At 45.9% G+C, this 46473-nt stretch carries 37 protein-coding genes; 18 read left to right on the top strand and 19 right to left on the bottom strand.

The window, feature by feature from the left end:
- Both QUB12_RS14350 and QUB12_RS14345 read right to left on the bottom strand, forming a co-directional pair.
- The coding region (locus QUB12_RS14350) for a tellurite resistance TerB family protein (RefSeq protein ID WP_333307229.1) at window positions 1-363 on the bottom strand (363 nt) is incomplete at its 3' end.
- A 218-nt stretch (window positions 364-581) separates the two neighbouring features.
- Window positions 582-1751 (bottom strand): DUF58 domain-containing protein, encoded by a 1170-nt coding sequence (locus tag QUB12_RS14345; protein WP_333142915.1) that lies wholly within the window; start codon window positions 1749-1751, stop codon window positions 582-584.
- A gap of 650 nt (window positions 1752-2401) precedes the next feature.
- On the opposite strand from QUB12_RS14345, the gene QUB12_RS14340 reads away from it, so the two are divergent.
- The 3 genes from QUB12_RS14340 (at window position 2402) to QUB12_RS14330 (ending at window position 7760) form a co-directional block, all read left to right on the top strand.
- A complete protein-coding gene (locus tag QUB12_RS14340) occupies window positions 2402-3685 on the top strand; it encodes a PilT/PilU family type 4a pilus ATPase (protein ID WP_333142919.1) in 1284 nt (427 codons plus the stop codon).
- Between the two features lie 567 nt (window positions 3686-4252).
- A complete protein-coding gene (locus QUB12_RS14335; protein WP_333142914.1) occupies window positions 4253-5884 on the top strand; it encodes a polysaccharide biosynthesis protein in 1632 nt (543 codons plus the stop codon).
- Window positions 5885-6572: 688 nt separating this feature from the next.
- Window positions 6573-7760 (top strand): glycosyltransferase family 2 protein, encoded by a 1188-nt coding sequence (locus QUB12_RS14330; RefSeq protein ID WP_333142913.1) that lies wholly within the window; start codon window positions 6573-6575, stop codon window positions 7758-7760.
- A gap of 248 nt (window positions 7761-8008) precedes the next feature.
- On the opposite strand, the gene QUB12_RS14325 is transcribed toward QUB12_RS14330, so the two are convergent.
- Window positions 8009-13939 (bottom strand): AAA family ATPase, encoded by a 5931-nt coding sequence (locus tag QUB12_RS14325; protein ID WP_333307227.1) that lies wholly within the window; start codon window positions 13937-13939, stop codon window positions 8009-8011.
- Window positions 13940-14432: 493 nt separating this feature from the next.
- On the opposite strand from QUB12_RS14325, the gene QUB12_RS14320 reads away from it, so the two are divergent.
- From QUB12_RS14320 to QUB12_RS14310, 3 genes are all read left to right on the top strand, one after another.
- On the top strand, window positions 14433-15176 hold the full coding sequence (locus tag QUB12_RS14320; RefSeq protein ID WP_333103436.1) for a hypothetical protein: 744 nt from the start codon (window positions 14433-14435) through the stop codon (window positions 15174-15176).
- A gap of 67 nt (window positions 15177-15243) precedes the next feature.
- Window positions 15244-15468 carry a hypothetical protein gene (locus QUB12_RS14315; RefSeq protein ID WP_333307225.1) on the top strand — a complete coding sequence of 75 codons (225 nt, stop codon included), beginning with the start codon at window positions 15244-15246 and terminating at the stop codon, window positions 15466-15468.
- Window positions 15469-15573: 105 nt separating this feature from the next.
- Complete coding sequence (locus tag QUB12_RS14310) at window positions 15574-17277, top strand: NAD(P)/FAD-dependent oxidoreductase (RefSeq protein ID WP_333307223.1); 1704 nt, start codon at window positions 15574-15576, stop codon at window positions 17275-17277.
- Between the two features lie 573 nt (window positions 17278-17850).
- On the opposite strand, the gene QUB12_RS14305 is transcribed toward QUB12_RS14310, so the two are convergent.
- The 4 genes from QUB12_RS14305 to QUB12_RS14290 all read right to left on the bottom strand — a co-directional run bounded on the left by QUB12_RS14305 (window position 17851) and on the right by QUB12_RS14290 (window position 22359).
- Window positions 17851-18405: an NYN domain-containing protein gene (locus QUB12_RS14305; protein WP_333142910.1), complete on the bottom strand. Its 555-nt coding sequence runs from the start codon at window positions 18403-18405 to the stop codon at window positions 17851-17853.
- A gap of 180 nt (window positions 18406-18585) precedes the next feature.
- Window positions 18586-19446 (bottom strand): glutamate racemase, encoded by an 861-nt coding sequence (gene murI, locus QUB12_RS14300; RefSeq protein ID WP_333142909.1) that lies wholly within the window; start codon window positions 19444-19446, stop codon window positions 18586-18588.
- A gap of 177 nt (window positions 19447-19623) precedes the next feature.
- Entirely contained in the window at window positions 19624-21411 is a 1788-nt protein-coding gene (locus QUB12_RS14295) for an N-acetylmuramoyl-L-alanine amidase (RefSeq protein WP_333307222.1), read from the bottom strand.
- Window positions 21412-21993: 582 nt separating this feature from the next.
- Window positions 21994-22359 (bottom strand): hypothetical protein, encoded by a 366-nt coding sequence (locus QUB12_RS14290; protein WP_333307220.1) that lies wholly within the window; start codon window positions 22357-22359, stop codon window positions 21994-21996.
- 100 nt (window positions 22360-22459) lie between these two features.
- On the opposite strand from QUB12_RS14290, the gene QUB12_RS14285 reads away from it, so the two are divergent.
- A complete protein-coding gene (locus QUB12_RS14285) occupies window positions 22460-22612 on the top strand; it encodes a hypothetical protein (RefSeq protein WP_333300717.1) in 153 nt (50 codons plus the stop codon).
- A 31-nt stretch (window positions 22613-22643) separates the two neighbouring features.
- Here QUB12_RS14285 and iscB read toward each other — a convergent pair whose 3' ends face one another.
- Window positions 22644-23921 carry an RNA-guided endonuclease IscB gene (iscB, locus tag QUB12_RS14280; protein WP_333142905.1) on the bottom strand — a complete coding sequence of 426 codons (1278 nt, stop codon included), beginning with the start codon at window positions 23919-23921 and terminating at the stop codon, window positions 22644-22646.
- A gap of 255 nt (window positions 23922-24176) precedes the next feature.
- Window positions 24177-25199 carry an alpha/beta fold hydrolase gene (locus QUB12_RS14275; RefSeq protein WP_333307218.1) on the bottom strand — a complete coding sequence of 341 codons (1023 nt, stop codon included), beginning with the start codon at window positions 25197-25199 and terminating at the stop codon, window positions 24177-24179.
- Between the two features lie 417 nt (window positions 25200-25616).
- Between QUB12_RS14275 and infC the strand changes: the two genes are divergently transcribed.
- From infC to QUB12_RS14260, 3 genes are all read left to right on the top strand, one after another.
- Window positions 25617-26153: a translation initiation factor IF-3 gene (gene infC, locus QUB12_RS14270; RefSeq protein WP_006635262.1), complete on the top strand. Its 537-nt coding sequence runs from the start codon at window positions 25617-25619 to the stop codon at window positions 26151-26153.
- A 106-nt stretch (window positions 26154-26259) separates the two neighbouring features.
- Complete coding sequence (locus QUB12_RS14265; protein WP_333307216.1) at window positions 26260-29301, top strand: HEAT repeat domain-containing protein; 3042 nt, start codon at window positions 26260-26262, stop codon at window positions 29299-29301.
- A 202-nt stretch (window positions 29302-29503) separates the two neighbouring features.
- Entirely contained in the window at window positions 29504-29980 is a 477-nt protein-coding gene (locus QUB12_RS14260; RefSeq protein WP_015176146.1) for a Crp/Fnr family transcriptional regulator, read from the top strand.
- Window positions 29981-30224: 244 nt separating this feature from the next.
- On the opposite strand, the gene QUB12_RS14255 is transcribed toward QUB12_RS14260, so the two are convergent.
- On the bottom strand, window positions 30225-30638 hold the full coding sequence (locus QUB12_RS14255; protein ID WP_333103423.1) for a peptide chain release factor 1: 414 nt from the start codon (window positions 30636-30638) through the stop codon (window positions 30225-30227).
- Between the two features lie 165 nt (window positions 30639-30803).
- Here QUB12_RS14255 and QUB12_RS14250 point away from each other — a divergent pair, with 165 nt between their 5' ends.
- Window positions 30804-31010, top strand: a complete 207-nt coding sequence (locus QUB12_RS14250) for a hypothetical protein (protein WP_333142901.1) — start codon at window positions 30804-30806, stop codon at window positions 31008-31010.
- A gap of 238 nt (window positions 31011-31248) precedes the next feature.
- Window positions 31249-31671 (top strand): DUF6335 family protein, encoded by a 423-nt coding sequence (locus tag QUB12_RS14245; RefSeq protein WP_333142900.1) that lies wholly within the window; start codon window positions 31249-31251, stop codon window positions 31669-31671.
- 239 nt (window positions 31672-31910) lie between these two features.
- Here QUB12_RS14245 and QUB12_RS14240 read toward each other — a convergent pair whose 3' ends face one another.
- Window positions 31911-31991, bottom strand: coding sequence for a hypothetical protein (locus QUB12_RS14240; protein ID WP_333142918.1), 81 nt, complete (start codon window positions 31989-31991; stop codon window positions 31911-31913).
- Between the two features lie 602 nt (window positions 31992-32593).
- Between QUB12_RS14240 and QUB12_RS14235 the strand changes: the two genes are divergently transcribed.
- The gene (locus QUB12_RS14235) at window positions 32594-33295 is read left to right on the top strand and encodes a DUF4079 domain-containing protein (RefSeq protein ID WP_333307214.1); all 702 of its coding nucleotides are present in this window, start codon (window positions 32594-32596) and stop codon (window positions 33293-33295) included.
- A 33-nt stretch (window positions 33296-33328) separates the two neighbouring features.
- On the opposite strand, the gene QUB12_RS14230 is transcribed toward QUB12_RS14235, so the two are convergent.
- The 4 genes from QUB12_RS14230 to QUB12_RS14215 form a co-directional block, all read right to left on the bottom strand.
- A complete protein-coding gene (locus QUB12_RS14230; protein WP_333142898.1) occupies window positions 33329-33472 on the bottom strand; it encodes a hypothetical protein in 144 nt (47 codons plus the stop codon).
- Between the two features lie 103 nt (window positions 33473-33575).
- The gene (locus QUB12_RS14225; protein WP_333307213.1) at window positions 33576-34454 is read right to left on the bottom strand and encodes a sugar ABC transporter permease; all 879 of its coding nucleotides are present in this window, start codon (window positions 34452-34454) and stop codon (window positions 33576-33578) included.
- Window positions 34455-34593: 139 nt separating this feature from the next.
- Window positions 34594-36057, bottom strand: a complete 1464-nt coding sequence (locus QUB12_RS14220; protein WP_333307210.1) for a CIA30 family protein — start codon at window positions 36055-36057, stop codon at window positions 34594-34596.
- Between the two features lie 123 nt (window positions 36058-36180).
- Window positions 36181-38703, bottom strand: coding sequence for an ATP-binding protein (locus tag QUB12_RS14215; protein WP_333307208.1), 2523 nt, complete (start codon window positions 38701-38703; stop codon window positions 36181-36183).
- Window positions 38704-39334: 631 nt separating this feature from the next.
- Here QUB12_RS14215 and QUB12_RS14210 point away from each other — a divergent pair.
- Entirely contained in the window at window positions 39335-39709 is a 375-nt protein-coding gene (locus QUB12_RS14210) for a hypothetical protein (RefSeq protein WP_333142894.1), read from the top strand.
- A gap of 135 nt (window positions 39710-39844) precedes the next feature.
- On the opposite strand, the gene QUB12_RS14205 is transcribed toward QUB12_RS14210, so the two are convergent.
- Complete coding sequence (locus QUB12_RS14205; protein ID WP_333142893.1) at window positions 39845-40702, bottom strand: Hpt domain-containing protein; 858 nt, start codon at window positions 40700-40702, stop codon at window positions 39845-39847.
- Window positions 40703-40900: 198 nt separating this feature from the next.
- A complete protein-coding gene (locus QUB12_RS14200; protein ID WP_333142892.1) occupies window positions 40901-41827 on the bottom strand; it encodes a DMT family transporter in 927 nt (308 codons plus the stop codon).
- Window positions 41828-42088: 261 nt separating this feature from the next.
- Between QUB12_RS14200 and QUB12_RS14195 the strand changes: the two genes are divergently transcribed.
- The 3 genes from QUB12_RS14195 to QUB12_RS14185 all read left to right on the top strand — a co-directional run bounded on the left by QUB12_RS14195 (window position 42089) and on the right by QUB12_RS14185 (window position 44275).
- Window positions 42089-42298 (top strand): hypothetical protein, encoded by a 210-nt coding sequence (locus QUB12_RS14195; RefSeq protein WP_333142891.1) that lies wholly within the window; start codon window positions 42089-42091, stop codon window positions 42296-42298.
- Window positions 42280-43083: an SDR family oxidoreductase gene (locus QUB12_RS14190; RefSeq protein ID WP_333142890.1), complete on the top strand. Its 804-nt coding sequence runs from the start codon at window positions 42280-42282 to the stop codon at window positions 43081-43083. The genes QUB12_RS14195 and QUB12_RS14190 overlap by 19 nt, the downstream gene beginning before the upstream one ends.
- 184 nt (window positions 43084-43267) lie before the next feature.
- Window positions 43268-44275 carry an NAD(P)-dependent alcohol dehydrogenase gene (locus QUB12_RS14185; RefSeq protein WP_333142889.1) on the top strand — a complete coding sequence of 336 codons (1008 nt, stop codon included), beginning with the start codon at window positions 43268-43270 and terminating at the stop codon, window positions 44273-44275.
- A 60-nt stretch (window positions 44276-44335) separates the two neighbouring features.
- Here the strand turns inward: QUB12_RS14185 and QUB12_RS14180 are convergent, their stop codons facing one another.
- On the bottom strand, window positions 44336-45145 hold the full coding sequence (locus QUB12_RS14180) for a calcium-binding protein (RefSeq protein ID WP_333142888.1): 810 nt from the start codon (window positions 45143-45145) through the stop codon (window positions 44336-44338).
- Window positions 45146-45343: 198 nt separating this feature from the next.
- On the opposite strand from QUB12_RS14180, the gene QUB12_RS14175 reads away from it, so the two are divergent.
- Window positions 45344-46324 (top strand): ATP-binding cassette domain-containing protein, encoded by a 981-nt coding sequence (locus QUB12_RS14175; RefSeq protein WP_333142887.1) that lies wholly within the window; start codon window positions 45344-45346, stop codon window positions 46322-46324.
- Here QUB12_RS14175 and QUB12_RS14170 read toward each other — a convergent pair.
- On the bottom strand, window positions 46290-46473 hold a 184-nt coding region (locus QUB12_RS14170), incomplete at its 5' end, for a hypothetical protein (RefSeq protein WP_333307206.1). The two genes, QUB12_RS14175 and QUB12_RS14170, sit on opposite strands and share 35 nt — an antisense overlap.

The following is a 46473-nucleotide window of genomic DNA, read 5'->3' as shown; positions in this document are numbered from 1 at the left end:
GAGGCTCTTTCTGCCCATTCTTGTGACTACTTTCCTATGCCTGACCTCATTCCCGAATTTCAGACCTGAATCCTTACCCTCAATTTTACCAAAATCGAAGTCTTGTGATAGCTTCTCACAATAAAAATCAAATTTTTGCTTCAACTCCGACGCCGGAAAAATTTGGAGTGTTTGATTGGAAATTATTAGAGCAGCCGTTTTTTGTCTTTCCTCGGTATTGATAGTGCCATCAGCAGCAGCAATCAATGCACATATTGCCATTGAGGCATCAGCAAAATCATTGTTTTTAAACTTGGAAATATTGGTTTGCAGAGAATCATTGATTTGTGATACGTTCTGCTTTAATTTCTCCCAGAAAGTCATTTTTTCTCCTGTTTGGTGAATGAGATATGAGGTTTATGACCGGAGTCACAGTAATCTAAGCTGCTCTTAACTTGCCCAGCAATTGCCAGGCCCTGTAAGACCCTTAAGTTGATGAATTACACTCCTGTAGTGTATCATGGTTCTTTAGTTTTTAGATTAATCAAGTCTATCTTCATAACTAATCGCTCTTTCACAGGTTTTTTCGTGGTCTATCTTACTTAATAATTAATCGCTCTTTCCAGAGTATCTTGTAACTGAAGTTCTAACGGTCGGTCAGAGCGAATTTTCAAACCCGGTAAATCGTGTTTGACTAACGTTTTGTCGCCGGTTTCAGCAGTTGCCAACGGCCAGAGCACCCAGCGGCTGCCAGGGGAAAGAGTGCTTAAACTTGCAGAGTTTTGAGTCAACCAAATTATCGGCAGTTTCGACCGATTATCGATCGCATCTTCCCCAGCATTAACCGCCGCTAAAGTTTCCAAAACTACCCGGTTCCCCGATACGAGTCCAGTTCCGGCAGTCCAAAGTTTGACGTTTAACAGGCGCTTGCTAGCATAGAAGTAAAGAGACGCAGCTACTGTCACGGCTCGTTCAAATTCTTCTGGCTGCCACGCCGCAGCGCTGTCGAGAGCAATAATAATTTCTTGACCCCCGGCTGCAACTTCTAACTCTCTCACCCGCAGTTCTCCGTAGCGGGCACTGGTGCGCCAGTGAATCAGGCGGGTGGGGTCTCCGTGGCGGTAAGGTCTCAGGTTGCGGGTGAGGCCTTCGGTAGCAGTTTGCGATCGACTACGATTGTAAAATTGCGGGCTGTCTTCTTGACCGATGCGATCGATCAAAGGACAAGTGCTCAACGGCAAAACTTGTGGATACACAACCGCCACCGCTTTGACTGGGCGGCTGCGTCGGCACCAAAACAACCCTAAAGGCGCCGCCGTCCTCAAGTTTACCTCTTGCCACCGATAGACGCCGCGCTGCCGGACTTCCAGATAGTATGTATGCCTGTATATACTGTTAGGCTCTATGACTTCGATCGGGCGGACAACCGGTTCTCCCAATACAAACGGCAAGATGTCTATCACTTGCAACAAAGTCTTAGGTTGGCGGGCGCGATTTTCGATTTCTAGTTCGACGGTGATTTGATCGCCCGCACTCACCGGTTCGATCGGGCGGCGACGGACTTCCAGCGAACGGAGCGATTTTCCCGGCAAAACCGCCGCTACTCCCAACAGCGCCAAACCCCCACCGCTGAGCACGTACAGCCACCCAGACATTGTATTAGTCGCTGACCCAAAAAAGAAAACCGTCATCCCCGACAGTAGCCAACCCGCGTAGGCAGGGGTAACAGCACGATTTTCGAGCCAGTCGGCGATTTTGTGACCGATGTTCATAAAAAAAGTTCGGTAAGTGGGAAACGAGCGAGACTTTAGTCCTGAGAGGAAAACGACCCGGCGATTTCAATCGCCTTGAATCCCCTTTCGGGGTTGGAGAGGTATGGTTGCCTCCCCGGTGAGGTATGGCTGCCTCAATCTCCCTTTCGGGGTAATGTTCGCTTTGCCACTGTTATAAAGGCTTGTTCGGCTTACAGCACTGTTTCAGGGACTTTAAAACTGTTTAACTGTAAACAACAGAGCGGAAAACTAGCGTCGCATTCACCGGTGTTATGACCTAAATAACGTAGTCAGCTAAGACTTAGGCGGGTCAGTACAGCTTGCTTGATCTCTCTTACAAGCTCAGTGGCTTTAGCCCGCTCGTTACTGACAGGAGTTGAAATTGTTAATTACTCGATCGCCCCATCAAGCCTAATTGTAAAATATTCTCAGCATTTAACACCGAATTAGCTGCGAGCGATAAAATTAGAAATCGGGCCTTTTTTCGCAATTAATACATTGACCGCGCCCAACAACGGATACAAGCCCCAACACTCGCTTTGTGGAGATACCCCAATTTTAGAGCTTAGTTCAAGCTCCCAGATTAATCTGTCGAGTAAATCTAAAATCTAAAATCTAAAATCTAAAATCGATTGACTGGAGACCAAAAAATGAACCCATTAAACAATCCTACACCCCTTCAACCAGAGGCTCAAGGCCGCCGACGAACACCGCCCCCGCCCCCGCCCTTGGCTGCAACTCCCGCGCCGCCTCCACCTGCGCCGAGTGCGCCCCCCGCAGCCCAGCAGCAGCGGCCTGTCGAGACACCCGTCAGTACGATCGAACAAATGGTCAGAGATGCCCATGCAGCGAGCGCTTCCGACATTCACATCCGAGTCGGCCAAGTACCTCGATTTCGGATTCGGGGCGTGATGCAAGTAGCAACTAACCACCCCAAAGTAACCCCAGAAATTTTTGAACATTACCTAGCCGAAATTCTCACCCCCGAACAGCGAAAACAGTTTGCAACTACCAAGGAATTAGACTCAGCAATTTTTTACCCTGGCTTCGTGCGGTGTCGGCTAAACTGTTTTGATTCTCTCAGCGGCGGTGCCCTAGTATTGCGGTTGATTAGTTTGGAAATACCTACTATCGATTCCTTGAGGTTGCCAGAAGTTCTCAAAAATATCATTTTGCGATCGCAGGGATTAATATTGGTTACGGGGCCTACCGGTTCGGGGAAATCGACAACCGTAGCTGCGATGATCGACCACCTCAACCAGATGGAGCAAAAGCACGTAGTTACAATTGAAGACCCGATCGAATTCATTCACCCTTCAAAAAAATGCTTGGTCAGCCAGCGGGAAGTCGGCTTGCATACCCACGAGTTTCAGCAGGCTTTGCGGGCTGTTTTGCGGGAAGATCCAGATGTAATTCTGATCGGGGAAATGCGCGATCGCGTTACCATCAATACAGCGTTGCAAGCCGCTCAAACTGGTCACTTAGTATTGGGAACTCTCCACACTCGCAGCGCCATTAACGCTATTAACCGGTTGTTGAACCTCTACCCGCCCGAGGAACAACAGGCGATGCGGATTCAAATTTGCGATTCTTTAGTGGCGGTAATTGCCCAACTTTTGCTGCCAACAGTTGACAACCGTCGAGTAGCAGTTCACGATATTTTGGTGAATACACCTGCCATGCACGATTACTTGATGAAAGGTGCTGATGATGAAGCTTTCCGATTAATGGAGCATGATACTTACGAAGGAATGCAGATTATCAACCAGGGTCTTTACAAACTCGTGCTTGAAGGCAGAGTGACGATCGAAGAAGCAGCCAAAACTTCTCCCGAAGCCAGCGATTTAGACCGTCGCTTGCGAACAGGAGGCTACGATGTTGGGGACGCTCGTGGCTTTGAAGGCAGCAAAAAAGAACGCATTGTTCGCGCCTAGTAGCAGCACCCATACAGGGGTAGGCACAGCAGGACTACCCCACCCATCAAGTAACAAGATTTTCAGCAGACGAAAATATTTGATGAGGGCTTTCATGCGTATTTTTACTTAAAATCTCCCTTTATTTAGTAACAAAAAATACATTTTCATTAAATAGTAAAATGCTATAATCAATGCCGAGTGTATTGTTAAGTTTTTTAAACCTAGACCCTACTTTACATAAACTTTAAAATTGCGTGAAAACTCGCAGGTTATTGCAAAGAAATAGTAAAGATATGTTCCGAGTATTGCCAACACTCAACCATTTAAGTATATAGTTGTAGTGACCAATTTTGGACAGAGAACATTCCGACTTTGCCGATATTTGCCGATCGCAAAAGTAAGCAGGTTAAAAAAGCGCTTAATAAAACTACAAGCAGAGCCGAGGGCGTGTCTTTCCGATCAAGTAGCTTTCCGTCGAAAAAATCCTAAAACTAAGCAGACTTTTAAAGATTCTGTCCCTCTAAAATTTGTTTAACAACGCGCTTATCAGCAACCGTATTTCTAGAATTTAAAGGAGCAAAAAAAGTGAAGAGTGCATTTAACCAAAGAGAATTGTTTGAAGGTGCCAGCAAAGCGGAAATAATTGAGCGCATCCAGCAGCTAGTTCCCCCCGGTTCCCCGGAACCCCAAGATCCAGAAATCCTCGCAGCCTTACAAACTCTCACCGCACAGCTAATCGCAGCCTATCAAGCCGACGGACAATTAGAAAGCGAACCTTTTAGCGACGTGCGCGGTCGCACTATTCACCTATACGCATCCGCAGTCAGCAGCCAAATCAACGGAAAAACCATCCTCATCACCGGTGGAGAAGGATGTGTCGGTCGTTTCTTAATCGAAAAACTCCTCGAATTAGGCGCAACTAAAATCATTTCCGCTGACAACGCCCGATGTCACAACCCCGAAGAAAATCTCCCGCTTTTTACCAGAGAAGGTGCTGTAACTTTCTATGCCGCCGACATTCGCAACTTGGAGGCGCTCAAACACATATTTGAGGTAGAAAAACCAGAAATTGTTTTTCACCTAGCAGCCCAACGCCAACCCGGACTAGCTGAAATCAAAATCCGAGAAACAGTTACAACCTGCCTGTTAGGATGTAAACACATCATCCAACTCTGCGAAGAATACGGCGTAGAACACTGCATCTTCTCTTCCACAGGCAAAACATCTCGATATTTTACAACCGAAGTTTACGCCGCCTCCAAGAAGTTTGCCGAATGGCAATTTGCCAAAGCAGCTCAAGAAGGAGATGTGACTTACGGGATGGTTCGCTTTACTCATATGTTGGAAAATAGCTTGTTCTGCGAGCAAATGTCCAAAAAAGTAGAGCAAGGTAAAACTGTGAACGTTCACGCTCCCCACCGCTACGTAACTGCTCAAAATCTTATCGAAGCCGTACATTTATTGCTGAATTCTCTGGTTGTGTCCGTTCCCGGAAAACTCAAATTTGTTGCCGTAAGTAATCTCGGTTGGCCGACAGAAACTTTGGAAGTAGCTCTTTATAAAATTCTTGAATCAGGCAAAAATCTGCCGATTTATTTTCAAGGACTTTTGCCGGGATACGAAGAACCGTTTTTCCTTGGACAGTTTGACTGGAAAAAGCCTACCGACATTCACCTCCTAATTAATGTGTTGGAAGATCCTTTTAGAAGTGTGAACGATACTGGCGACATGGTGACTGTAGAATTAGCTCCTTTTTCTTTGGGCGTGTTAGATAAACAAGTGTCGAAGCTGGAGAGCTTAATCATCGATCCAGATTTCCCCGAAGTGCAAATCAAGCACGCTCTTGTCGCAGCGGAAAAAGAAGTGATTGCTTCCTCTTTTGCGTGGAGTGCCCCTGAAGACTTGTTGAAGATTTTGCAGTGGGGAATCAATCCGAAGAAATTGCAAGGTTACGGAACGGAAATCGCTGACTATAGCGAGATTATCGAACTCCTCCTGCAAGGAATCTGCGGGCGACTTAACCAAGAAGTCTTGCACAGTGCTGGAGTTACTGCAGATGAGTTTGATGACTTAGTTGAGAGTCTTTCTACGCTGGATTTGATTCAAGCAGAAGTGGGATATTTGCGATCCGTGTCGAGATATCTCAGAGAATTTGCGGCCCCCGCACAGTTCACCACCAAAAAATCTGAACCTGTTGCTATCCCCGATGCAGCGTAGCTTGAACATAGTTTTGAGTTGGGAGATTGCTTCCTGAGTGCCCACCCACAGGGGATGAGTTATATCAATTCCGGTTGCAGGAGGGAAATGATTGTTGACAGTTGACAGTTGATTGTTGACAGTTGACAGTTGACAGTTGACAGTTGACAGTTGACAGTTGACAGTTGACAGTTGACAGTTGATTGTTGACAGTTGACAGTTGACAGTTGACAGTTGACTCGATGTCGAAAAACTGAATGGTTGAGTGTTAACTTTTGACTCGATTTTATTATTCCGATGCAACCGGATTTGATGTTAAACATCGACTAAGTATTTAGTTGATTAAAAATAGAACACCCAGAAACCTGGTTTCTTTTAGAAACCGGGTTTCTCCAGTCTGGGCTTGTTTGATGTTTAATTAAATTGAGTGACTTAACCTTGTCAGAATCGACATGATATGATATTATTGGTGGCCACCCAACCGCAATCAAATTAATTTGTAGTGAGGATGCTAGTCCTAGTAGTTTTAGGAGGACTTAAGTTCTCACAACAAATGTGAGAAGGGTGATTTTTTGCGGGCATGATATGATGATACTTTAGATAGCGTGGCGCAGTGAGTTAACAAAGGTGCAATAAGATTCAATAAACTCAATGAACACAATAAATAAAATTAAATTAAGGTACGAGAATTGTGGAAATTAATCAGCTAATGTTCCTATTGATTGATGTTGTGCTATGGGCGATCGCCCTGATCCTTCTAATTCCCGTTGCAGTTCTATTTCTAGAATGCAGTGCAGCTTTTTTGTCCGGCCAGGGCGAGACAGCGGAAACTAAAGCGCCCCGCCCCAAAGTAGCAGTTTTAATTCCCGCTTATAACGAAGCTGCAGGAATTGCCGCCACCATCTCCACTATATTGCCACAGCTAACACCTCAAGACCGCCTGTTAGTGATTGCTGACAACTGCACGGATGCCACGGCAGAAATCGCCCGTAACTGCGGTGCAAGTGCGATCGAGCGCCAAGACACACAACGCAAGGGCAAAGGATACGCGCTGGATTTTGGCTTGCAGTCGATCGAATCAGACCCCCCAGAAGTAGTAATCATGGTTGACGCAGACTGCATCTGTCAGCCAGACTCTATAGAAAAATTAGCCCGGGTGGCAATGGCCGAACAAAGACCCGTACAAGCGACTTATTTAATGGAACAGCCACCCAATCCTACCCCCAAAGATTCCATTTCTGCTTTAGCCTTTCTCGTGAAAAACTTAGTCCGTCCCAGCGGATTAAAACAGTTAGGATTCCCATCCTTACTAACAGGAACAGGCATGGCTTTTCCCTGGTCGATAATTCGATCGGTTTCCCTAGCGAGCGGCAATATTGTTGAAGATATGCAGATGAGTTTGGATTTGGCGATCGCCGGACATCCAACAGTATTCTGCCCCGAAGCAAACGTCACCGGGTGTTTGCCACAGCAGCAGCAAGCAGCCACAAGTCAAAGAACCCGATGGGAACACGGTCACATACAAACATTGTTAACTCAAACTCCCCGCCTGACAGCAGCTTCAGTCGAGCAAAAACGTTTTGACTTATTGGCGATCGCCCTCGACTTATGCGTCCCTCCCCTATCGCTTTTAGTCGCTATCTGGCTAGCTGCTTTTGCCGCCTCTTTACTAGCAGTCATTTTGGGAACATCCCCAATTCCAGCCGTCTTGTTAGCAGTACAAGGATTGCTGATTTTAGTTTCCATTGTCGCCGCTTGGGCAAAATTTGGGCGTGCGAATATTTCTGGCTCAACTCTTTTATCTGTACCTTTTTACATCCTTTGGAAAATCCCTTTGTACCTGGGTTTTATCCTGAAGCGGCAAACTAAATGGGTGCGGACAGAACGCGATGTTTAATATTTAGATTGAGAATTTTTAACCGCAGATATCATATCATTTCCGGTTACACCGGAATGATGTTGACTGTTGACTGTTGACGGTTGACTGTTGACTGTTGAGAGTGAACAGTGAACTCGAATTTACTATTCCGATGCTAACGGATTTGATATCAGCCGATAAACACAGATGAACGCAGATACAATTCTATCTGCGTTCATCTGCGTTTATCGGCGGTTAAAAAACTTATATAAAAACTTAAAAAAAGTTCACTGCTTCACGGGAATTTCAATCACAAACTCAGCCCCTTCACCGGGCGCGGAAAAGCACATTAGCTTCCCGCCGTGTTTCTCTACTACAATCTGATAACTGATACTCAACCCTAAACCGGTACCTTGCCCCACAGGTTTTGTAGTAAAGAAAGGGTCAAATATTCGCGATCGTACTTCCTCCGTCATCCCCCGACCATTATCAGCAATATAAATTCTCACCTTGTTTTGGTCGCATACCTCAGTCCGAATCTCAATCTTTCGCTCAAAGATTGGAGACAAAGGATTTTCTAGTTTGGCAGTTGTCTCCGGTCGCCCAACTCCTAACTCCACTGCATCAATTGCATTGCTCAAAATATTCATAAACACCTGATTTAACCCCGAAGCATAACAATTTACCTTCGGCAGTTGACCGTACTCTTTAACTACCTCAATGCCATGTCCGACTGCATCCTTTTTCAACCTGTGCTGCAAAATTAGCAGAGTCGAATCAATCCCAGAGTGAATATCCACTGGTTTCATCTCGGCTTCATCCAGGCGTGAGAAATTCCGCAGCGACAGCACAATATTGCGAACGCGATCGACCCCAACCTGCATTGATTTTAGAATTTTGGGCAAATCTTCTTGAATAAAAGCGAGGTCAATATCTTCTGTTTTAGCAACAATCTCAGGATTAGCATTCGGATAAGACTCCTGGTAAAGCTCAATCAATCCCAGCAAATCCGAGCTATAATCGTTAGCATGGAGAACATTGCCATAAATGAAATTAATTGGATTATTGATTTCGTGAGCAACCCCCGCCACCAACTGCCCCAAAGAAGACATTTTTTCCGTTTGAATTAGTTGAGTCTGCGTCGATCGTAATTCGGACAAAGTAACTTCCAATTGTGTCGCTTTTTCTCTCAATTGCCCCTCCGACAGTCGCAAAGCATCCTCCGCTAACTTGCGATCCGTAATGTCCTGTATAGTCCCAAATAATTTAATCACCTTACTGCCATCAAAAATAGCTTGCGCCTTAACATAAATATATCTGACAGCTCCATCAGGGCGCAAAATTTTCATCTCATACTCGCAAGGATTTCCTAACCGACTAATCTGCTCTACTGCCTCTAACCACAACTGTAGGTCATCGGGATGAATTTGCTTCCTATGTTCTAAAATAGTGGGTTCTGGTAGTTTAGGGTCAAGACCAAAAATTCGGAATACTTCCTCAGACCAAGTTAATTTATCCCCTTCCAAATCAAATTCCCAGTTGCCGAGGTGCGCCAGTTTTTGAGCTTCTTGCAGCTTAGCTTCTTTAGTCTTTAATTCCTGCGTGCGCTCTTCTACTCTCACCTCCAGCGTCCGCGAATAATCCTCCAACTGTTCCTTAGCCTCCGACAAATTAGCAACAAGTACCGCATTTTCTATAGAGATAGCAGCTTGGGAAGAAAGAATTTTTAAAACCTCCAACCTAGTTGGAGAAAACGCTTCAGTAGCTAAATTATTTTCCAGATAAAGGAGGCCTACGAGTTTGCTTTGATTCAGAATAGGAGTACAAAGCGCAGATTTCACTTGCTGCCTTTTAATATAGGGGTCATCTGTAAATAGACCTTCCCTAGCAGCCTGACTTAAAACTACATCAGAGTGCGTTTTTTCAACATAATTAATCATCGTTATTGGCAAAACCTCTGCAGGAGATACTCTAGGGTCTTGTTCAACTGCAACATCCGAAGACTCCACCGATGCCGCTGCTTTAATCCGCAATTTTCCTTTCTTGGGCATCAGGAGAAAACCTTTTTGGGCCCCAGCATTCTCGATCGCCATTTTCATTAACTTTTCTAACAACTTGTCCAACACAATTTCACTAGCTAGTGCTTGAGATGCTTTAACAACAGTTGTCAAATCCAATAAACTGCTGTGACTGCTGCTAGTGCTATAATTAGTGCTAGTAATAGTTCGATCGCCGCTGGGTCTTGCCGCCGATGCAGGGGGTAAAGACATCGGATACTCAGACTCCAAATGTTTTACCTTGGCGGTTGCTCCCCAGTAAATATAGCCGTAGTAAGCATCTATCAGATAACTCTCAGCCACTTTTTTTCGACCGTTAGCTAGATAAAATTCTGCCGCCCGTTCATTTGCTAGCGCTGCTTCGTGGATGTATTCATTCTTCGAGGATCCTGTCACCGCTCGATCGTAATACAGAGCCGCTTTTTCATAGTGTCCCAATACTCGCGCTTTCTCGGCCTCTACTAAGTCATATTTGTGCTGATAATTTCCCGGAGAGTTCAAAGCCCAATGCTTCATTTTTTTCTGAAGCGAAGCAACTTTTTTCAAATGTTTTTTCTGTTCGCTTTTTGAAGCTGTGGGATACAAAGCTAAGAGCGCTAGGGAATAGTAAAAATTGTGGATGGGAACATACATCGTAGACATCGCCCCCTCAGAATAATTTGATGCTGTCACCGCATTTTCAGCAGATATAGCATAATCTTTAAATATATAATTTAGCCACGTTTTATACAAAAACACTACAAATAATACTAAATAATTTTGACCCTCCCTTAATGCTGGCAGCATAGTTTCTTCATTAAACTTTTCGCCCGTCAATAGGCAAGAATTTTTTGTTTTACCTTGCAAATTTAAGACAACTTGCGCCCCAACTTTTGCTTTATAAATCATAGATTCATTCTGATAATTAACCAACATTTGAATATATTGACTCTGCTTAGTCTCCACAGAATCCAGAGGTTCGCCACTCAAAAATATATAATTGCTGTAAAAACTCGCACAATAACAAGCATTACTGATATCTCCCGTTTCTAGTCCGCTCTGAATACCCTCAAGTAAACCGATAAGACTTTCCCTGACCTGCTCAGACCAGTGACGGATAAAACCATTAAAAGTTAGTGAAACTTGAGAGTTGTGCAAGTTGGTGTGGAATCGTTCTAAAAGTGCCAGGGCTAGTTGACCGTATCGGTATCCAGAATTCATATCACCTAATACTGCACAGTGAATCAGCCCGTAACTTCCATACCCGTGACTAGACAGCGGCGCATTCCCGTACTTAAGAGAAAGAATAACCATCTTAAAGGAGATCAGTGGGAACATATCGGGTGCTGTTACAGAAGCAGCCGGACACATATTCGTTAAAATCCGTATAGCCGCAATTTTATGAATGTCAGTCATTGGTGGCAACTCAGCTAAATCCTCAATCCGTTTGTTTCCCACAGCTAATTTTGTCCGTATTAGCCCCATAAAAATATTTAATTTAGTGGGTTTTTGAGGGAGATAGACTCCCAGCATTTTCAAAGCTTTTAGAGCTATATCTAGCGAAGCTTGGGATTGATTTTGATTAAAGTAGAAACTAACTTTTAGCTCATAAACCTTGACTTTTTCGAGCAAATTTGTTGCGCGTAATATAATAACTTCTGATAACTGGAACGCTAGCTCAAAATCGGTATTTATATAGGACGATTCCAGCGCTTCGGTATGGAGTTCCATTATTAAATCGTAGTGACTCTGCCAAGCTTGTTCTGGTAGAAGTTCTAGACCTACATTAAAATATTTGAGTGCTGCTTCATAGGCGGCAGAACTCTTAGCTTTTTTGCCTGCTATGAGATTAAAGTTAGCTAGTTCATATCGCTGTTCATCATTTGTGATAAATTCCACCCCGATATTGAGTTGGTTGACAATATCAAAGATATTTTCTGCTATTTCCGATGCCGTAGGGGCGGTGCCCCCGTGCCCGCCCTGCAATAGCAGGGAGCCGATTTTTAAGTGGGTTTGTTTTTTCTGGGAGTCAGGGATGAGAGAATAGGCGGCTTGCTGTACGCGATCGTGCAAAAACCTGTAATCAATTGAGCGTTGCATAATTGCGGGATGATTTTGATTGTTTTGTGGGATGGGCCTCCCACCCCTCCCGTGTGTTTTCACGATTTCCTCATCAAGCATCGGAATTTTGTAAGCATCGCTCATTGGCAAAATTAAACCAGCTTGAAGTGCATCCCATAAATCAGCCGCCGTTTCAGAACCGGATTTTTCTCTAACAATTGCCAAATTTTCTAAATTAAAACGGTTGCCCATACAAGCCGCTAATTTTAATACTTGCTGCGTCTCCTCCGGCAGTTGTTGAAGATTCCGAGCAACTAATTCAACGACACTGTAATCTGCAATGCCAGCGGCTTCAATTTCCGTGATGTCCCACTGCCATGCACCAACAGGGAAATCAAAAACTAACATTTGTTCTGAGTGAATAGTTGAAAGAAGTTGAGTTATAAAAAATGGATTTCCGCCAGTTTTATTAAAAATTAACTCGCTCAAAAACTTTAACTTTTCAGTTTGATTACCCAAAGTATCGCATACTAGCTCAGTGACGCTGCTCAAATCTAAACATGGGAGGATAATGTGATGCACATCAGCACCAGTCTGTTGAATTTTATCGACAGTTTGAACTAACGGATGAGTCGAATTTACTTCGTTATCTCGATAGGCCCCTATCACTAAAAAATATCGGCTATCCTGGTCAGTAACTAATTCCTGAATCAATTTTAAGGAAGCTAAATCTGCCCACTGCAAATCATCCAGAAATAGAACTAAGGGGTGTTCTGTTTGGGCAAACACCTTCAAGAATTCTTTGAACAATCGATTAAAGCGATTTTGAGATTCTGTCGGCCCCAATTGTGGAACACCAGGCTGCGAACCAATTATTAGTTCGACAGAAGGGACAACATCAATAATAATTTGACCGTTTTGACCTAGCCTCGACAAAAGCTTTTCTTTCCAAATTGCCAACTCGTCTGAGCTTTTTGTTAATAACTGCTGCATCAATGACTCAAAGGCTTGAGTCAGTGCAGCATAAGGAATATCTCGCTTAAATTGGTCAAACTTGCCAGCTATAAAATAACCCCGCTGCCTGACAATTGGTTTGTGAATTTCACTGACAACTGAGGTTTTGCCAATGCCTGAGTAACCGCTTACCAACACCATCTCTGTTTTACCAAAGCTGACTCGCTCGAATGATGCCATCAAATCAGCGACTTCTTGTGTGCGGCCGTAGAGTTTTTGGGGAATCAAAAATTGACCGCATTTGTCAAGTGTCCCTGGAATGAAATTTTCTATTTTGCCAGTAGTTTGTAGCTGAGTTAGACAATTTTCCAGGTCTGCTTTTACTCCAAAGGCACTTTGATATCGGTCTTCCGCATTTTTAGCTAATAGTTTCATGACAAGAGATGAAATTATCTGCGGGACTTCATTGTTTAGTTGATGGGGAGGAACTGGCGTCACCGCAATGTGGCTGTGAATTAATTCTAGCGGGTCGGTTGAATTAAAAGGCAACTCTCCGGTCAGCATTTCATAAAAGGTGATGCCTAGAGAGTACAAGTCAGTTCGGTAGTCGAGGTCTCGGTTCATCCGACCAGTTTGCTCTGGGGATATATAGGCTAGAGTGCCTTCTAGCACGCTGGTATTGCTATTTTGGTGGACTTCTCTAGATAGGCGCGTTGCCATGCTAAAGTCGGTGATTTTTACTTGTTGAAAATCTGGGGTAATGATAATATTTGATGGTTTTATATCTTTATGAATAATCTGGTTTTGATGCACTTCTCCGAGAGTTTGAGCCACTTGAATAGCCAGCGGCAAAAACTTCTGAATTTTAATATTTTTACCCGCGAGATGGTGTCGGAGAGATTGACCGCCGCAATCTTCTAAGATCAGGGCGAAACTGTTTTTATATTTTTCTAAGCTATGGGGTTTGACAATCCCTTCGAGTTGGAGATTCGAGCTAATTTTGTATTCATGTCTCAAACGGGTAATTTCTTCTATTGTGGGGTACTCAGTATTGAGTGTTTTAATAATAACTGACGCTCGATCAGATTCCCTGACTGCGCGATAAATGATGGACTTCACACCAAGTTGAACAACTTCTGTGATTTTGTAACCGGGAAGTGCATTCATGGTTTTTATTCTGTGACGAAGTTTTGGGTTAACATTGCGCTTGATATCGATCGGAGCGCGGGCGGATCGTACTTAAGTATTTTTTGTAAATGGGGTAATTGGGGATACTTTAAAATATCAGTAATTACTCAGGGATTTTTTAGATAGCGTGATGCCTAAACTTTGAAAGTGCCCGGACGGACAGCCGAACATCTGGTTTGAACTCCGACTTAATCATGTACGGTCTGACACCTCACCGAATTGATTGCAATATTGTAACAAATTCTGTGATGCCGATCGCACACATGACAGACTGATCCCTATAACTTCAAGGTTTAGCTCTAGCTTTGAGCCTTGTCACCAAGAAAAAATGGGACGCCCGGGGCTGGAAAACATTGGTTTAGGCGATCGACAATACAATCTAATATGACCTGCATCATAAACAAGCATGATTCAGATCATAGATTGAGAATGATCAACTTGCTACCATGTTGCCATCATCAGGTGCATCCCCATGGAAGAAGTCCTAGCATTGATTGAAAAGAAGAAGCACGAATTTGCTAAATCTGGGCTATTTGAGTTTATGCGAGACAAAAGTATAAACCCAAGACAACGCCTAGCTTTCGCTCCCTGCATTGCTCCTTTCGTGATGAGTTTTGGTGAATTTAACAAGTATGTGTTCCGAGAAGAACCAACCAACGATCCTCTTCAGGTAATAGTTAACAATCATACTTATGAAGACGATCATCACTGGTTGTGGTTTTTGGAAGATTTGGAAACACTGGGTATTAACAAAGCGGTTAAGTTCAGTGATGCTTTAAATTTTCTCTGGAATGAAGAAGCTAAAGCTTCGCGGTGGGTATCACATCAAATTTTTCGCTCCGCTTTTGGGGCCAGTCCGATCGCTAAGTTAGCAATCCTGGAAGTGATAGAAGCAACTGGTAATGTGTTCTTGTCAACGGCAGCACCAATTGCCGAAGAACTGCGAACAATTACTCAAAAGGAGCTTCTTTATTTTGGCTGCTTTCATTTGGAGGTGGAAAACAACCACAGTAAGGATTTACCTCAGCAGAGGCGATTCAGCGAAACAATACAACTGACTATTGAAAGCCGTCAAGAGGCTTTTGAGATAGTTGAGAACTTGTTTGAAGTTTTCACAGAACTGACGGCTGAGCTTCTGGTTTATGCAAAAACGCATAGCTTTGAGCAACCTTTTGCCAAACCTCGCGAGATTTTGCAACCTTTAAAAGCTGCATAGCTTACCCGATGTAAAATTTTCAACTCTTAGAACCAGACAAAATTTATTACTTACAAGGAGACTCATAATGTCAGAAGTTAACAGCAATTCTTCAACTGCGCTCGATGAACTCGCACCGACTCTTATCCATACTTGGACTGAGAAATTGGACATCGCTCATACTTGGACTGAGAATTTGGATATTGCTCATACTTGGACTGAGAATTTGGATATTGCTCATACTTGGACTGAGAATTTGGATATTTCCCACACTTCTCATATCCCGGAAGAGGAAAAACTAGCCGTCGGATAAAACCTGTTGCAAACAAATTTCAGCCTCGCTCATTCCGACGAGGCTGAACAGTCATACCTTTGTCTCGTCAATTCCCAAAATTAGCATCTACTATCTCTATTGGATATGAGCCATTACGACGTTGTAATTGTGGGCGGCGGTCCCGCTGGGAGCACTGCTGGCACTCTGATAAAGAAATATAATCCCAATCTGAGCGTGCTAATCGTAGAGAAAGAAAAATTCCCTCGCGATCACGTTGGGGAAAGTCAATTGCCTCAAATTAGTGATGTGCTTCAAGAAATGGGATGTTGGGACAAAGTAGAAGCAGCAGACTTCCCAATTAAAATCGGTGCTACCTATCGCTGGGGAACAGATCCGCATCCTTGGGATTTTAATTTTATCAAGCCTGAACAGTTTAAAGATGAGCAGCGTCCTGCTAAATTTGAGGGACAGAGACGGCAAACTGCTTTCCAAGTCGATCGAGCAAAATATGACGAAATTTTGCTGCGTCACGCGGAAGAAATGGGATGCTTAGTAAGAGAAGAAACACCCGTTGTTAAAGTAGATACAGAGGGCGAGCGCATTACCGCCCTGCAACTGCGGCAAGAACAAATAACAGCCCGCTACTACATCGATGCCTCCGGCCACATCGGCGTACTGCGGCGAGTGTTAGGCATTGAAACACACTGCCCGACGCGGTTGCAAAATATCGCTATCTGGGACTACTGGACAAACGCTGAATGGGCCGATGAAATTGGCGTTGGTGGCACCCGCGTACAGGTGATGAGTTTGAGTCACGGGTGGATTTGGTTTATTCCCTTGGGCGCAACTCGCACCAGTATCGGCTTTATTTGCCCTGCGGAACATTACAAGCAAATGAAACAGCGGCCAGAGGAGATATATTCCGAAGCCCTCAACAGCGAAGCCCGCATCAGCAAGTTAATCGCTAATGCTACCAGTACGGGAAAGATTGAAACTACAAAAGATTGGTCATTTTTGGCTGATAAAACAGTTGGAGAAAATTGGTTTTTGGTGGGTGAAGCTGCGGGTTTTGCTGACCCGATTTTAGCGGCGGGCATGACTTTAGCTCATACCGGCGCTCGTGAATTGGCTTACACGATTTTGGCATTAGAGCAGCAGAAACACGACAGCAACTGGCTTAAATCTCAATATGACCACAATCAGCGAAGCAGAGTTAAACAGCACATTCGGTTCGCCGATTACTGGTACGCTGCTAACGGTCAATTCACTGATTTACAAGAACATTCAAGGGAAATTGCGCGGGATTCGGGGTTGAATTTAAGCCCGGAAAAAGCTTTTCAGTGGTTGGCTCAAGGGGGATTTACTAATGATATTTTGGGTCAAGCTGTGATTGCTGGAGTTGAGTTGAGTTCAATTAAGCAGGTGATGCAGCGCTTCTCGCAGCAGGAGGCTCCTTGGCTACTTTCGGCGTACAATGTGTTTCAGTTAGACCTAGTGGAGGCTGATGTTGAGTTTGTAGCTGTTTATAATGCTGGTGAAATTAACCGGATCAAGTGTTATGTTAAGAACGGTCAGCGGTTGCCTGTTACAGGTTTCTATGGTTTGCTGATTGAAATTTTGAGCCGCACTCAGTACATTGAACAAATTTATCGGCAGTTGGTGCTGGTGTTTAGGGAGCGTTTTTCTGTGCAACACGCTCGACTAGCTCTTCATCAAGCCCTTGGTTGTTTGGAGGTGATGGTGAGTTCTGGTATTGTCAAGGCGATATTAAACCCGGAGTTGTCTAAGTTGAATATTTCCATACCTATGGAAGGTGAGTTAATTCACACTCACAGCGATGTGAATTAAGGCGCTACCAGAAAGCTTGACCCCAAACCATCTCAAATCTTAAAAAACAAAAAGTCTGAAGCGGGAAAATTCCAACTTCAGACTTTTACTAACTCCCCGGGTAGGATTTGAACCTACGACCAATCGGTTACACTTATCCCAACGTTTCCGAAGGGGGTGGACTATTTCATCATCCCTACAAATCATGTTTGTGATCTGTCGTCGGATGTCGGGCGCTATGAGATTTATTGGTTAGGCTCCTCATCTCTAGTCTCTGCACCTTTCCGGCTACTTGCGATCGCAACCGCTGCCTTTCGCCAGACTTGGCTCAAGATTGCCGCCACCCGAAGTGCTGCGGTTTCCTTGAATTCACCCGATTTTTCAGTATCCGTTACCGGATAGAGCTGCTATGTCACTAGGGCTTTTGGTTGATGCCAAAGGCTTGCATTCATTACAGCCGACCGCTCTGCCACTGAGCTACCGAGGATTGGGGGTTTTTGTTACCCACATTTACTAACAATAGCTGAACTTACTCGATTTGGCAAGGCCTTTGAGAAACTTTTTTTTTATCAGACAGCGAGCGGGTTTCAGCAGCTAATGCAGCCCCATTCTCAACTTGGCGAGGCGCTGCTGGGATTCTGGATCGAGGGAACTGGCGAGAAAGCGACTGGAATTTTGTTTGCGGGATTTGTGCCGGCGCTCGCTGCGGCGGGCAGTGGATTCTACGTCAGCCGCTAATTGTTCGGCGGACATCCATTCGGCACCGTAGCCGACTACGGTCAATTGCTGCGCTCGGTCTGAGGTGGCGACAATCATGCGACCTTTACCTTTGACCGATCGCAACTCGTAGCGCAAACTAGCACAAGATTTTTCAATATAAGTATCTGCTGTCTGACCGAAGTCAGTGTAGTGCACCGATAAATTTTTAGTAATAATTTCTTTAACGCTGGGAGTATCTCGATAGTGGGCGTCAAACACCAGCCTGGCCTCAAAATCTTGAACGGCGCTGTAGTTAACTAAAACCTCAATCAACTCGCGGCGAGCTGTTTCGAGTTCGTCGCGATCGCGCTTCTCTCGGAGTCGAGGCCAAAGTCCAATTATGTTATAGCCGTCTACAAGTAAAACTGCTTGTGATACATAGAGTGACATGGTTCAAGGCTGAAGAGCTCCAGCACGTATAGGACATTATTTGCATTGTTCATCAAAGCTTTTGTTCAATAATATTACCTATTGATGTGTAATGGCTAGGTTACATCGCAATAATTAAACCCCCCAGAGCCAGCTTTACCTGAGTTTTGGGGGGTTTGATTAACCTATAAATTTTCCGGCTTATTCGGCAGATTCCAGCGATACGGGCGATGGCTTACGCCCCGCTTCGCTACGTACAACTGTCGGCAGGGATATTTTCTCAACAGCAGGAGTACAACCGAGCCACTGCACCGACAACTCGGCAAACTGCTGCGGGGGGCCGCTCACGCAAAAACGAGTCGGTAGCGCAGTACCAGGATTCCGCAGCCCCAAAAGCTCCAATTCTCTGGCAGCAGCAGCCACCACCCGTACCGCAGGATCTATCAATGTCACCCCAGCAGGCAAAAGCGAGCGAAGCACAGGAGCCAACAGCGGATAATGAGTGCAGCCGTAAATCAGCGTATCGATGCGCTGCTGAATCAAAGGAGCCAAATATTCCCGAGCCACCTCACAAGTATAAGGGTCGTGAATCCGGTTTTGCTCCACCAGCGGCACAAAAGCCGGACAGCTAACCTGCCAAACTAGGCAAGAATCGTCCATCTCCAAAATCGCATTTCGATAAGCATTGCTAGCAGCCGTAGCAGGAGTTGCGATGACCCCGATCCGCTTGCCTTGCTGCACCGCAGCCTGCGCCCCCGGCAGAATTACTCCCAGCACCGGGATATCAAATTCAGCCTGCACCATCTCCATCGCCAAAGCAGAACTGGTGTTGCAGGCCATAATGACCATTTTCACATCCTGTTCCACCAACCAGGCCATAATTTCGCGGACAAACTCCACAATTTCCGACGGCGTGCGAGTGCCGTAAGGCAGCCTCGCCGTATCTCCAAAATAAAGTATCGATTCGTTGGGCAATTGTCGGTACAACTGGGTCAAAACAGTCAAACCGCCCACGCCGCTGTCAAAAATACCGATTCTTTGTTGTCCAGAGTCTGTTGTCATTTGTTAATAGTTAGTTATCTGTTGGCAGTTGGCAGTTGGCAGTTGGCAGTTGGCAGTTGGCAGTTGGCAGTTGGCAGTTGTCATTTGTTAATCGTTTGCAGTGGCTAATAACAGATAACCAATAACATTAATCAACAGTCAACAGTCAACAGTCAACAGTCAACTGCCCACTGCCCATTATCTTTGTTGAAGATAAAGCAAAATGCCGCGAGCGATCGAAGCCGCCATTTGACTGCGGTAAGCTGGGTCAGAAAGCCTAGCAGCATCTTCAGCACCCGTAACAAAACCCACCTCCAGCAAAACAGAAGGCATAGAAGTCTTCCTCAAAACATAAAATCTCGCCTGCCGCACTCGGCGGTCACTCGCCCCCGTCCCCTCCAAAATACTGGCGTGAATCACCCTGGCCAAATCTTGGCCGTTATTGAAATAATAAGTCTCAATGCCATTGATATCCGGCCGACTCATATTAATCGCATTAGCGTGAATGCTGACAAACACACTAGCATTCACCCGTTCCGCCAAAGAAACTCGGGGATCCAGGTCGATTTCCCTGTCGTCAGTCCGAGTCATCACCGCCTGCACCCCTTGCTGTTCCAGCAGCCTCGCCACCTGAAGCGAGATATCCAAAACAATCTCCTTTTCCTGAATGCCCTGAATCCCGACTGCCCCCGGATCGCGGCCACCGTGACCAGCATCGATCACTACTACGGCGCGGCGGTTAGAAGCTTGGGGCAACTCATCGGTTCCGAAAGTCCTTCTCGGCAAAGGCTGCAAATTGGGAGTGCGAGTCAAAGGCTGCGCGCTAGCATTCGATCGCAACTGCAAAGACAGCAACTGCGGGTTCGGCCTCGTCACCCTGCCGACCTCTACCCCCGATCGCGGCTGCACCCAAACCACCACAGTCTCCGCATCTTCTTGGCTGGCACTAAACGATACAGGACTGTTGGCATCGAGCTGAGGAATTTCGCCCGTCAGGACACTAGAGGCGATCCTGATCCAGTAAGCTCTCGACCCCTGATCCCACCCGCTGGTATAGGAGACTTGGCGGTCAGTTCTCACCACCAGTTGCGTGCCGTTACTGGCTAAATCAATTGACTGAACTCTCGCTAAATTTCCTTGAGCTTGTCTCGCCGGAGGAGCTACAGTCAGGCTGCGGGGAACCGAGGGCTGTCTTACACTTCCAGGCAATAGCACAACCCCGCCCAAATTGCTCACAGACGCCCGCCACTGAGTATTAGGACTCTTCATCCGCAAAGTCACGCGGGTAACGGGCGGGTCTGTTGGCAGTTGCCGGACTTCAATCTTGTCAACCCCGTGCTGGCCGTTCGTTTGAGGCTGTTGGCTGCTTAGACCCGGCGCTAAACTCGCTCCTTCAATATCGAGGGTGGCGATGTCCCCAGCGCGACTTTGTTCAAAATTAATTTGGGGGCGACCGCCCGCAGTGCGGACTAAAAAACCGTCCGCCGTCACCTGAACGTTCTGAACTACAGTCGCCTCGCCAGACTGGGCTTGGGATGCTGAAGGTTCAACCGATAACCTTTCTCCCCCTGGCTCTGAAATCGGATTTTGAGTTTCTCCCCGCACCGGCGTTGGCAAATCCACTGTCCACTCGCTCGGAGAAATTCCCCGGAATTTTACTTGCTGAGGGTCTATAGTAAACCCGTCTCTGATCTCGACCACAATTCTGGTCGTATCGTTGTCAAACTGCCCTACCCGCACCGATTCGATCGCCCCTGAGAGCGGTTTGCTGACCGAGGGACGGCCCAGACTCGTCCCCGGCAAGTCGATTACCAACCGCGTCGGGTTGAAAATCAGTTGAGCCTTGGGTTGTACTCCCCCGTCTGTTGTAATGTAAAGCCGGTTCTCTGAAGCATCAAACCGCCAAGATTGCAGTCTAGCTGCTTCGGCGGCTCCGGCGAGCAAAAATACACTTAAGAAACTCGGTAGTAGCCAGTGGAATTTCACGACAGTTTTTTCCTCGTTTGCGTTACTGCCAAAAGCTGGAAGGGCGCTGCTTGCCCTCAGAGGCTTTCAGCAGTTAGCCGCCAGCAGACCGGGGGCACGGGGGCCGTCAGTTGTTGGCTAAATTGACTTTTTTATGCGTTAACAGGCTCCAAAATGCCAGATCCCGGCATTTTTGAACTTTCCCGTATACTTGGGGGCGATCGGTTATAAGCAGACTGAAAGATTGTTGGCACAAGGGAAGGTATTTATTTTTAGGAGCAAGAAACAAGGTGTTTCTTGAAGTTAGAAGGTACAAGTTAGAAGGTAGAATTTTACCGATCTTCCAGGGAGGGGTTTCATAGCTCTTTAATGTTGGCGAAGCTCGTTACGGTCAGGGTTATAATCCGCTTTACACTTGCGTTTTGTTCTAACTTTTCCTAAACTACCTCAATAACTTAACAACTTACCTCCGGAACAATCCGGATTTCCCAGATTTAGGTAACTTTTCAATGCCGCCAAATGTTAGTCCCAGACAAACTGGCATATTCTTTGGGAAAAGCTTTTTTGCTACTTTTTTGCTAACAGATTGACAGTTGAATACAACTACATATCGCCCCTGCTCTCTTTTTTTCTGGATTTTTTAGTCAGGGATTTTCGGTGCTGCTTGAAACTTAGTAGGGCGATCGCGATCGCGCCCGCCAATTTAACACTATGATAGCTAGTCCATGTTTTCAGCAGTAACGGGAGAGTTTTGTGTGTTACTTGGGCCGGCAATGCTTTGTACTTTAGACTCTTTTTGAGTGTTCGATAGACACCCAGAGCATTGGTTAGTTGACCTGAGAAAAAGTTTTGACCGTAGATATAGTAGTTATCGCAGTTGTAAAGTTTGTTGGACAGCAAAGACAATCGATCGGCTTCTGGGTAAAACCTGTGATTTGGTTTAATGACTTGCCTTTCGACTAACTGCATAACTTGGATCTGTACTACCAGTTAGAGAAGATACACTATCTTGGTGATTGTGTCAATCTCTGAGCTTCTCAAAGAAGCAACCATCAATAACAGTAGATACATGACATCACAGAAAGACGCAGACTTACTTTGCTCCATGAGTCGTCCACCTAAAATGCGACAAGGGGGCGGACGCTATAACCGAGGCGGATATATCGAGCTCCGCGAGTACCGCCAACGGATTAGCGTCTGGGAAATTGTCGCCAATAAATAAGTTGCCCGACAGGGCATCCTTGTTTTTAGGACTAATATTCATAGCCATCAGCCTTATGAATAGTTGTCAGATGTTTTGGATGCACGTCAAAACATTTGTCTCTTGCGGTTAGCTTAAAACTTGGTCTAAACCGAATTGCAATTCTGCCTGTGTAGCTTCCTGCATATTTTCCAGTGAGGACGTTAGCTTTCACCAAGTCCCCAGTTTGAAAACCCATGAAGAACTTTTGGGCCGGTGCATGACGAATGGGGAACCCAAATCTGTCGGTTCCGCAGCGCTGTCTTCTTCCGTGTCCCTTAGCCTTAATTAGCAAAGGTTTCACGCTATTTAGCAGTAGTCTTTCGGGAGTTGATTCCCCGACACAAGCTGCATCAGTCCAATGCTGTTTTTCTATTCCCCTGGTTTGGCGGTTGAATTTTGTTCGTCCCCCTGAACCCAATTCCACGGGCAGTCCGGTTAACTGTAGTCTTCTGTATAGCTCCCAACGAGTAGCATTGACGGCTGCTGCATCCAGTAGAGGTGTCTTGGCTTGGGCTAGTATCCGCTGAAGGATTTCAGGTTTTTTCTTGAGAAATTCTTCAACGGGTTTACTTCCCTTGGCTTGGTTGCAGGAATGGCAACTAAGACACAGATTGCTGACCCGATTACTTCCTCCCTTAGACTTGGCGAGAATATGCTCAACCTCGAAAGGAACATTTGTCGCACCGCAATAAGCGCACTTCCTATTCCATTTTTGCAGTAAATATTCCTTAATTTCAAAACCGAATAATTCGCCCCTTTGATATTCGATTCCAGAAATTTCAGGATTCTGGAACTGTTGTAAATCGAAACGCACCAATTCTTGAGAAATGGCGGTAACGGGACAGACCTTTCTGATTCGCCTAACCCAGGTTTCAATATTGGCAACACGGCTATCAAGAGATGGTGGCAACCATCCTGTTTTACGGGTTCTGTTTAAAAAACGGGGTTGGCGGTAACGGGTCTTTCTGTTGCGACGCCCTCTTCTGAGCGTTCTGCGAGATTCGAGAGTATCTTTAATTTGTTGCCCTCGGTGAGCAATTTCTAATGCGTTCGTGACGCGACCTGTTTGCTCTTGAACCACGGCAATACCCGTAGTTTTACTACCTGGGTCAATTTTGATTCGGTGACAGTGAGTTACCGAATCTTCGAGAATCCTATCCTGTAAAACAATGGTAAACGGATAGCGTTTAAAAACCTTAGCCCTCCCTTTTTTCAATAGTTCTCTTGCCCGTGCCCGGTGGCATGGGTCAAGAGGTTTCAAGTTTTTATCTAGGACAAATGTACGCATTACTGCATCACTCAATTTCTTGGTTAAGTTTGCCTCGACGATGTTAAGACTCGGTACTATCTGAGCAACACTGGCTTTCCCTTAATCACCTGTTTAATTGCTCGGTTGTAGAGCTTGAAACTGGCACGCATTTCAAGGTACGAAGTTTAACGCTTGGTCTTAACGCCTGCTAGTCAAGAACTAGCCGTCTGGTCAACAGGCTTTTTCAAGCCCACACCAGACCCTTCGGGTTGGTGTGCGGTAGTTGACGTCTAATCAACAGTGCTGCAATTCGCTCTCGCCCATAGGTGCAAAATTCCGGCTCATCCAGTTCAAAATGGCTTGATTTACTTGTTCCGGGCATTCATCCTGGGGACAGTGGCCCGCATTGTCTAATTCAACTAGCTCTAAATAATTGGGGTTGCATTCGACAAATTGGTGGGGTCGGGCGAACCGAGGGGGAATCATCCGGTCTTGTTTGCCCCAAATTAATAGCATCGGGATTCTTAAATTTCGCAGCACAGTCTTGACACTGGGGCAAAATTGTGTACTCCCTACAGCTTTAAATAAAGCGCAGAAGGCGCGGGCTGCTCCCCGATCGCCCGCAGGCCCTGCTAGAATTTCCACTAATTCGTCGGTAACAGCTTCGGGGTTGGAGTAGGCAAAAGAAACCCAGCGACGGACAAAGGAAGGCTTGCGGGCAAAATAAAACAAAGGCCTGAGTACGATCGGAGAAACAAACAAACTTTCAACCGCTTCGATCGCCGGAAGCAGCCATCCTGGCACCGCCTCGGCTCGCACAGAGGGGTCTGGGAGGCTAATCATCACCGTGCCGGCCACCATGTCCGGGTGAGCTGCGGCTACGGCCAGACAAATTAGCGAGCCGATCGAGTTTCCTGCCAATATTACTGGCTCTCTGATAAAAGTTAGCCAAAAATCATAAACTTGATCGACCCACAGAGACACAGAGTAGTCGATCGGAGCTTTTTGGGAAGCGCCAAACCCCAACAAATCCAAGGCGTAAACCGTTTGGTTTTCGGCGAGTTGGGCGAGATTTTGTCGCCAGTGACCGATCGAAGCTCCAAACCCGTGCAGTAAAATAATCGGCGTTCCCGATGCGCGCGGGGCCCTGGGTTCGGCCGCAGAATCTTGAGATTCGATCGCGCCTTGATTTCGTCCCCCATCGGGCCGCAAATAAGTGTAGCGAGTTTGCCAACCCCGCCACATCCAGTCTCGTTGAGTTCCCACCCGTTGGTGCCACAGCAGAGAATTTGTCAATTTTGCCTCAGATCGCAACATAAATTTACACTTCTTATACCTATTCTACAAGGCACATCAGGCGACTTGGGTGACTTGCCAGACGGGGCGAGATGGGCTAGGAAAAGCGGTTTTACCTCATCCTTAAGCTTTTACCCTGAATTTTTGACGGTTTTGTCATCGATCGGGCAAGGGGGCGGGCGATCGTGTGTGAAGTTAAAATAAAACTAGGCAGAAACTCAGCCAGAGTGAGTAGAATAGCAAGTATTGTAAGAATTCATTTACGATCAGTCCAAATATTCCCCAAGGCTTTAGCGGAGGGGACATAGGGCGCGGTAGTACGTCCGGTAAGGGTAACACCTTATAAAACAGTTCGATCGTCAATCGTGAAAAATTGACCGCTCAAACCTGTAACTATCAAGAAGCTTCGCTATTAAACTACTGCTTGTAAAACCATTCATGCCTGTGATTGAAAGAAGACAAAATCGCAACCTACCTCAGATTAACGAAAATATTCGATACCCCAAAATCCGGGTAATCGATACCGACGGCGCGCAACTAGGGATATTGACGCCTGCAGAAGCGCTGCGCCTCGCAGAAGAAAAAGAACTCGATCTCGTACTTGTCAGCGACAAAGCTGACCCGCCCGTATGCCGGGTAATGGACTATGGGAAGTACAAATTCGAGCAGGAAAAGAAAGCGCGAGAAGCAAAGCGGAAGCAGCACACTGCCGATGTTAAAGAAGTGAAGATGCGCTACAAAATTGAAGAACACGACTACCAAGTGCGCCTCAAACTAGCAGACCGCTTTATCAAATCTGGGGACAAAGTAAAAGCCACGATCATGTTCAGAGGTCGGGAAATCCAACACAGCAACCTAGCAGAGGACTTGCTTAAGCGCATGGCCACAGATTTGCAGGAAATCGCAGAAGTGCAGCAAGCCCCCAAAAAAGAAGGACGCAGTATGATGATGCTGCTGTCGCCAAAGAAAGTATAAATAGATAGTCATTAGTAGCAGTCATCAGTCATAAACTGGTGACTGATAGCTGATGACTTCCGAAGTTAGTCAGGAATAAGCTACCACACAGGGAAATCAACGCTGCATGGAAAATTTTCAAATCAGCGGTTCGGCGGGAGTAAGACAAGGAGTGCTGCGATCGCTTAACCTGCGATCGGAAGAAGTAGAGCGAACCGCACTGATGTTCCTCGTCTACACTCTAACCTCCGTCGGGCTGATCTGGCTGGAACTCAGCACAGTAGGTCTGTTTTTAGACGAGTACGGTGCCGACAAAATGCCTTTTATCTACATAGCCAGCGCCTTTATCGGTTCGGGCTTGGGATTTGTCTACTCGTGGCTGCAAAAAATCCTGCCGCTGAGGCGCACCGTCGTAGTGGTTCTGGGCATGATGTCGGTACCGCTATTTTTGTTTCGATTCGGAATAGGCTACGAAAATACTAAGATAGCTGGCATCAGCATCGCTTTTATTACTATTTTTTTGATGTGGCTGTGGGTGGAAGCTTGCTATGTCCTCAATGACCTTAATACTTCTATCACTTCCAACCAACTGTTTAATATTAGAGAAATCAAGCGCACCTATCCGCTAGTCAGTAGCGGCTATCTAGTAGCTGGAGTAGTCAGCGGATTTTCTCTGCCTGTTTTGCTGTACGTAGTCGGACTCAAAAACGTTACCCTGATATCGGGGTTGATGGTGGCCACAGGCTCGGTGTTGCTCTACTACCTCACGGAAAAATATAGCCAAGCATTCCCGGAAACGGCTCACTGGACGGATGACGACGAAGACGACGACCAAGAAGAATTTACCGCCCGCAAAGTTACAGGCCCGCTCCAAAAATACGCCGTACCTCTAGTCAGTTTCTTCATCCTCGCAGAAGTCGTCTACGTGCTGGTAGATTTCCAATTCTACAGCCAGCTAGAATACCAAAACCCGGGGGACGGAGCTAGCTGGATCGCTAGCTTCCTGGGCATTTATGAAGGCATACAAGGCCTGTTTCAAGTGGCGACTCAGTGGTTCGCTTCGAGCCGGTTGGTGGAAAGAATCGGTGTATTCGTGACGGCGATGATTTTGCCGGCGGGCATCGCTATACTCGGAGTGCTGACCATAGGAGCATCCCTAGGCCAGCTAGTATCTGTGTTCATCGGGCTAATATTGCTGAGATTTTTAGACGAACTGCTGCACTACACGCTGTTGGAAACTGTTAGCCCGGTTTTATTTCAACCGATTCCCGACAATATTCGATCGGGCATTCAAACCCTGGTCAACGGTGTAGGCGAACCTTTGTCCACCGGAGTTACAGGAGTCGGCATCCTGATTATGCTGTGGGTGACAGGCACGATACTCCCCCAGCAAGATATAGATGTATTTCACGACCAGCAAAGCTTGATATTTATTGGCGCGATCGTAATATTGGCCCTAGTGTGGGTGTTTGTGGTCTGGCTGATCCGCTCTCAATACGTGGGTTTGTTGGTCAAAAGTGCAGAACGGGGGCGCTTGGGCGTCACAGACGTTGACCTCAAAGCTCTCAAGCGCGCAGTGGTGGAAACTCTACAAAAGCCAGGGGGCGAAGATGAAAAGCGCTCTTGCATAGAACTCCTGACGCAAATAGACCCCAAAAATGTCGGAGAAGTTCTGGCTCCCATCCTCGATTCGCTGTCCCCAGGTTTGCAGCGCCAGAGCTTGGAAACGATGCTGCAACACCCGAACCCCGCATATTTAGAAGCTGTCCGCGCACTTTCGCAGCAATCCTTGCCGCCGGAGGTGCTGGCTTTGGCTTTGCGCTACATCTGGCTGACGGAAGCTGAACCGAATATTGAGAGCTTGCGGCCTTACTTGCAGCCGACGGTCGATCCGGTGGTGCGGGGTACGGCGGCTGCTTTAATTATGAGAAGGGGCGATCGCCTGCAAAAGGCAGAGGCTACTAACACGCTGCGCCAAATGCTGACGCACAAACAAGAGCGGGAACGTGTTATGGGGACGCGGGCTCTGGGAGAGGCTGATTATTTGCAAGGACTGCGGCTGTACATCCCCAATCTGTTGCAAGATGAATCTCTGCGAGTGCGCTGTGCTCTGTTAGACGTGATTTCGTCTACTCATTCGGAAGAATATTATCCTTCGCTGCTGCGCGGACTCGGTTACAAATCGACTAGGGAAGCGGCTTTGCAGGCTATAGTCAAACTTCACAACGATGCCATTCCTTTGCTCGTGTATTTGGCTGAGGATATCCACAAGTCGGATTTGGTCAGGTTGCAAGCTTGGACGGCTCTGGGTCAAATTGGGACAAATGAGGCGATCGACATTTTGGTGAGCAATTTGATGACGACTTGGGGCACGACCAGGCGCAACATCCTTCGCATCCTGTTGAAAATGCCTTCGGAAGCGGGGATAGAAGGGGTTCTAGACCGCATCGGCCGTAGCGGCTTGGAAACTCTTATCGAACAGGAGTTAATGTTTATCGGTCAAATTTATGCAGGTCTGGTAGATTTGTCTGGGGTAACAAGCTACGGCAATTTGTCGGGGGGTGCTAACAGCACTGGGGCACATGGGGGCGATACGGCTCAATTGTTGCAGCGTGCTCTGGCGGGGTTGGAAGCGGACGCTAAGGATCGGTGTTTTTTGCTGATGAAGTTTCTTTATCCGCTGGACACAGTACAAGCGGCTGCTTTCAACATCGCTTCTGGCCAACCTTCTTTGCTTGCTAGGGGATTGGAAATTCTCGACAATACTGTGGATATAGCTAGGAAGCGATCGCTCATCAATTTGTTAGATCAACACTCGGAAAGAGAAAAATTGAGCAACCTCTCGGAATTGATGGTTTACAAACCTCTAGCCCCTAGCGATCGTTTGCGCCGCTTGCTAGAATTGCGCCACTTCCTTTCGGATTGGGCCTTGGCCTGCTGCTTTCACTTGGCGAGAGAAGCGCGCTGGAGTCTGACGGCTCAACAAACTCTTGTCTGTCTGCAGCACCCGACGGGTTTTGTCCGCGAAGCAGTGTTAGCCTATTTGAAAATAGCCTCGCCCCGGGCTTTGGTCGAATTGTTGCCCAGGCTGCAAAATGACCCCGATAATTTGGTATCCGCTCAAGTTGAAGAGATGATGGCAGAGTTGGGTGCTGGGGGAAAAAGGTAAAGAAGGAAGAAGGAAGTTCGGCAACGGATTCTGTAACGGATGTAACGGATGTAACGGATGTCGGGAAGAGGGAAGAGGGAAGAGGGAACAAAAAGAAACTATGCCCAATGCCCAATGCCCAATGCCCAATGCCCAATGCCCAATGCCCAATGCCCAATGCCTCTTCCTTTGTTTAAGTTTAAATTAATCATTGCATCTCATTATGTTAACCAGCGTCGAACGCCTATTGTTTGTGAGGGAGGTTCCGATTTTTAAGGAACTGCGGGATGATTTTCTCGTGCGTCTAGCATCGGTAATGGATGAACTTTCGTTTCCTTCTAAGCACAGGATTTTTACGGAAGGACAAGAAGGTCGATCTCTCTATATTTTGGTATCGGGAACGGTGCGCGTGCATATAGGCGATCGGGATTTGGCACAGTTGAAAGCGGGGGCTTGTTTCGGGGAAATGTCGCTGTTTGATGCAGAACCTCGATCGGCTTCTATTTCTACTCTCGAACAATCCGAGTGTTTGATGCTGACTCAAATGCAGCTATATGATGCGATTGATGAAACGCCGGGAATTGCGGTGAATATTATTCGCTTGCTGTCGCGCCGGATTCGGGAGTTGAATCAAAAGTTGAATGCTAAAGAGGCAATTATGCCTCCTACAGAGACTGTGAGAGTTCCTGAGATGCGATGAAATTGGGGAATTGGGAATTAATTGTGTTTTTAGTCGATCGGTAATTCTGCACAATTTATCTTCTGTAAGGTGCCAATAGCGCACAATTTTTCTGGCTAGTGTCCGCTATTGGCACCTTATACTAGATTCACAAAAAAATGTAACTATAGACAACCCCCAAACCAGAATATTCATCAGTCATAGCCAATCTAAAATCTAAAATCTAAAATCTAAAATCTAAAATTTAAAATCTAAAATGGCATGACTATCGCCAATAAGGCCGGCCCTTCCAAAAAACTCCCACCGTAACTCCGATTAGTGCAGCTTCCGATAAACTTGCTAATAAAGGAGGGATGGGTAGGAATGACTTTAACACCAAACCCAAGAGTACGCAGAAAACTAAAACCCACAAACTAATTCGGTTGAGCAAAAATTGTTGTTGCCAATACTCTAAAAAGTACACTGCTAAAGCTCCCATTCCCAGTGCAGCAGCGAAAGGTATCAATGTCCCCAGGGAGGAACCGTAAAGAAGCGTCACGACGTTGCGGATTGGTCGGGATTGCGTGAAACCCCAGGCTAAAAATAACTCCAATCCAATCACGATTGAATTGACGAGGGCGGCAATTTGCAGCATTTCTCGCCAAGGTAAAAGTTTTAAGCGCCGCAGAAAATTACTCACGATCGGCAGATTAGGTAGGTTGCTTTGATTTTATAACACTTTTGCCATGACGATCGACCTTTGATGACAATTTGTGAAGTAAAATAAAGATATAGAGCTGTCTCTTGACAAATTCACCCAGAGTAGCTGCCTATTAGTTGTTGGAACCGTGAAAGGAAAAAAGTTATGGTGGAGAACACTGTCGATTGTGCTGTAGCTTGCGTCAATGGCTGCGTTCTGGGCGACAAGTGCCCGAAGCGGGAATACGCAGAAGCAACGTCCCAGTTTATTGAAAATACTTCTCTGGATAAAATGCTAGAAATAGCAGAGGAAGCGGTGAGAAGGAAACGCACGGAACCCCCCAAATGGATAATTCCTGATTTTCCCGAATAGAATTAACATCCCCATTAAAAAGCGATCGCCCGTTGCAAAAGGGCGATCGCTTTTTGTATTCCCAATGAAATAGCCGATCGTAATCCATATATTTCCTGGGATAGAAGCTTTTAGCTTAAATAGCAATTATGATGCCACTTAATGACATCAATTGGCAATAACTAAAAATAATTCAGCTCAAGCGAAAGTCGGACACTTTTAATTTAATTGAGTTCAAAAACCAACAGGAGCAAGTCTCGTGGCACAGCAAAAGGAACGCAACGCAAAAACAACAAGAGATGGTGATAATTTGGGCGAATTGCCTCAAGAAATTACCGAATCTTACGGTACTGGCGTCATCGATCAACCGGGATTGAGCCAAGACGACATAACAATTTTGCAGGACAGCAGTTCAGAAGACTCTTCCACCAGTTCCCGAATCGGTGGCGAGGAGGGCGATCCTGCTGCGGAACAAGAAAGTGCCACTGGCGAGCAATCGGTGGGCGGAACCACGCCTACTCCCGACCTGGATATTGTTGACGAACTCGGAGCCGCTGCGGGCATAGAAATGCCCGATGGCGCTATTTTGAACACAACAAATATGCTTGAACATCGAGATGAAAGTCGCTGGGAATTAGATCCGAGTTCTGCGGAAGATTATCAGGAACGACCGGATTTTTAGGTCAATTTTTTACCAGAAAATAGGTAGTATAATAGGAGCGGGTTCACCAGTATCCATACTTCATATCCCAAGTATTTGTAAATCCGCCCCTCCTCACTTTTGCTCTCGCAGCACATATCCAACTCCCCGAACAGTATGCAGCCGACGTTTTGAGTTAAGCTGTTCTGCATTTAAATTGGATGTCAAAAAATAATCAAACTATTGTGGGGTGGGCGTCCCGCCCGCCCTGAACCTACAATTTAAATGCGCGACAGCTTACTTGCTTCTAACTTAATCCGTAACGCACGAATATACACTTTAATAATGTTTGGCTCACCCATAAAATCGTAACCCCAGATTTTTTATAAAATTGGCTCGCGGGTAATGACTTCCCGGTAATTTCGTAGCATAAATAATAACAAATTAAACTATTTTTTAGTGTACCAATTAGTTAATTAATTCTATAAATTAAAGGGGTTAAACCCTTAAAAATTAGGTCTTCAAATTATAACTTATCCGGGTAATTTGGTTGAGTTCGGCGCCGACGTGTTTTCACTCTCGCGAAGAGTTATTCCATAATGAAAGGCTAGTAAGATATAGGTTCAAAGCGATGCAGGGAATTAGTGGCTAACCGCCACGGACATTACCACCAGCAGTTTTCGTTTACCTGAGAACAAGGTAATTGTAATTGCTCCATTGCGTAATTGAGAAACCTGTAGCTCGCCCAATTGACAACTGCTATATTTTCTGATTTATCAACATTTCCGGTGAGTTACCCTTCATAAAGCGTGTTTGTAGTCAGGACTTCAGTTATCTCTAGGCAGATGAACAATTACTATGAGTCCTGACTACAAACTTACTGTGGTTAGATTGCCGGATATGATATTATGTATGGCAAAAACCGGGTTGATGAAGCCAACCCTCCTCAACAAAAAGGTTATTTATGGAATTTAAAGATTTTCTGGGTTTGCTGCATCCTATTTTAGCTGTAGCGATTGTTTTTCCTATGCTTGGTGTTGTTCTCAATATGGGGTGGCAAACCATGCAGCGTCGGAAGCAAATTGCGATCGACACCAAGAGCAAAATTCCACCTGTAGTCGGTTCAGAACACGTCAAAGCAGGTCGAATTCTGTCAGGTTCTGTGGTAGGAGTGACGTTGTTGGGCCTAGCCTACCCGATTTTTGAGCATATTTTGAGCAAGGATGTTTGGAGCAAAAACTCCTTTCAGGTCATTTTCATTGTGCTGATGTTTGTTGCAACTGTGGGTTCTTTGGTGATGCTATATCGAGCGACACCCGCTTTATGGCGCGGCATATTTGCGACCCTAACAGGTACTGGTTTGGTGATTCTTGGCACTCAAGATGGCGTTTATCGGCGAACCAATGAATGGTATTGGTCTCACTACTACATTGGCATCACCGCTGCGCTAATTATGGTTTTCTCCCTTGCCATCATTGAAGACATTTACAAAGACCGGTCAAACCGCTGGCGCACTACCCATGTAGTATTGAATTCGATCGCTGTGCTGCTCTTTCTGGGACAGGGAATGACCGGAACCAGGGATTTATTAGAAATTCCTCTGAACTGGCAGAAACCTTATATTTATACCTGTGATTTCACCAATAAGACCTGCCCAAAGCCGTGAGCGATCGCATTACTTAGAGATTCAAGTCTAAAATTAGTAGAAATTAGAAGGGCGGGACACCCCACAAGCAATTTGATGTATTGTGGAACAGGCATCTTGCCTGTTCTTGAGAGGTGATGTATTGTGGAACAGGCATCTTGCCTGTTCTTGAGATGTGATGTATTGTGGAACAAGCATCTTGCCTGTTCTGGAGATGTGATGTATTGTGGAACAGGCATCTTGCCTGTTCTTGAGATGAGAATGGTGCAATATCTCAGTCACTACTAATCAGTCATAAATCTTAATCATTGCGAGTCAAACCCTGAAGGCTAACTTGCAAAATCGACAAACCCAAAATTAGCAAAAACAAAACCAGCCCGATCGTACAAGCATAGCCAATTTCCAAATCCTTAAAAGCCCGTTCGTAAAGATAATAAACAACCGTCTTAGAACTATTGCGAGGCCCGCCCTGAGTCATAATATAAACTTCTTCAAAAACCTTAGTAGCAGAAATCGCCGAAATTACCGCAACTAAAACTAAATAAGGCTTCATCAGGGGCACAGTAATATCCCAGTGCTTTCCCCAGCCCTCAGAACCATCAATAGCAGCCGCCTCATAAAGTTCTGCCGGAATAGCTTGCAGCCCTGCCAAATAAATCACCATGTAATAGCCCAATCCTTTCCAGATAGTAACCGCCATGACGCTAAAGATTGCTAACTTCGGATTAGCCAGCCAAGAAACAGGAGGTAAACCCAACAATTCCCCCAACTGATTCAGCAATCCAGTCTCAGCAAACAGCCACTTCCAAGCAATCCCGGCGACAACCATTGAAATCACCGCCGGCGTGTAGTAGGCTGCACGAAACCAGTTCATCCCCTTAAGTTTTTGGTTGCACAAAATCGCCATTCCCAACGGTAGAACAACCAATACAGGCACAACGCAGGTGAGATACAGCAGCGTATTCGTCAAAGTTTGCCAGAATGTGCGATCGCCCGACAACCTGTAAAAATTCTTCAACCCCACCCACTGCGGCATTTGAGTTAAATCATATTCGTAGTTGGTAAAACTCAAATAAAAAGCTTGCACCGCCGGCCACAAAACAGTCAAACTCAAAATAAATAAAGCCGGAAGTAAAAACAAATAAGGAGTCAGGTTTTGTCGCAAAAAAGTCAAAGGCATAAATTAGTTATTAGTTATTAGTTATTAGTTATTACTCGTTCCCAGCCCGAGCCTGGGAACCAGTTATTTCTTAGTCTGCGGAGGCAGACTTGGTTTGTGTAGACGCGGTTTCAACCGCCGAGTAATAAGGGATTAACACTTATTTAACTCCCGAAAACAAACCCTGCCAGTCTCCGGGAGAACTAGCATTGTCCCCCTCTTTTACCTCAAAAGTAACGTTGCAAGCTTGAGGTTGTTCCAAAGCCTCCACGCACAATTCTGCAATATCTTCCCGACTGACTTTGCCCCTAATATTGTCTCCTTGCTCAAATATTAAAGCTTTGCCTCCCGGTTCTTCAGTCAAAGCGCAAGGTCTGACCACAGTATAAGGTATGCCGCTCGATCGCACGCAATCTTCCCCTTTCAACTTCCAAGTCAAAATCCCCCCCAACATATCATTCATCCTGACAGCCGGCGGTTCTTCTTCCAAGTTAATTCCAGGGCGGCCAGGGCGGGTAACTCCTGCCGAACTCACCATCACAAATCGCGGCAAAGTCTGTCCCCCATCAGCTTTAATAGATTCTAACTCCAGTTGAAAAAGACCCGGTGTAAATTTCGGGTTGAGCGCGCCATCATATTCAAACTTGCTCAACATTAACTGAAAAGAAAAAATAGTGCTGGCATCAAATTTAGAGCCATCCTTAACAGTTTTCGCGCGGAATACTGGGATTAATTGGTCAAAAGGAACAGTGATAGTAATCCAGATATTGTAAACAGTATCAAACGAATAGCAATAGCCAATTCCATCCCATTTAGCTTCGTTGCGAACAATCAACTTGTAGCGCTTGCCGTCCCCTTTGACACGTAGTTGGAGGCCACTAAATCCTGCGAGATTGAGCGGAGTATCAAAGTTGCGGGTACGCACCGAAGCAAAGCCGCCCGAGTTGGCAGTAGAAACATTGCCTGTGAATAAAGCAGTATTGTCTGTCAGCCGAATCGAACTTTCGCTGATGCCGCCCATCACGATGTCGTCGAGGGCTCCCCAAGTTTCTTTTAAATCTTGGCTGGGTTTTGTGAAGTCAAAAATTATTTTTTCGCCTGCTTGAATTAGCTGGCGGCGAACAGCTTGCACTAAATTATTGAGGCCTTTGTATTCCACGATTTCGGGAACATCGACAACTTCCGGCATATAAAATTTGATGCCTTGATAGTATTTTTCCCTGGTTGGGGTGTCTCCTTCTACCGGTTGAACTTTCGTGCCGGTGCAGCAGATAACTGCTTCTACGCCCTCGGTTACTAACGGTGTTAGGGTTTCTGGCAGAGTGATATCTCCTTCGACTAACTCGACATTTTGGCCGAGAATTTCTGTTGCTCTTTTGGTATCTCTGACGAGAGCTCGCACTCTATATCCCCGCTGTTGCAGCCGCTTGACAACTCGCTTCCCGACGCCGCCGGTAGCACCGGCTACCAGTATTAGTTTGGGTTGGTCTTTTTTAGTTTTGCTGCTGCTTCCAAAGAGTTGTTGCAGCCAGCTAATGCTGCCAATGAAGGGAATGACGCCGAAATAAGCCAAGGTTTTGAGAAACCTGCCGGCATCCCATTGGGCGGTTTTTTTTTCAGTCATACTAGCTTCCTCTGAATTGGCTCAAATCTACTTAGCTGCTTTTGTATTTTAATCGAATTTTCGATTTTTGAATTTGGGCGATTTCCTAGCCTTCGGAATAGCAACGCTTGCGCGGACTTTTTTTCACTTGACAATGGGTGTGGGAGGAGTCTGGCTCAAGGGAATCTCAATAATCAACTCGGTTCCCTCTCCGGGGGCGGAAATGCAAGTCAATTTGCCACCGTGTTGTTCTACCGCAATTTCGTGGCTAATCGCCAAACCTATCCCCGCACCTTTGCCCACCTGTTTTGTGGTAAAAAACGGCTCAAAAATTTTCTGGCAAACTTTTTCTTCCATGCCCCAACCGTTGTCCTTGATCCGAACTGCTACGGCTTTTCCTCCCGGACAAATTTCAGTCACAATCCGAATTTGTCCGCACGTCACTGGCTCTTCTTCGCCCCCGCAGTGCGACGATAAATTATTGTTGACAAAGGCCTCTTCGAGAGCATCAATTGCATTTGTCAGTACATTCATAAATACTTGGTTGATTTGAACTGCGTAACACTCAACCAAAGGCAGAGAGCCATATTCTTTGATGAGATGAATTGCTGGGCGATCGGGCTTCGGTTTGAGTCGGTTGCTCAAAATCAACAAAGCGCTGTCCAATCCGTCGTGAATGTCAACTGGTTTAATCTCTGCTTCGTCAATTCTAGAGAAATTTCGCAGCGACTGAACTATCTCGCGGATGCGGTTAGCTCCTACTTTCATTGAACCCAGCAACTTCGGTAAGTCTTCAACTATGAACTCTAATTCTACTGCTTCTATTTGTGCTTGAACTTCTGGCGAAGGCGACGGATAGTGCTGCTCGTAAAGCTGCAATAAATTAATCATTTTTTGACTGTATTCATTAGCATAGCTAAGATTGCCGTAGATGAAGTTAATCGGGTTAGTGACTTCATAAGCTACCGCCGCCACCAACTGTCCCAAACTTGACATTCTTTCGCTTTGCACCAATTGAGTTTGCGCCCGCTTAAGCTCGGACATCGCTGTTTTTAAGTTAGCAGTTTTTTCCCGTTCTCTGGCGACTGATGCTTCTAGTGCCGTATTTAATTTCTCGAGTTTGTCGGCTTGGCGCAGCACTATATTAATCATTGCTTTTTTTAGTTCCAATGCAGCGTCTATTTCGCATTGTTTCCAAGGCAACGATTTGTACCTCACATTTTCCTTCCACAGCTCGAAGGATTTCCTAGGAGACAGTCGAGGGTTGCCCTCTTCATCTTTTTCAACTGGTTTGTTGGGGTTGCCTGCCCAATTTACGGTCTTAATTACTTCCGGGCGAAACCACAAAACGTAGATTTTCTGAGTCGGGGATATTGCTATGGCCAAACACCCGCTGGCCGTGTCTTTAAATTCCTCAGCTTCTGGATAGCATTTGGTCAGCGAGTCTGTAGAAAAAATTTCTTTGTTTAGGTGATTTTGCACCCACTGAGTTAAGTATTTGAGCGCTTCTCCCTGGGGTGTTTGCCCGACTCGATAGCAATTGTCTCCAAATACTATTGCTGCTCCCTGGGCGTTGACTGCTTCTAGCAAATTATGCTGACATTTAACTAAGACTTGTGACAAGTTTTCGGAGGTGGATATGTCTTCAAAAATCTTGGTGAGAATAGATTTTAAGTGTAGTTGATAGTCGTAGTCTTCGTTTCCTTCTTTTGATTGGAGTTCTAAGGACATTACTTGCCCGATAAATTCGCAGGCGGCACGCAATTCATAGTTGAGGTATTTTGGTGTATAGTTGTGGCAAGCAATCAATCCCCACAGTTTTTTGTCTTTCATTAACGAGATTGACATCGAAGCTGCAACGCCCATATTTTGCAGGTATTCTATGTGAATGGGAGAAACGCTTCTCAACACGCTGAAACTCAGGTCGAGGGGCTGGCTGGTAAGAGCATGGTTTCCTGAAACAAGGGGGACTGGTTGATAATTAATATCTGGGATTAACCTCAGCCAATTTAACGCATACAGTTGTCTGGCTTGTTTGGGAATATCTGAGCTGGGGTAGTTTAATCCTAAGAAAGGACTCAGCATTTCTGCTTTGTCTTCAGCGATCACAGCCCCGTTGCCTTCGTGGTCAAATTGATAGACCATAACTCTATCAAAACCAGATATTTTCCTGACTTCTTCTACAGTCAGTTGGCATAATTCTTTGAGATTTTTAGCACTTTGAATTTTGCTAACAGTGGCTCTTACTGAATGATAAAAGCTAAAAACCGAAATATTTTCTGGGCTGGTAGCTAATTCTAACTCGACAATCAAAACTCCTTCTACTCTGTGAAGGATGCAGTCAAATTCTAAAGATTTACCTGCTTTATGAACAGAGAGTTTAATGGGATTGACTGTTTTTAAGTTTTCATTCCGCAAACAGGCATTGAGTTTTTCTAGTTGAACTCTATCGAATAATAAGCTCAAATCTTGACCGATCGCACTTTCCGGCTCTACTCCTAACAAATCTTGCGTATTTTCACTGACTTGCAGTATTTCTAGTTCAGGTTCTCGTACAACAAGTAGCACCCCGTGTGGCTGAATGTGCCCCGATATGTGAATCGGTTCTCTGTCGCAGTTTGTCAAGTCAACTTCTTCGAGCGCGGGAATTGTGATTTGTAGATCCATTTTCTTTGTCTTCCGCTGTAAAATTTCTAGAGGGTTCTATTGATTTGAGATTTGAGAGCAAATTGGCTTTTCCATAATAATCTCATATTGTTCGATCGCATAACGGCTCGCTCCCTTGACGGACACTGAGAATCCATCATCCGAGAATCAGCGAATCAAAAATGATTGAGTCGAAAATCAGCCTGCCGTATGTGTTGCTGTTCTAGCAGCCTCAGCCTTCTAGAAATTTTACAGACTTGGCTCTTCTATACTATCGCTTCCCGATGTTAATTATCACAGCTATTTTTGCCATTCTTCCAGTATGTTTAATAATTTCCCCAAACTTTAATATTTGTGGTAAAATTTTTCCTGCTGGAAAAGGGGGAGAGAAAGGGAGCATCTCAATGAAAGCAGCCCTCCGCTAGAAATTGGAGTTAGGAGTCAGGAGTCAGGAGTCAGGAGAAAAGAGTCAGAAGGAAGAAGTCAGGCGCCAGAAGAAGTGTTTGTACAAATATGAGATGCTCCCGAGAGAAATGCGTCTCCAGAGCGGCCTACTTACTGAAATATTAAGTTAAGGTAAGGGTGACAATATCTGAAAGTCAAGTCACGCTAAGCTCTTTAAGTATACCCAACAGGCCCGACAATTAGACTGATGATCGACTTCAATACAGTTACTGAATTTTCTCATACCTACTGCATAGCTATCTGTGCCTTTTTAGTTCCGGCAAACTTGCTGAATACTTTGCTGACAGCGATTTTGACAGGACTAAACCGACCTCGAATGCAAATTTGGGCGTCTGTGGGTGTGGCCAGCCTTTGGGCTACAGCAATGATATTTCACGTTTTTACCTGGTTCGCGATCGGGGTAGTAATGCCTCCGACATACATCTTGCTAGTTATGGCAATCACTTGTCTGACAATCAATGTCTGGGCGATCGCTCATCCTGCAAGCATGATGCAATTAATTCGAGTTGCGGTATCAGTGGTTAGGGGAGGTTTCAGAAGGAAGAAGGATTTAGTTGTCTAAGAGACAAATATCTCGTTATCTAGCAACTCAAAAAGAATTTGGAGGGGGTAATGTGAAAAGTTTCAGGGAAAATATTGGTTTCTGAATAGTTTTTCGGGTGGCCAATCGTGCTTCCGAGGGCTGAGTTTTCAGCGGTTATTCCGGTTCGCGATCGCGACAATCTTCTGTTTCCGGGCCGCGGGGATGGATCGTGCAGTTGAGCAGGTAGCCGCCGTCGCTTCTGCCGTAATAGTAGCGGCATCCGATGCAAATTGCGGGAGGTTCGATCGCACTTTGGTAAACCGGATAATCCGCAGTTGCCAGCAGCGAAAAGTCGCGCTGCGTCTGAACATTCCCGATAATAGCACCGGATAGTTCGACAGCTTGGCGGATGTTTTCGATCCTGGTGTAAGGCGGCAGGTAAATGTCAACACAAAGGCGTAGGCCCTGGCTATCCTGTTCGTGGCGGGTAATAGTGCCTCCGAGCAAACCGACGCGCGAAGCGATAGCCGAGGAAAATTCGCTCAGGGAGGTGCAGTAACCGGAGAAAACGTGAATATGTTCGTCCGTAGTAGCTCTCACCGTCAGGCGAGTGGGAATTCGGACTCTCAGGTAAGCGTCGAGTTCGTCAAAAACCGGTTCGGCGAGGGAGAGCATTTGGCTTGCGTCTTCGTGGTTGAGCCCAAAACCCTTAGAAACCTTGGACACGAGGGCTGCTAAAATATCAAAAACTTCGGTTAAGAGCGATTGTAGCCTGCTATCAATGGCGATCGGACATTCTCTCAGCAGCTTTAAATAATCCTCCAAACGATGAGCAATGCGCTGAATGCTGCTAAATCCGAGCATAGCTGCTCCCCCTTTAATCGAGTGCGAGGCTCGGATGAGCTGGTGTATTCTTTGGGGAGCTGGCACGGTGTTTTGCAGGTCCTGCAAGCCTGGTTCGATAATTTGGATCTGTTCTGTGGCTTCTTCGATAAAGTAGCCGATGATCCGCTGTAGTTGTTCTGGCAGCATAATTTTATTCTCCGAAAGGCACCCTAGGAGCGGTTGACTGTTGTCAGTTGACTGTTGTCAGTTGACTGTTGTCATTAATCAGACATTTGATAGTTGGGAACCGATATTTAACTGACGAGTTATTTTTGTTTTTAAGCCCTAATTTGTTTTATTCTGACTCACGGCAACTGTAGTGGCAATGTCGAAAACTGTTAACTCTTAACTGTTGACAGTAATTTTTTTGGCTCCGACGGTAGCGGTTGCTACCCCCAACAGCAGCACCGCAGCACCTACGAGTACCGCCGGCGCCGGCATTTCCCCAAACAGCAAATAACCCAACCAACTCGCCGCCACCGGTTCAAACAGGATAGCAAGAGTTACCAGAGTTGGGGAAATCTGCATTACAGCCCAGTTCAAAATGGTGTGGCCGACTAACTGAGGCACAGCGGCCGTTAACAAAATATAAAAATATACAATGTGGGGGTAATTAGTATAAGTAGTGCCGAAGGCGAAGGGGAGAGGGAGCAGGACGATCGCAGCCACAGTATAGGCGATCGCGATATAGCCGCCAATTCCCAGCCCCCGCCGCTGAGCTTCCCGGCCCAGCAGCAAATACAAGCTAACAGCCCAGGAACCAGCCAGAGCAAGGAAATCGCCTAGCAGTTGGCTGCTGCCAGCATTAGCTGCGCCCGCACTTCCCAGAGCGATCGCCATTCCCCCAATCAGGGCTATAGTAATGCCAGCGATCGACAGTTTGCTGAGTTTTTCCCCGAACCAGAAGCGCGACAAAAGCGCTACCCAGACAGGATTAGTGGTGACGAGAGCAGTCGAGGCGGCGATCGAAGTATAAGAAAGTGAGGTTATCCAGAGGGCAAAGTGCAGGGCGAGACACAAACCCGCAGTAGCAGCATAGCGCCGAGCTCCCGGTTGCAGGGCGTTCCACTGAATTTTCCGCCAAGCCGGAAGCAGAATTAAAGCAGATAAAGTCAGACGAGAGGCCGCGAGCACCAGACTGAAACCCAAACCGCCCGCCCCTGCTGAAAAGTTAGCCAGCCGAATTAAGATGGAGGAAGTTGAGACGGCTAAAACGCCGATAATTAACACTAGGGCGATCGACCAATTCGGCGTTTGTTTCGGAAGATTCATTTTTTAGACATTGGGCATTGGCCAAACAGGGCATTGGGCATTGGCCAAACAGGGCATTGGCCAAACAGGGCATTGGGCATTGGGAAAATTTATATAGCAATTTTTACATAATGCTGAACACTTTCTGAAGACTTTCTCTTCCCTTCTCTTCCCTTCTCTTCCTTCGCGTCTTCGTGGTTCGTTAAAAAAAAACCGATCGCCCTTCTTAAAAAATTCCCATATCCAAGAAATATTAATGTATAGTAGGGGCAGGGCGGGTTTATGAAATTGTATATTACGGGCAATTATTGTTTGCGAACCCGCCCTACAAAATTCAACATCAAACAAGTCCGAATCATCTCGTTTCCGGTTGCATCGGTATTATTCAAACAGTTAACAGTCAACCGTCAACAGTCAACAGTCAACACTCATTCCGGTTCAGCCGGAATTGATATTACAATTTATAACTATCTATGGCTCCGACAGTTTTGATTACAGGCGCTTCTCAAGGAAGCGGCAAAGCAACAGCAATTTTATTTGCAAGTAAAGGTTACGATGTAGTTATGGTAGCTCGCCAGCCAGAGAGATTGGCAGCAGCAGCGGCCCAAGTGCAGCGAGAAGGCACTTCCGCTGTAGCTATTCCGGGGGATGTGGGCGACATTCAACAAGTGCGGGCGATCGTCCAAAAAGCCCTAGATGCCTGCGGCCACATCGATGTTTTAGTTAACAATGCTGGCATTTGTCTCACGGGGGCGATCGAGCACACTACCTCCGAAGACTGGCAGCAATTAATGAATACCAATTTTTGGGGCTGCGTTAACACAATTCAAGAAATGTTGCCACATTTTTTGGAACGAAAAACAGGGACAATAGTCAATGTTGGTTCCATTGGCGGCAAAATGCCTTTGCCTCAAATGACTGCTTATTGCGCCAGCAAATATGCAGTAACCGGTTTAACAGAAACTTTGCGATTGGAATTAGCGCCTCAAGGTATTCACGTTTGCGCCGTGCATCCGGGCCTGATTAACAGCGATTTTTTAGAAAGAGCTCAATTTCGCGATCGAGACGAACCCGCAGTCGAATCGCGCCGCCAGCAAATGAGCAAAATGCTGAAATCTGAGTGGGCAACTCAGCCCGAAGATATTGCTAAAGCTATCTGGGATGCTGTGAAAAATCAGCGTGCAGAAGTTACCGTCGGCCCTGCTTTTGTAGCGTCGGAAGCTTATCGTTTGTTCCCCGGTTTGATGCAGTGGGCAATGGAAAAGGGCAAGCTGTGAGACTTATTGGTAATTGCTAATTGGTAATTGCTAATTGGTAAGGTGCGCCATAAGCACCAGACAAATTATTAGTAACGCGCATCAGTCCTAGGGATCTGTTCACCTGAATATATACAACTAAAGAAAGAGACTGTGAAAGCCGCCCGAACACTATAATAATGGCAAACAAACCAGGACATACACCATGCAAATCAAAGCACTTGCAGTTACAAAAACAGGCGGATTGCTTGAAGAATACAAATTCGATGTCGCCCCTCCAAAAGTACATGAATGTATTATAAAAGTGTTAAGCTGCGGCATTTGTCACTCTGACTTGCACATGATTGACAATGACTGGGGTCAATCAAAATATCCCCTCGTTCCGGGCCACGAAGTTATCGGAGAAGTGGCAGAAATAGGGCCGCAAGTGACTCATTTAAAAGTGGGCGATCGCGTTGGTGTCGGCTGGCAACGGTCGTCTTGTTTGCAGTGCCGCGACTGCTTGCGCGGTAACGAAAATCTCTGCGATGAAAACCAGGGATTAATTGTTACAGGCCCGGGCGGTTTTGCCGATTATTTGATGGTAGATTCCCGCTTTGCTTTTCCTATTCCCAAAGGCATCGATTCCAACGTAGCGGGGCCGCTGTTGTGCGGCGGAATTACAGTTTACGCCGGTTTGCGAAATGCAGGGATGAGTTCCGGGCAAGAAATTGGCATTCTCGGCATCGGCGGTTTGGGACACATGGCGGTGCAATTTGCGAAAAAATTAGGAAACCGCGTTACAGTTTTTACTACTTCCCAAGATAAGGCAGAATTTGCACATAAAATGGGGGCGGACGAAGCTATTGTAGTAGGAAAAGGCGAAATTCCTCAAGCCCCCAGCAGCAAATTAGATATTTTGTTGAGCACTGTTCCTGCTTCTTTAGATTGGGTTCCGTACATTGATTTTCTCGATTCTAACGGTGCGCTTGCTTTTGTGGGAGTTCCCGACGAACCTTTGAGCATTCCGTTATTTTCGCTGCTGATGAAGCAACGCCGAATTGTGAGTTCTCTCATCGGCGGTCGCGCTATGATTAATGAAATGCTGGCAATTGCAGAGAAGTTTGAGATTGAGCCGATTGTCGAAGTTTTTGCGATCGCACAAGCGAATGAAGCAATTCAGAAAGTCCGGGACAATCAAGTGCGCTATCGCGCAGTTTTGACGGTGAGTTAGATAATGGGTAATGGGTAAGGTGCGCCTAGCGCACCCTACTAGAGATATATAAGCAACGAATTAAAGCAAAGAATTAGCATTAATAAAACGGCCGTTTAAATCGGCTGGGGTCACATTCAAAACAGTACCCAACAAAGCATTAGTAAAACCGAATCTAATATTAGTAGCTTCCACACGGCCGTTGCCATCGGGATCGAGACTTCGCTGGGAGATGCCGCCCTTGGCTAATAAGCTAGTTCCACCGGCTATACTTGCAGGATCGATCAGCAGCAGTCTCGGATCGTTCAAGCTATAACTTACCTCTTCCAAGGAGATATTGCTGCTGGTAAATGCCACACTAATTCCAATCGAATCGCTAGACTTATCAAAATCCACAATTACCGCGTCAGGAACTTCAATTCCAACTACTCGGATTCCCGCTTGATCGACTCTAAAAACAAATACATCGCTCCCCCCACCACCTTGGTAAATATCCACATCTCTGTCGCCAATTAAAGTATCATTACCGTCACCGCCCACTAACAAATCAACGCCTTGTCCTCCGCGCAACAAATCATTTCCCGCACCCCCATCTAGGAAATCGCTATTTCTATCTCCTGTCAAGAAATCGTCGCCAGTTTCTCCCAAAACATCGTCATCATCTTTGCCGGCGTAAATAGAATCATTGCCGACACCGCCTAACAGACTGTCTTTACCATCGTTGCCGAAAATCCGTTCTACATCTGACGAGCCCCTGACAGTATCATTGCCGCCCAGCATCCAAAGTCCCCCAGGAAAACTAGCAAGCTGTCCTGGTGCAAGTGTAATATTTTCAGGAGAATTGTCTCCTACCAAACGAGAGATGCCTGAATTATCTGGTGTGAGTACCATATTTGTAAACTTGATGCGATGTGAGCATGGATATTGTGCAATATTCTACAGCTTATTAGGGTGCGCCAGAACACAGTTACTTCCTCACTCGCGATCGAGCAATCGCTGGCGCACCCTACTAGATAGCTCGATCGCTCCATCTTGGCACAAGCCTGATGGAAATACCCTAGATTAAAATAAAAGTTAAAATTTGAGCCGATGCCAATTATCTTAGTTGAAGACTTGAGCAAAGTTTATCCGGTAGCGATTAAAGAACCGGGGCTTAAAGGAACAGTGCGACACTTTTTTAGTCGCACTTACCGCAATATCAAAGCAGTTGAGGGCGTTTCTTTCAGTATTGAACCGGGGGAAGTCGTGGGGTTTCTCGGTGCTAACGGTGCGGGCAAAACTACTACGCTGAAAATGCTGACGGGTTTGATTTATCCGTCTGCGGGTACGGTGAGTGTGTGCGATCGTACTCCTTTCCGTCGGGAAGCAGATTTTCTGCAAAAAATCACCTTAGTGATGGGGCAGAAACAGCAGTTAATTTGGGATTTACCTGTGCTTGACTCTCTCCGAATTAATGCCGCTGTCTACGGCATTCCCGATACAGATTATCGGCGGCGCGTCGGAGAATTGACCGAAATGCTGTCACTAGAAGGCAAGTTAAATCAGGCGGTGCGAAAGCTGTCTTTAGGCGAACGCATGAAAGCGGAATTGATGGCCGCACTAATGCACCAGCCAGAGGTATTATTTTTAGATGAACCGACTTTAGGTTTGGATATAAACGCACAGTTTAGCGTCAGGCAATTTCTGCGAGAATATAACGAGCGCTATCAAGCAACGGTGTTGTTGACGAGCCATTACATGGCTGACATTACTGCTTTGTGCAAGCGCGTTTTGTTAATCCATGAAGGGCAATTAGTTTATGATGGCAGTTTGGACGGATTGCTCGACAGGTTTGCACCTTATCGGGAAGTTCAGGTAAAATTAGCTAAGCCGCTGGCCAAAGATAGTGCTTTTGCTTACGGGGAGGTAGAATCTATTGAGGGACAATCGGTGCGTTTTTTGGTTAAAAGGGAAGAGCTGACGGTGAGCGTGGCGAAGATTTTGGCGGACTTGGATGTGATAGATTTGACTGTTACCGATCCGCCAATTGAAGAGGTTATTGGTAGAGTTTTTCGCACGGGAAAAGTTTAATGTTTTTGGCTGGGCTCATTCTCCATAACAGGCAAGATCCCTGTTCCACTAAAGTTTCAATGTTGTGTGGAACGGGCATCTTGCCCGTTGCTAAAACCGAAAGATTGAACAGGCAAGATGCCTGTTCCACTAGAGTTTCAATGTTGTGT

Source organism: Microcoleus sp. B7-D4, from assembly GCF_036705125.1.
GTDB lineage: Bacteria > Cyanobacteriota > Cyanobacteriia > Cyanobacteriales > Microcoleaceae > Microcoleus.
The sequence above is the reverse complement of the archived record's forward strand: the minus strand, read 5'-3'. Positions and strand labels throughout refer to the sequence as shown.

What these genes read in the sequence shown, in the direction of transcription:
- QUB12_RS14345 (WP_333142915.1), bottom strand. Translation starts at nt 1,751, where the DNA reads ATGAACATCGGTCACAAAATCGCCGACTGGCTCGAAAATCGTGCTGTT.
- QUB12_RS14340 (WP_333142919.1), top strand. Translation starts at nt 2,402, where the DNA reads ATGAACCCATTAAACAATCCTACACCCCTTCAACCAGAGGCTCAAGGC.
- QUB12_RS14330 (WP_333142913.1), top strand. Translation starts at nt 6,573, where the DNA reads ATGTTCCTATTGATTGATGTTGTGCTATGGGCGATCGCCCTGATCCTT.
- QUB12_RS14325 (WP_333307227.1), bottom strand. Translation starts at nt 13,939, where the DNA reads ATGAATGCACTTCCCGGTTACAAAATCACAGAAGTTGTTCAACTTGGT.
- QUB12_RS14320 (WP_333103436.1), top strand. Translation starts at nt 14,433, where the DNA reads ATGGAAGAAGTCCTAGCATTGATTGAAAAGAAGAAGCACGAATTTGCT.
- QUB12_RS14315 (WP_333307225.1), top strand. Translation starts at nt 15,244, where the DNA reads ATGTCAGAAGTTAACAGCAATTCTTCAACTGCGCTCGATGAACTCGCA.
- QUB12_RS14310 (WP_333307223.1), top strand. Translation starts at nt 15,574, where the DNA reads ATGAGCCATTACGACGTTGTAATTGTGGGCGGCGGTCCCGCTGGGAGC.
- QUB12_RS14305 (WP_333142910.1), bottom strand. Translation starts at nt 18,405, where the DNA reads ATGTCACTCTATGTATCACAAGCAGTTTTACTTGTAGACGGCTATAAC.
- murI (WP_333142909.1), bottom strand. Translation starts at nt 19,446, where the DNA reads ATGACAACAGACTCTGGACAACAAAGAATCGGTATTTTTGACAGCGGC.
- QUB12_RS14290 (WP_333307220.1), bottom strand. Translation starts at nt 22,359, where the DNA reads ATGCAGTTAGTCGAAAGGCAAGTCATTAAACCAAATCACAGGTTTTAC.
- QUB12_RS14285 (WP_333300717.1), top strand. Translation starts at nt 22,460, where the DNA reads ATGACATCACAGAAAGACGCAGACTTACTTTGCTCCATGAGTCGTCCA.
- iscB (WP_333142905.1), bottom strand. Translation starts at nt 23,921, where the DNA reads ATGCGTACATTTGTCCTAGATAAAAACTTGAAACCTCTTGACCCATGC.
- QUB12_RS14275 (WP_333307218.1), bottom strand. Translation starts at nt 25,199, where the DNA reads ATGTTGCGATCTGAGGCAAAATTGACAAATTCTCTGCTGTGGCACCAA.
- infC (WP_006635262.1), top strand. Translation starts at nt 25,617, where the DNA reads ATGCCTGTGATTGAAAGAAGACAAAATCGCAACCTACCTCAGATTAAC.
- QUB12_RS14265 (WP_333307216.1), top strand. Translation starts at nt 26,260, where the DNA reads ATGGAAAATTTTCAAATCAGCGGTTCGGCGGGAGTAAGACAAGGAGTG.
- QUB12_RS14260 (WP_015176146.1), top strand. Translation starts at nt 29,504, where the DNA reads ATGTTAACCAGCGTCGAACGCCTATTGTTTGTGAGGGAGGTTCCGATT.
- QUB12_RS14250 (WP_333142901.1), top strand. Translation starts at nt 30,804, where the DNA reads ATGGTGGAGAACACTGTCGATTGTGCTGTAGCTTGCGTCAATGGCTGC.
- QUB12_RS14240 (WP_333142918.1), bottom strand. Translation starts at nt 31,991, where the DNA reads ATGGGTGAGCCAAACATTATTAAAGTGTATATTCGTGCGTTACGGATT.
- QUB12_RS14235 (WP_333307214.1), top strand. Translation starts at nt 32,594, where the DNA reads ATGGAATTTAAAGATTTTCTGGGTTTGCTGCATCCTATTTTAGCTGTA.
- QUB12_RS14230 (WP_333142898.1), bottom strand. Translation starts at nt 33,472, where the DNA reads ATGCTTGTTCCACAATACATCACATCTCAAGAACAGGCAAGATGCCTG.
- QUB12_RS14225 (WP_333307213.1), bottom strand. Translation starts at nt 34,454, where the DNA reads ATGCCTTTGACTTTTTTGCGACAAAACCTGACTCCTTATTTGTTTTTA.
- QUB12_RS14220 (WP_333307210.1), bottom strand. Translation starts at nt 36,057, where the DNA reads ATGACTGAAAAAAAAACCGCCCAATGGGATGCCGGCAGGTTTCTCAAA.
- QUB12_RS14215 (WP_333307208.1), bottom strand. Translation starts at nt 38,703, where the DNA reads ATGGATCTACAAATCACAATTCCCGCGCTCGAAGAAGTTGACTTGACA.
- QUB12_RS14210 (WP_333142894.1), top strand. Translation starts at nt 39,335, where the DNA reads ATGATCGACTTCAATACAGTTACTGAATTTTCTCATACCTACTGCATA.
- QUB12_RS14205 (WP_333142893.1), bottom strand. Translation starts at nt 40,702, where the DNA reads ATGCTGCCAGAACAACTACAGCGGATCATCGGCTACTTTATCGAAGAA.
- QUB12_RS14200 (WP_333142892.1), bottom strand. Translation starts at nt 41,827, where the DNA reads ATGAATCTTCCGAAACAAACGCCGAATTGGTCGATCGCCCTAGTGTTA.
- QUB12_RS14195 (WP_333142891.1), top strand. Translation starts at nt 42,089, where the DNA reads ATGAAATTGTATATTACGGGCAATTATTGTTTGCGAACCCGCCCTACA.
- QUB12_RS14190 (WP_333142890.1), top strand. Translation starts at nt 42,280, where the DNA reads ATGGCTCCGACAGTTTTGATTACAGGCGCTTCTCAAGGAAGCGGCAAA.
- QUB12_RS14185 (WP_333142889.1), top strand. Translation starts at nt 43,268, where the DNA reads ATGCAAATCAAAGCACTTGCAGTTACAAAAACAGGCGGATTGCTTGAA.
- QUB12_RS14180 (WP_333142888.1), bottom strand. Translation starts at nt 45,145, where the DNA reads ATGGTACTCACACCAGATAATTCAGGCATCTCTCGTTTGGTAGGAGAC.
- QUB12_RS14175 (WP_333142887.1), top strand. Translation starts at nt 45,344, where the DNA reads ATGCCAATTATCTTAGTTGAAGACTTGAGCAAAGTTTATCCGGTAGCG.